52 protein-coding genes, 1 tRNA gene and 1 pseudogene (1 of these 54 cut by a window edge) are annotated in these 57,671 nt (G+C 44.5%); 19 read left to right on the top strand and 35 right to left on the bottom strand.

Going from position 1 to position 57,671, the window contains the following annotated elements; translation table 11 throughout:
• From topA to BM528_RS06380, 4 genes are all read left to right on the top strand, one after another.
• On the top strand, nt 1-2,032 hold the 3' portion of the coding sequence (gene topA / locus BM528_RS06395) for a type I DNA topoisomerase (RefSeq protein ID WP_071979172.1). 656 nt of this gene lie to the left of the window's left edge; the window shows 2,032 of its 2,688 coding nt (coding positions 657-2,688); the start codon falls outside the window, past its left edge; the stop codon is at nt 2,030-2,032.
• 11 nt (nt 2,033-2,043) lie between these two features.
• Nucleotides 2,044-2,583 (top strand): DUF2058 domain-containing protein, encoded by a 540-nt coding sequence (locus tag BM528_RS06390; RefSeq protein WP_071979171.1) that lies wholly within the window; start codon nt 2,044-2,046, stop codon nt 2,581-2,583.
• A gap of 84 nt (nt 2,584-2,667) precedes the next feature.
• Nucleotides 2,668-3,117 (top strand): GNAT family N-acetyltransferase, encoded by a 450-nt coding sequence (locus BM528_RS06385; RefSeq protein WP_071979170.1) that lies wholly within the window; start codon nt 2,668-2,670, stop codon nt 3,115-3,117.
• Nucleotides 3,118-3,402: 285 nt separating this feature from the next.
• Nucleotides 3,403-5,388, top strand: a complete 1,986-nt coding sequence (locus BM528_RS06380; RefSeq protein ID WP_071979169.1) for a tetratricopeptide repeat-containing sulfotransferase family protein — start codon at nt 3,403-3,405, stop codon at nt 5,386-5,388.
• A gap of 80 nt (nt 5,389-5,468) precedes the next feature.
• On the opposite strand, the gene ppsR is transcribed toward BM528_RS06380, so the two are convergent.
• Entirely contained in the window at nt 5,469-6,281 is an 813-nt protein-coding gene (ppsR, locus tag BM528_RS06375) for a posphoenolpyruvate synthetase regulatory kinase/phosphorylase PpsR (protein WP_071979168.1), read from the bottom strand.
• Between the two features lie 262 nt (nt 6,282-6,543).
• Between ppsR and ppsA the strand changes: the two genes are divergently transcribed.
• Nucleotides 6,544-8,916 (top strand): phosphoenolpyruvate synthase, encoded by a 2,373-nt coding sequence (ppsA, locus tag BM528_RS06370; RefSeq protein ID WP_071979167.1) that lies wholly within the window; start codon nt 6,544-6,546, stop codon nt 8,914-8,916.
• Between the two features lie 312 nt (nt 8,917-9,228).
• Here ppsA and BM528_RS06365 read toward each other — a convergent pair whose 3' ends face one another.
• The 7 genes from BM528_RS06365 to BM528_RS06335 form a co-directional block, all read right to left on the bottom strand.
• Nucleotides 9,229-9,450 (bottom strand): PGPGW domain-containing protein, encoded by a 222-nt coding sequence (locus BM528_RS06365; RefSeq protein WP_071979166.1) that lies wholly within the window; start codon nt 9,448-9,450, stop codon nt 9,229-9,231.
• Nucleotides 9,451-9,606: 156 nt separating this feature from the next.
• On the bottom strand, nt 9,607-10,065 hold the full coding sequence (locus BM528_RS06360; RefSeq protein ID WP_071979165.1) for a GNAT family N-acetyltransferase: 459 nt from the start codon (nt 10,063-10,065) through the stop codon (nt 9,607-9,609).
• Between the two features lie 21 nt (nt 10,066-10,086).
• On the bottom strand, nt 10,087-11,199 hold the full coding sequence (locus BM528_RS06355; RefSeq protein ID WP_071979164.1) for a cupin domain-containing protein: 1,113 nt from the start codon (nt 11,197-11,199) through the stop codon (nt 10,087-10,089).
• 107 nt (nt 11,200-11,306) lie between these two features.
• A complete protein-coding gene (gene purB / locus BM528_RS06350; protein WP_071979163.1) occupies nt 11,307-12,674 on the bottom strand; it encodes an adenylosuccinate lyase in 1,368 nt (455 codons plus the stop codon).
• 43 nt (nt 12,675-12,717) lie between these two features.
• The gene (hflD, locus tag BM528_RS06345) at nt 12,718-13,344 is read right to left on the bottom strand and encodes a high frequency lysogenization protein HflD (protein WP_071979162.1); all 627 of its coding nucleotides are present in this window, start codon (nt 13,342-13,344) and stop codon (nt 12,718-12,720) included.
• On the bottom strand, nt 13,344-14,465 hold the full coding sequence (gene mnmA / locus BM528_RS06340) for a tRNA 2-thiouridine(34) synthase MnmA (RefSeq protein ID WP_269529751.1): 1,122 nt from the start codon (nt 14,463-14,465) through the stop codon (nt 13,344-13,346). The genes hflD and mnmA overlap by 1 nt, the downstream gene beginning before the upstream one ends.
• 264 nt (nt 14,466-14,729) lie before the next feature.
• Nucleotides 14,730-15,278 carry an rRNA large subunit pseudouridine synthase E gene (locus BM528_RS06335; protein ID WP_071979161.1) on the bottom strand — a complete coding sequence of 183 codons (549 nt, stop codon included), beginning with the start codon at nt 15,276-15,278 and terminating at the stop codon, nt 14,730-14,732.
• A 656-nt stretch (nt 15,279-15,934) separates the two neighbouring features.
• Between BM528_RS06335 and BM528_RS06330 the strand changes: the two genes are divergently transcribed.
• Together BM528_RS06330 and BM528_RS06325 are read left to right on the top strand one after the other, a co-directional pair.
• Entirely contained in the window at nt 15,935-18,154 is a 2,220-nt protein-coding gene (locus tag BM528_RS06330) for an NADP-dependent isocitrate dehydrogenase (protein ID WP_071979160.1), read from the top strand.
• Between the two features lie 233 nt (nt 18,155-18,387).
• A complete protein-coding gene (locus BM528_RS06325; protein WP_071979159.1) occupies nt 18,388-19,248 on the top strand; it encodes a polyphosphate kinase 2 family protein in 861 nt (286 codons plus the stop codon).
• A gap of 180 nt (nt 19,249-19,428) precedes the next feature.
• Here the strand turns inward: BM528_RS06325 and cspD are convergent, their stop codons facing one another.
• Complete coding sequence (cspD, locus tag BM528_RS06320; protein WP_032096523.1) at nt 19,429-19,647, bottom strand: cold shock domain-containing protein CspD; 219 nt, start codon at nt 19,645-19,647, stop codon at nt 19,429-19,431.
• A 208-nt stretch (nt 19,648-19,855) separates the two neighbouring features.
• On the opposite strand from cspD, the gene clpS reads away from it, so the two are divergent.
• Entirely contained in the window at nt 19,856-20,176 is a 321-nt protein-coding gene (clpS, locus tag BM528_RS06315; protein WP_071979158.1) for an ATP-dependent Clp protease adapter ClpS, read from the top strand.
• A 24-nt stretch (nt 20,177-20,200) separates the two neighbouring features.
• A complete protein-coding gene (gene clpA / locus BM528_RS06310) occupies nt 20,201-22,477 on the top strand; it encodes an ATP-dependent Clp protease ATP-binding subunit ClpA (RefSeq protein WP_071979157.1) in 2,277 nt (758 codons plus the stop codon).
• A 254-nt stretch (nt 22,478-22,731) separates the two neighbouring features.
• Here the strand turns inward: clpA and infA are convergent, their stop codons facing one another.
• The 4 genes from infA to trxB form a co-directional block, all read right to left on the bottom strand.
• Nucleotides 22,732-22,950: a translation initiation factor IF-1 gene (infA, locus tag BM528_RS06305; RefSeq protein WP_008844395.1), complete on the bottom strand. Its 219-nt coding sequence runs from the start codon at nt 22,948-22,950 to the stop codon at nt 22,732-22,734.
• Nucleotides 22,951-23,025: 75 nt separating this feature from the next.
• Nucleotides 23,026-23,763: an arginyltransferase gene (locus BM528_RS06300; RefSeq protein ID WP_071979156.1), complete on the bottom strand. Its 738-nt coding sequence runs from the start codon at nt 23,761-23,763 to the stop codon at nt 23,026-23,028.
• A 65-nt stretch (nt 23,764-23,828) separates the two neighbouring features.
• Nucleotides 23,829-24,575 (bottom strand): leucyl/phenylalanyl-tRNA--protein transferase, encoded by a 747-nt coding sequence (gene aat / locus BM528_RS06295; protein ID WP_071979155.1) that lies wholly within the window; start codon nt 24,573-24,575, stop codon nt 23,829-23,831.
• A gap of 39 nt (nt 24,576-24,614) precedes the next feature.
• On the bottom strand, nt 24,615-25,580 hold the full coding sequence (trxB, locus tag BM528_RS06290; RefSeq protein ID WP_071979154.1) for a thioredoxin-disulfide reductase: 966 nt from the start codon (nt 25,578-25,580) through the stop codon (nt 24,615-24,617).
• 376 nt (nt 25,581-25,956) lie between these two features.
• Between trxB and yfbV the strand changes: the two genes are divergently transcribed.
• On the top strand, nt 25,957-26,406 hold the full coding sequence (gene yfbV, locus BM528_RS06285) for a terminus macrodomain insulation protein YfbV (RefSeq protein ID WP_071979153.1): 450 nt from the start codon (nt 25,957-25,959) through the stop codon (nt 26,404-26,406).
• Nucleotides 26,407-26,429: 23 nt separating this feature from the next.
• Here the strand turns inward: yfbV and BM528_RS06280 are convergent, their stop codons facing one another.
• The 5 genes and pseudogenes from BM528_RS06280 to BM528_RS06260 all read right to left on the bottom strand — a co-directional run bounded on the left by BM528_RS06280 (nt 26,430) and on the right by BM528_RS06260 (nt 30,489).
• Nucleotides 26,430-26,924: a SprT family zinc-dependent metalloprotease gene (locus BM528_RS06280; RefSeq protein ID WP_071979152.1), complete on the bottom strand. Its 495-nt coding sequence runs from the start codon at nt 26,922-26,924 to the stop codon at nt 26,430-26,432.
• Between the two features lie 77 nt (nt 26,925-27,001).
• Nucleotides 27,002-28,867, bottom strand: a complete 1,866-nt coding sequence (gene sppA / locus BM528_RS06275) for a signal peptide peptidase SppA (protein ID WP_071979151.1) — start codon at nt 28,865-28,867, stop codon at nt 27,002-27,004.
• Between the two features lie 193 nt (nt 28,868-29,060).
• Nucleotides 29,061-29,612, bottom strand: a pseudogene (locus tag BM528_RS06270) (MBL fold metallo-hydrolase); the annotation flags it as partial.
• 171 nt (nt 29,613-29,783) lie between these two features.
• Nucleotides 29,784-30,224, bottom strand: a complete 441-nt coding sequence (locus BM528_RS06265; RefSeq protein ID WP_071979149.1) for an MBL fold metallo-hydrolase — start codon at nt 30,222-30,224, stop codon at nt 29,784-29,786.
• A gap of 82 nt (nt 30,225-30,306) precedes the next feature.
• Nucleotides 30,307-30,489: a hypothetical protein gene (locus tag BM528_RS06260; protein WP_071981191.1), complete on the bottom strand. Its 183-nt coding sequence runs from the start codon at nt 30,487-30,489 to the stop codon at nt 30,307-30,309.
• A gap of 222 nt (nt 30,490-30,711) precedes the next feature.
• Here BM528_RS06260 and BM528_RS06255 point away from each other — a divergent pair, with 222 nt between their 5' ends.
• Nucleotides 30,712-31,266: an NAD(P)H nitroreductase gene (locus BM528_RS06255; RefSeq protein ID WP_071981190.1), complete on the top strand. Its 555-nt coding sequence runs from the start codon at nt 30,712-30,714 to the stop codon at nt 31,264-31,266.
• Nucleotides 31,267-31,445: 179 nt separating this feature from the next.
• On the opposite strand, the gene BM528_RS06250 is transcribed toward BM528_RS06255, so the two are convergent.
• The 15 genes from BM528_RS06250 to leuS all read right to left on the bottom strand — a co-directional run bounded on the left by BM528_RS06250 (nt 31,446) and on the right by leuS (nt 46,564).
• Nucleotides 31,446-32,288, bottom strand: coding sequence for a DUF2797 domain-containing protein (locus BM528_RS06250; RefSeq protein ID WP_083595223.1), 843 nt, complete (start codon nt 32,286-32,288; stop codon nt 31,446-31,448).
• Between the two features lie 11 nt (nt 32,289-32,299).
• Nucleotides 32,300-33,307 (bottom strand): asparaginase, encoded by a 1,008-nt coding sequence (gene ansA, locus BM528_RS06245; RefSeq protein ID WP_071979147.1) that lies wholly within the window; start codon nt 33,305-33,307, stop codon nt 32,300-32,302.
• A 125-nt stretch (nt 33,308-33,432) separates the two neighbouring features.
• Complete coding sequence (gene lipA / locus BM528_RS06240) at nt 33,433-34,395, bottom strand: lipoyl synthase (RefSeq protein ID WP_071979146.1); 963 nt, start codon at nt 34,393-34,395, stop codon at nt 33,433-33,435.
• The gene (gene lipB / locus BM528_RS06235; RefSeq protein WP_232230634.1) at nt 34,388-34,972 is read right to left on the bottom strand and encodes a lipoyl(octanoyl) transferase LipB; all 585 of its coding nucleotides are present in this window, start codon (nt 34,970-34,972) and stop codon (nt 34,388-34,390) included. The genes lipA and lipB overlap by 8 nt, the downstream gene beginning before the upstream one ends.
• Nucleotides 34,973-35,056: 84 nt before the next feature.
• Complete coding sequence (ybeD, locus tag BM528_RS06230; RefSeq protein WP_071979144.1) at nt 35,057-35,320, bottom strand: DUF493 family protein YbeD; 264 nt, start codon at nt 35,318-35,320, stop codon at nt 35,057-35,059.
• Nucleotides 35,321-35,409: 89 nt separating this feature from the next.
• A complete protein-coding gene (locus BM528_RS06225) occupies nt 35,410-36,594 on the bottom strand; it encodes a serine hydrolase (protein WP_071981189.1) in 1,185 nt (394 codons plus the stop codon).
• A 232-nt stretch (nt 36,595-36,826) separates the two neighbouring features.
• On the bottom strand, nt 36,827-37,735 hold the full coding sequence (locus BM528_RS06220) for a septal ring lytic transglycosylase RlpA family protein (RefSeq protein WP_232230589.1): 909 nt from the start codon (nt 37,733-37,735) through the stop codon (nt 36,827-36,829).
• Nucleotides 37,736-37,776: 41 nt separating this feature from the next.
• A complete protein-coding gene (rodA, locus tag BM528_RS06215; RefSeq protein ID WP_071979142.1) occupies nt 37,777-38,892 on the bottom strand; it encodes a rod shape-determining protein RodA in 1,116 nt (371 codons plus the stop codon).
• Nucleotides 38,892-40,787, bottom strand: coding sequence for a penicillin-binding protein 2 (gene mrdA / locus BM528_RS06210; RefSeq protein WP_071979141.1), 1,896 nt, complete (start codon nt 40,785-40,787; stop codon nt 38,892-38,894). The genes rodA and mrdA overlap by 1 nt, the downstream gene beginning before the upstream one ends.
• A 27-nt stretch (nt 40,788-40,814) precedes the next feature.
• Nucleotides 40,815-41,285 (bottom strand): 23S rRNA (pseudouridine(1915)-N(3))-methyltransferase RlmH, encoded by a 471-nt coding sequence (rlmH, locus tag BM528_RS06205; protein WP_071979140.1) that lies wholly within the window; start codon nt 41,283-41,285, stop codon nt 40,815-40,817.
• Nucleotides 41,286-41,379: 94 nt separating this feature from the next.
• Nucleotides 41,380-41,697 carry a ribosome silencing factor gene (rsfS, locus tag BM528_RS06200; protein ID WP_071979139.1) on the bottom strand — a complete coding sequence of 106 codons (318 nt, stop codon included), beginning with the start codon at nt 41,695-41,697 and terminating at the stop codon, nt 41,380-41,382.
• Between the two features lie 17 nt (nt 41,698-41,714).
• A complete protein-coding gene (gene nadD, locus BM528_RS06195) occupies nt 41,715-42,374 on the bottom strand; it encodes a nicotinate (nicotinamide) nucleotide adenylyltransferase (RefSeq protein ID WP_232230588.1) in 660 nt (219 codons plus the stop codon).
• Between the two features lie 2 nt (nt 42,375-42,376).
• Nucleotides 42,377-43,405, bottom strand: coding sequence for a DNA polymerase III subunit delta (gene holA / locus BM528_RS06190; RefSeq protein WP_071979138.1), 1,029 nt, complete (start codon nt 43,403-43,405; stop codon nt 42,377-42,379).
• A gap of 16 nt (nt 43,406-43,421) precedes the next feature.
• Nucleotides 43,422-43,946, bottom strand: a complete 525-nt coding sequence (locus BM528_RS06185; RefSeq protein WP_071979137.1) for an LPS-assembly lipoprotein LptE — start codon at nt 43,944-43,946, stop codon at nt 43,422-43,424.
• A 14-nt stretch (nt 43,947-43,960) separates the two neighbouring features.
• Nucleotides 43,961-46,564 carry a leucine--tRNA ligase gene (gene leuS / locus BM528_RS06180; RefSeq protein WP_071979136.1) on the bottom strand — a complete coding sequence of 868 codons (2,604 nt, stop codon included), beginning with the start codon at nt 46,562-46,564 and terminating at the stop codon, nt 43,961-43,963.
• Nucleotides 46,565-47,048: 484 nt separating this feature from the next.
• Here leuS and BM528_RS06175 point away from each other — a divergent pair, with 484 nt between their 5' ends.
• On the top strand, nt 47,049-49,445 hold the full coding sequence (locus BM528_RS06175; RefSeq protein ID WP_071979135.1) for a Lon protease family protein: 2,397 nt from the start codon (nt 47,049-47,051) through the stop codon (nt 49,443-49,445).
• Nucleotides 49,446-49,501: 56 nt separating this feature from the next.
• On the opposite strand, the gene BM528_RS06170 is transcribed toward BM528_RS06175, so the two are convergent.
• Together BM528_RS06170 and yhbY are read right to left on the bottom strand one after the other, a co-directional pair.
• Nucleotides 49,502-50,278: a 3-hydroxyacyl-CoA dehydrogenase gene (locus BM528_RS06170; protein ID WP_071979134.1), complete on the bottom strand. Its 777-nt coding sequence runs from the start codon at nt 50,276-50,278 to the stop codon at nt 49,502-49,504.
• A 103-nt stretch (nt 50,279-50,381) separates the two neighbouring features.
• Nucleotides 50,382-50,675, bottom strand: a complete 294-nt coding sequence (yhbY, locus tag BM528_RS06165; RefSeq protein WP_071979133.1) for a ribosome assembly RNA-binding protein YhbY — start codon at nt 50,673-50,675, stop codon at nt 50,382-50,384.
• Between the two features lie 95 nt (nt 50,676-50,770).
• On the opposite strand from yhbY, the gene rlmE reads away from it, so the two are divergent.
• The 7 genes from rlmE to BM528_RS06130 all read left to right on the top strand — a co-directional run bounded on the left by rlmE (nt 50,771) and on the right by BM528_RS06130 (nt 57,139).
• Nucleotides 50,771-51,400 (top strand): 23S rRNA (uridine(2552)-2'-O)-methyltransferase RlmE, encoded by a 630-nt coding sequence (gene rlmE, locus BM528_RS06160; protein WP_071979132.1) that lies wholly within the window; start codon nt 50,771-50,773, stop codon nt 51,398-51,400.
• Between the two features lie 101 nt (nt 51,401-51,501).
• A complete protein-coding gene (ftsH, locus tag BM528_RS06155) occupies nt 51,502-53,448 on the top strand; it encodes an ATP-dependent zinc metalloprotease FtsH (RefSeq protein WP_071979131.1) in 1,947 nt (648 codons plus the stop codon).
• Nucleotides 53,449-53,555: 107 nt separating this feature from the next.
• Nucleotides 53,556-54,377: a dihydropteroate synthase gene (folP, locus tag BM528_RS06150; protein ID WP_071979130.1), complete on the top strand. Its 822-nt coding sequence runs from the start codon at nt 53,556-53,558 to the stop codon at nt 54,375-54,377.
• Nucleotides 54,378-54,389: 12 nt separating this feature from the next.
• Nucleotides 54,390-55,733 (top strand): phosphoglucosamine mutase, encoded by a 1,344-nt coding sequence (gene glmM, locus BM528_RS06145; protein ID WP_071979129.1) that lies wholly within the window; start codon nt 54,390-54,392, stop codon nt 55,731-55,733.
• Between the two features lie 95 nt (nt 55,734-55,828).
• Nucleotides 55,829-56,572, top strand: coding sequence for a triose-phosphate isomerase (gene tpiA / locus BM528_RS06140; protein ID WP_071979128.1), 744 nt, complete (start codon nt 55,829-55,831; stop codon nt 56,570-56,572).
• 10 nt (nt 56,573-56,582) lie between these two features.
• Nucleotides 56,583-57,044 (top strand): preprotein translocase subunit SecG, encoded by a 462-nt coding sequence (gene secG, locus BM528_RS06135; RefSeq protein ID WP_071979127.1) that lies wholly within the window; start codon nt 56,583-56,585, stop codon nt 57,042-57,044.
• A 9-nt stretch (nt 57,045-57,053) separates the two neighbouring features.
• Nucleotides 57,054-57,139: transfer RNA gene (locus BM528_RS06130), tRNA-Leu, on the top strand.
• The last annotated feature ends 532 nt before the right edge of the window (nt 57,140-57,671 follow it).

Raw genomic sequence — 57,671 nt, 5'->3', positions numbered from 1 at the left:
AGCTTTTGTACCGGAAGAGTTTTGGGATATTCACGCCAACCTTACCAGTCAAGAAAAAGCGGCTTTAAAAATGCTGGTTGCCAAATATCAAGGCAACGCATTTAAACCCAAAAATAAAGACGAAGCCGATAAGGCATTAGCCGATTTAGAAAAGGCCGATTTTACGGTAGAAAGTCGTGAGTCTAAGCCTACTCAGAGCCGGCCGTCAGCCCCGTTTATTACGTCAACGCTTCAGCAAGCAGCAAGCACGCGCTTAGGGTTTGGCGTGAAGAAAACAATGATGATGGCGCAGCGGTTATACGAGGCGGGATACATCACCTACATGCGTACAGATTCAACAAATTTGAGCCAAGAGGCCGTTGAGAGTGCACGCAGCTATATTACGGATAACTTTGGCGACAAGTATCTGCCGGAATCGCCTATTCGCTACGGGAGTAAGGAAGGCGCACAAGAAGCTCACGAAGCTATACGTCCTTCAAATGTTACCATTAGTGCTGCAAGCCTAGGTGATATGGAACGAGATGCTCAGCGTCTTTACGAGCTAATTTGGCGTCAATTCTTAGCCTGTCAGATGACACCGGCCAAATACGATGCAACAACAATAAAGGTAGTTGCGGCTGATTATGAACTCACCGCAAAAGGGCGAGTGCTAAAATTTGACGGTTGGACAAGTGTTCAGCCCCAGTTACGCAAAAAGGGTGACGATGAGCTATTGCTACCCGATGTGCAAAAAGGCGATTCTCTAACGCTCAATGAATTAGATCCAAAGCAGCACTTCACCAAGCCAGTTGCGCGCTTTAACGAAGCATCTTTGGTAAAAGAGCTCGAAAAACGTGGTATTGGCCGTCCGTCTACCTACGCGAGTATTATCTCCACTATCCAAGACAGAGGCTATGTTCGCTTGGAAAACAAGCGTTTCTATGCTGAGAAAATGGGTGAGATTGTAAACGATCGTCTTATGGAAAACTTTGACGATTTAATGAGTTACGATTTCACGGCCAACATGGAGCAGCATCTCGACGATATAGCCGAAGGTAATAAAAACTGGAAAGATGTTCTCAACGATTTCTACAGCGATTTTTATGGCAAATTACTCAATGCTGAAAAAGATCCTGAAGAGGGCGGTATGCGCCTCAATCAAGCAATTCCAGCTGGCATTGAGTGCGATAAGTGCGGACGAGAAATGAATGTAAGAACAGCATCCACAGGTGTGTTCTTAGGATGTTCGGGCTATAACCTTCCCCCAAAAGAGCGCTGTACAAACACCATGAACTTAACGCCTGGCGATGAGGTAGTGAAAGTTGATGATGAGGAGGAGTTAGAGACCGAAGCTCTGCGTTCAAAGAAACGCTGTCCTAAATGCGGTACAGCCATGGACAGTTACCTTGTTGATGAAACAAGAAAACTACACGTTTGCGGTAACACGCCTACCTGCGAAGGTACCGAGATTGAAACGGGCACGTTTAAAATTAAAGGCTACGACGGACCTATCATTGAATGTGACAAGTGTAGCAGTGATATGGAGCTTAAAAACGGTCGATTCGGTAAGTATTTCGGCTGTACTAACGAAGAATGTAAAAATACCCGTAAGTTACTTCGAAATGGCGAAGCTGCTCCACCGAAAGAAGATCCCGTGGATCTTCCGGAACTGCCCTGTGAAAAATCGGACGCCCACTTTATGCTACGCGACGGGGCGTCGGGTATTTTCTTAGCGGCTCACAATTTCCCAAAGTCGAGGGAAACACGTGCTCCCAAAGTTCACGAACTTGCTCGCTTTAGAGACCGAATTTCGCCTAAGTTCCATTATCTTGCTGATGCACCACAAAAAGATTCAGACGGTAATGAAACAATAGTGCGCTATAGCCGTAAAACAAAACAACAGTACGTTATGTCTGAGAATGACGCGGGCAAGGCGACTGGTTGGTCGGCATGGTACGAAAACGGTAAATGGCAAGAGCAGGCACCTAAAAAAACTGCGGCTAAGAAGCCCGCAGCTAAATCTAAAGCCAAAAAGAAGCAACTTAATAGGTAATTGAACGATATATGGCATCTCTACAAGACCAACTTTTGAAAGCGGGTTTAGCAGATAAAGGAACTGCAAAGAAAGCCCGTGCTGAGAAGCGTAAAAAGCAGAAGCAGAAAAAGCCTGTTGTTGATGAAGCTACTATAGCAGCGCAGCAGGCGGCTGAAGAGAAAAAAGCGCGCTCTCGCGAGCTAAACCAACTGCAGCAAAACGAGCGAGAAAAGCGCTCTATAGCAGCTCAGGTTAAACAGCTTATAGTCACCAATAAACAAGAACGCAAAGGCGATACCGTACTTAACTTCACTCATGATAACGTGGTGAAGCGGATGTACGTAAGTGCGGATATGCACCGTCAGGTGACAAAAGGTCGATTGACCGTAGTGTTGTTAGATGATGCCTACGAGCTGGTGCCAACGCCGGTGGCCGATAAAATTGCGCAGCGAGATGAAAGCTTTATTGTTTACCGAGCTGATTTAGATAAAAGCGGTAATGATGGTAAGGATGAAGCGGAGGATGATTGGTATGCAGACTATGAAATCCCCGATGATTTGACGTGGTAAGTTACTTTCCTCTTCATAATATGTCGCGTTGGAATTTACCTTTTTGCGTTAGCTTACACAGTCAAACAACAAAATTGAGGCTTCATGATCACCTGGATCTGCAGTAAGTTCGACGAGCTTAGTACTCACCAGCTTTTTGATTTGCTAAAACTTAGGGTAGATGTGTTTGTGGTTGAGCAAACATGTCCCTACCCAGAGCTTGATGAAAAAGACAGGCATCAAGAAACTCGTCACTTAATGGGTTTTGTCGATGGCAATTTGATTGCGTGCGCTAGGTTATTAGCGCCTGGCGTTAGCTATCCGTCAGCAAGTATTGGGCGTATAGCTACCCATAGTGCTCACCGCAACAAGGGCGCAGGCAAGTTGTTGGTAGATAAAGCCATAAATGAATGCGATGTATTGTGGCCTGACGCGTCTATCGAGATAGGTGCACAGGAATATTTACTCGAATTCTACAAGAGCTTTGGCTTTGTCCCCACTTCGGTAATGTATCTTGAAGATGACATTCCGCACGTAGATATGAAACGAGACTGAGTAAATTTAACCAACTTTAAGCCGACTTAAGCCTTATAAACATCCTAAAAGCCCAATCGTCAAATTGGGCTTTTTTGTTTGCCCAGCGAAGCTGGCAAACCCGTCAGGTTGAAAGAAACCTGAATCACCCTGACTGAGGGGAAGATAATCCGAATGGCAAGGGCGCACTTAGCAAGTGATATGAAGTATGCAGGAGCCGTATACGAGGCCCGTACGTACGGTTCTGTGAGAGGGATGAGGCGCAAGCCTCACCCTACTCGATGCGTTTTTAGGCATGCTGTATAAATGAAAATAGAAGAACAACAATTATTCTCCAACATTAAAAAAAGTCTGATGCAGTCACAGCATCAGTCTGTAATCACTCAGTGCAGCAGTTTACTCAGCCCCAGCGCAGACGAAAGCGGTGCAAATTCTGACACTGGCTTGAGTGCTGAGGCAAAACGTGAGGCATTGTATTTACTTGCTGTGGCTTATCGATTGTCTGGAAATATTCAAAATGCTATTTCGACACTTGATAACTTAGTGTCTTTATATCCAGATTATGGACGGGCATTCCAGGAGTTGGGTTACTGTTATTTAAAGTTTGATGGTAAAAAAGCTGCTCATAGCTTCTATCAAGCAACGTGTTTTAACCCAGCGTTACTTGCGTCGTGGCAGCAGCTAGAAAAGGTTTACAAAAAAGACAAGCAAGAACAAGCGCTTTTACTCTGTCAGCAGCAAATTCAATTTTTATCCTCATTACCCAAGCCGTTGCTTGGTGCTACTGATTTAATGCATGAAGGCCAGCTTCACAAAGCTGAGCAAGTATGCCGTCAATTTCTTTCTGCCAACAAACATCATCCAGAAGCAATGATGCTGCTAGCAGAGTTAGGTATTCAGTTAAAAGTGTATAGCGATGCAGAATTCTTATTAGAAAGCTGTGTAGAGATGTACCCAGAAAATGATAGAGCAGCCGCTTCGTTTCAAAGTCTTTTGTCTAAAGTTGGTAAGTTTCCAGAAGCCGTTGAACTTGCAAAGAAACGCCTGGCCCAAAGCCCTGATAACTTTACTGTACAGGTATCGCTAGCCCATGCGTTAGTAGGTGTAGGTAAGTTAGATGATGCGATAGCAATATATCGTGAACTATTGGCTAAAAATGGCGACCGCCCCGGATTATGGGTGGCGCTAGGCCACGCATTAAAAGCAAAGGGCGAGCTGCAAGAGGCTGTTTCAGCTTACGAAAAATCTACTCGCTATGCGGCAGATTTTGGCGATGCCTATTGGAGTTTAGCAAATACCAAAACCTATCGTTTCGATGATGAAACTATAGAGAAAATGGTGGACCAAGAATCTTTAGAGTCGACTAAACTGGATGATAAAATTCATTTATGTTTTGCCCTTGGCAAAGGCTATGAAGACAGAAAAGACGCAAAAACTGCTTTTCATTATTACCAAAAAGGTAACTCACTCAAAAAGCGCACCATTCAGTTTGATATAGGCAGAACCGAGGCCGCATTAGACGCTCAGAAGCGCGCGTTTTCTCAAAGTAGCTTCAACAATACTCAAGGGTGCCAAGCCCCTGATCCTATTTTTATCGTCGGCCTTCCTAGAGCAGGTTCAACCTTACTTGAACAAATACTTGCGTCGCATTCTATGGTAGATGGCACTATGGAGCTTCACGATATCTTAGGAATAGCGTCGTCGTTGAGTCACAAGAAAACGCCTTATCCGTTTAATGTCACAGAATTAGACGATGATGCCTGCAGAGCCTTAGGGCAGAAGTACATAGAACAGACACGTGCTTACCGACAAGGAGCGCCGTTCTTTATTGATAAAATGCCGAATAACTTTATTCATATCGGGCTAATCAAAAAGATTCTGCCTAATGCGAAGATTATTGATGCGCGCAGAGCGCCAATGGACTGCTGTTTTAGCGGCTTTAAACAGCTATTTGGCGAAGGACAGGAGTTTAGTTACGGTCAAGAAGATATCGGCCGTTATTACGTGGCTTACGAATCGTTATTGGACCATTGGAAAGCAGTATTGCCTAACCAGGTTTTAACGGTTCAACATGAGGATGTACTTGAAGATTTGGAAGGGCAAGTAAAAAGGCTGCTATCATTTTGTGGGCTGCCCTTTGAAGAAGCGTGTCTGTCGTTTTACGAGACAAAACGTGTGATAAAAACTCCAAGTTCTGAGCAAGTTCGTCAGCCAATCTACAAAACTGGAATGCAGCAGTGGAAGCCTTTCGAACCTTATCTTGATGAGCTTAAGCAGGCGCTTTCGAGTTAACCTTTTAGGCTTGCGTTTGTCGGTTAACGCATTAGATAACAGAATAAGTAACCGCGTTAACCGACGATAAAAACCTTATATTAATATTTACGGCGTTTTAATCCTGTCTCGGCCAAGATTTTGGCCGAGATTTCTTCTATTGAATACTTTGTACTATTGAGAAACGGGATCTTTTCTTTCCGGTACAAGTTTTCAACTTCTCTTAGTTCCATACGGCATTGCTGCATTGATGCGTATTTACTATTTGCTCTTCGCTCAGAACGTATTTGGTGTAAGCGCTCTGGCTGTATAGTTAAACCAAATAGCTTGTTTTTATATCGCCTTAAAGCAGGCGGTAACTTAAGCATATCCCCCATATCCTCTTCGGTAAAAGGGTAGTTGGCAGCTTTTATCCCAAACTGAAGGGCTAAATACAAACTTGTGGGCGTTTTACCCGAGCGAGATACGCCGGTAAGAATAATATCGGCCTCATCATAATCTTTTAAATTAGAGCCATCGTCGTTAGCAAGTGCATAATTTACCGCTTCGATACGAATATCGTAGGTGGTTTCATGAATACTGTGGGTGCGATGTTTTTCCGGTTTAGACGGTACTCCGAGCACTTTTTCGAGCGGCGCGACAAATTGGTCTAGAAAATTGTAATTGATACCCACTGATTTCGAGATGATTTTGCGAATATCTACATTCACAATTGTATAAAAAACGAGCGGCCTTTCTCCGGTATCTTGAAAACTTTCAGAAATTTTCTCTAAAACTTTGTAAGCGTGTTCCTCAGTTTCAACGAATGGAATGGTGTTGTGGTTAAACTCGACCGGAAATAATGAGAGCAGGGCGTGTCCAAACACCTCTGACGTTATGGCTGTACCATCTGAAATATAAAAAGCTGTTCGCACAACATATCCTTAACATTGTCGTAATTTAATTACAGAATTAATAAAGAGTTTACATTCTTAATAACCCCATTCTATGATGATTTCATCGAAAAGCCAGATGCTTATCGCGAATGACGTTTATAAGTTGAATATATCTGTCGGCGCGTTTATTACTCTGCCAATTAACTTTCGATTAACGAATTGATTCATTCCAGATAATAAAAGCAATAAAATCTGGAATTAACCTCATACCCTACACATAAAAAAGCGGGAGGCTTGGGCTGTGCAAGATTACGTACTTTGGTATCAAGAACTGGGCATGCACGATGTGGGTCGCGTAGGCGGCAAAAATGCATCATTGGGCGAGATGATTTCAAACCTTTCAAACGCCGGTGTGCAGGTGCCAGGTGGCTTTGCAACAACCGCTGAAGCATTTAATGCATTTTTAGAACAAAGTGGATTGGAAGCGAGAATACACGAAACGCTTGATGCGTTAGATGTAGATGACATTGGTGCGCTTACTGAAGCTGGCAAGAATATTCGCCAGTGGATTATCGATACGCCGTTCCAACCTGAACTGGAAGAAGCAATTCGCGAAGCCTTCGTTACGCTCCAAGGCGATGCGGGTGACGAAGCCTCTTTTGCAGTGCGTTCATCTGCAACAGCAGAAGATATGCCAGATGCTTCGTTTGCGGGTCAGCAAGAAACCTTCCTAAACGTGAAAGGCTACGACTCGGTAATGATAGCGATAAAGCATGTATTTGCCTCGCTATTCAACGACCGTGCTATTTCTTATCGCGTACACCAAGGTTACGACCACAAGGGCGTTGCGCTATCTGCAGGTATACAACGCATGGTGCGCAGTGACATAGCCGCTTCAGGCGTTATGTTCACCATCGATACCGAGTCTGGTTTTGAAGACGTTGTATTTATCACAAGCTCTTACGGCTTAGGTGAAATGGTAGTGCAAGGTGCGGTTAACCCAGACGAGTTCTATGTTCACAAGCCAACCCTTGATAAGGGATTGCCTGCCATTGTGCGTCGTAACATTGGTAGCAAACTGACTAAAATGATTTATTCCGATGACGAAGCTCACGGTAAACAAGTCTCAATTGTCGATATCGAGCCAAGCCAAAGCAAAACATTTTCTTTGTCAGACGACGAAGTGATGGAGCTTGCAAAACAAGCGCAAATTATTGAAAAGCATTATAAACGTCCTATGGATATTGAGTGGGCCAAAGACGGCGTTGACGGAAAGCTGTATATCGTTCAAGCACGTCCGGAGACTGTTCGTAGCCGTGAAGACTCTCAGAGTATTGAGCGCTTCCAACTCAAGGGGCAAAGCAACATCGTTTGTGAAGGCCGAGCCATTGGTCACAAAATAGGCGCAGGCGTTGCCAAGGTACTTGGCTCTATTGAAGAAATGGATAAGATCCAGGCCGGAGACGTTTTAGTTACCGACATGACTGACCCAGACTGGGAGCCAATCATGAAAAAAGCCTCGGCCATTGTAACCAATCGCGGTGGACGTACATGTCACGCAGCTATTATTGCCCGAGAGCTTGGTATTCCTGCTGTTGTAGGCTGTACCAATGCAACAGATAGCATTGCTAACGGAGACAAAATTACAGTGTCTTGCGCCGAAGGCGATACAGGATACATTTACGGTGATGAGCTTGAGTTCGATGTAGTGACTTCACGCATTGATTCAATGCCAGATTTACCACTTAAGGTGATGATGAATGTGGGTAATCCAGATCGTGCCTTCGATTTTGCACGTCTTCCTCACGCAGGTGTTGGTCTCGCTCGTTTAGAGTTTATTATTAATCGCATGATTGGTGTACACCCTAAGGCACTGCTTAATTTTGACAGCCAGCCTGAAGAGTTGAAAGAAGAAATAACCGACATGATTGCGGGTTATGAATCACCTACTGAATATTACATTGAAAAACTAGTTGAAGGGATTTCTTCGATTGGTGCCGCTTTTGCACCTGAAAAAGTAATTGTACGCATGTCAGACTTTAAGTCGAATGAGTATTTCAACCTTGTGGGCGGTTATCAATATGAGCCAGATGAAGAAAACCCGATGCTTGGTTTCCGTGGCGCTAGCCGTTATATTTCTGAAGATTTCAGGGATTGCTTCGCGCTAGAGTGTGAAGCGATAAAACGCGTTCGAAACAAAATGGACCTAACAAATGTGGAAATTATGATCCCATTTGTGAGAACGGTGGAAGAAGGACGCAAAGTCATTGAGTTGCTTGAAGAGCAGGGGCTTAAGAAGGGCGATAAAGGCCTGCGCATTATCATGATGTGCGAATTACCCTCTAATGCACTTCTTGCCGACCAGTTCTTGGATATTTTTGATGGCTTCTCTATCGGTTCCAATGACCTTACACAGTTAACGTTAGGTCTCGACCGTGACAGTGGACTTATTGCTCATTTATTTGATGAGCGTGATGAAGCAGTAAAAGCGTTGCTGTCAATGGCCATAGGAGCTGCCAAGAAACGTGGTAAATACGTCGGAATTTGTGGTCAAGGGCCATCAGATCACGAAGATTTTGCAGCATGGCTAGTGGCCGAGGGCATTGACTCTGTATCACTAAACCCAGATTCAGTTGTTGAAACCTGGCTATACCTTGCTGAGAAGCATGGTTAAATGCACATCTACAAAAGTATTTGCTTAATACGTTATGAAAGCCGCTCTTAAAGAGCGGCTTTTTTGTTTGCCCAGCGAAGCTGGCAAACCCGTCAGGTTGAAAGAAACCTGAATCACCCTGACTGAGGGGAAGATAATCCGAATGGCAAGGGCTCACTTAGCAAGTGATATGAAGTATGCAGGAGCCGTATACGAGGCCCGTACGTACGGTTCTGTGAGAGGGATGAGGCGCAAGCCTCACCCTACTCGATGATTGCTCTATTTTTGACCCCAGTGAGCAAAGTTCAGTATCCACTGGCTGACTTTAGTGTTTTAAAACTTTTTGAGTTTTCTCATAAGCATAAAGCGGTCTAGTTTTTTGGCACCATAGGCCATGGACTTCTGGCTTATTTTCAGCCAACCTCGTGCTCGGGGCCAATCGTAACTTAGAAGAACCAGCCCTGAAATCACTAGGAGTATAGAGCCTGGCAATAGTGTAAGGATAATGCCACTGATGAGTAGCAAGGCACCAAATGTGAGACGTAAAGCTTTCATTTTTGCGATGTCCTCAAGAAAACGCGCACTTAAATGCGCCAAGCTTTATATACTGTGTCTATTCGCGCCAGTTGCCAAGGCTTAATATGTAACCATTTGTATGCGATGCATACGATGCGCAAGAAATACATGAGTGTAAACGTGCGGCTAATGCAGTCAGTGAATTTGTTCTACGTCGGGAAATGGGAATTGCTTTGCTTCGCATTGCAGACGCTGGCGGGGAACGCCGGCGTCCATAAAAACTCTACCGTATGGCTTGAACCCTAGGGAGCGGTGGTAGGAAACACTGTCGAGGTTACACACTACGTTTATCTTCGGAAAAGACTGCTTTTTAGCACAGTCAATTAATGTTGCAAACAAGGTTTTATATACCAGCAGTGTACGATGGTTGCGATTTACCGCTATTCGTCCAAGCTCTCCAGTTTGAGTAAGCCTGCCGGTAGCTATTGCCTTGTCGGCATCATCAAACATAACGACATGCGTAGCCGTTTCGTCCTGCGAATCAAATTCATTGGTTTGCGGAATTCGCCACTCTACAACAAAAACGCTTTCTCGCAGTGATTGAACAAGTACCTTTCCTTGTTCCCAATCGACGGCTCGTACCGTAAATGTCATAGCTTAGAGTGCCTCGTGTCGCTATTCCCAATATCCATTATTAATAAGTGTAGCCAATGTCTGTAAAAACGCAAAAGAGGTAGCATCTTGGCACGAACTGGCGTTAAAATTGGCACCCGACGCTAATAGCCGATACCACTCTGCATCACTCTCACCAATATCAAAACGACTGCCGTTCACGTAAAGGGCATAGGGCAAACCGTCTTTTCCGTCACATAGAATTGCTCTTACCCCGGGTGCTGGTTGAAAGCCAATTCCCGATGCGAGGTCGTTTGATACTTGTTCTATGGTTACTTCTTGTTCTAAAGGAAACTCAGGTATACCTTGCTCACTCATAGCCTCCAATAACGCTTGGGTAAAATGATCAGATTGAATTGCATCGATAAGCTGTTGCTTCAATGCTTTTACGTCTGAAGATGCTACGATTGCTGGAGATGAAGCCGCCAACCTACCTGGATCGCTGAAGCGATGGTTTGCAAAGCCTTTATCTAACATCATGGCGAGACTTTCCGCCAACTGCAGGTTGTCAGGGGCACGATAGCCAACGGAGTAGGTGAGGCTATCTTCTATTGTCATACCGTCGTGAGGCCAGCCTGGTGGAACATAAAGCACATCGCCCGGCATAAGGACTTCATCGATGATGGGCGAAAAGCCCTCTATTTGCCTAAGTTTCGGGTGGGGCAGTACTTCTACGTAGTCGCCCGGCTCGCCCACTCGCCACCGTCTAGCGCCTTTGCCTTGTATTAAAAATACATCGTATTGGTCTATGTGGGCACCAACCCCTGCACCTTGAGTGGCAAAGCTCACCATAAGATCATCTAAACGCCAGTGGGGAATAAATGAGAAAGGAGAGAGTAGTGGTTGAACATCGGCGATGTATTTATCAACGCCCTGTACCAGAAGAGTCCACTGGCCTTGGCACGCTTTTTCAAAATCGGCAATTGGGCCGGTCTCTACCTGCCATTTGTTGTTCTTGCGACTTATTACTCTGCTGTCTATTTCACTTTCTTGAGCAAGCCCAGCCAGGTCGTTCTCATCGATAGGATCGACAAACTCAGTAAAAAAGCCTTTTAAAACGACAGGCTTTTTCTGCCAGTATTCGCTAAGAAACGTGTCGATATTGAATGATTGCATTGCGGCCTAACCTTAAAAAAGAAAGAATATGAAAAATAAAGCACAAGAAAAGCAAAGAAAAAAGCGCGGTAAATGACCGCGCTTGTTTTCAAACTATTAAAGAGAAACTACAGTTGATCAACAAGTCTTATGGCATCACCAATGTAGTTGGCTGGCGTTAAGGCTTTCAACTCATCTTTTGCAGACTCTGGCATATCAAGGTTGTCGATGAAGGCAGCGATACCTTGTGCATCTACCTTTTTGCCACGAGTAAGCTCTTTTAACTTTTCATAAGGCTTTTCGATGCCGTAACGACGCATAACAGTTTGAATTGGCTCTGCAAGCAATTCCCAGTTATTGTCTAGCTCATTAGCAAGGCTCTTTTCATTCACTTCTAGCTTGCTAATACCTTTTAGTGTGGCCTGATATGCGATAACTGCATAACCTACGCCTACGCCAAGGTTGCGAAGTACTGTAGAGTCTGTCAGGTCACGCTGCCAACGTGAAATAGGAAGCTTTGCTGCTAAGTGATCGAAAATAGCATTAGCCAGGCCTAAATTGCCCTCTGAATTTTCGAAGTCAATAGGGTTAACTTTGTGAGGCATTGTGGACGAGCCAATTTCGCCGGCTACTGTTTTCTGTTTAAAGTGACCAAGAGCAATATAACCCCATACGTCGCGATCGAAATCGATAAGAATAGTGTTGAAGCGAGCAACGGCGTCAAACATTTCGGCAATGTAGTCGTGAGGTTCAATTTGTGTGGTAAACGAGTTCCACGACAAGCCTAGCGAGGTTACAAACTGCTCTGACACATTGTGCCAGTCAACGTCTTTGTAAGCCGACAAGTGTGCGTTGTAGTTACCTACGGCACCATTTATTTTACCAAGTAACTCAACATTGGCTATTTGCGTACGCTGGCGTTTAAGTCGAATAGCCACGTTCGCCATTTCTTTACCCATAGTCGTGGGTGAAGCAGGTTGCCCATGTGTTCTTGCCATCATAGGCACCGATTGGTACTTTTTCGCCAGAGAAATTAAGGCGTCAATGAGCTTATCGCAATACGGAAGAATAACGCTATCGCGAGCTTCCTTTAGCATTAAGCCGTGAGAAAGGTTGTTAATATCTTCTGACGTACAGGCAAAGTGTATGAATTCACTTACCGCATTTAGCTCTTCGTTAGCTGCTACTTTTTCTTTAAGGAAATACTCAACTGCTTTAACATCGTGATTTGTAGTGCGTTCGATGTCTTTTATTTGTGTAGCATCTTCTACACTGAAGTTTGCAACAATGCTGTCTAACAATGCATTGGCAGATTCTGAAAAAGCGGGAACTTCTTCAATATGCGCATTGCTCGCTAGCATTTGCAGCCAGCGAACTTCAACTTCTACGCGGTATTTTAATAATCCATACTCGCTAAAAATACTGCGCAATTCAGCGCTTTTGCCAGCATATCGACCATCGACAGGGGAAATTGCAGTTAACTGACTCAGTTCCACCTTGAGCTCCTCACTAGTTATTAGTTTGAGCGCCTTTACGGCACTAGTTAATTAATCTAAGTGCCTTTACGGCACTGTTTAAGATTTGCTTTCGCTTAAACAAAATATTACGTCGCTTCCCACCCATTTGTCGCCACATCACGGCGGCTCTAACACCGGCAAGTAGTAATGCGCGCACCTTATGCTGTGTGGCAGGTTGACCTAAGTAATCTGGGTTTCCCGCCACTTGAATGCGCGGTGCTAGCGGACTAACAACATCACTATAAATACTGGCCAGAGAAGATACTATTTGAGGGTTTTGAAAATCGACGTGGGCTAATTGCCGTTGAACATGAGAAATGCGTTCGCCAAGTTCTTGCATGGCTTTCGGCTTCTTCGCTAGCTTGCGTTCAAGGCCTAGAATACTGGCAATATATCGCGTTAACTCAGTATCTTTTGTTGCCTGTTTGTCTGATATCTGTGACACCAAAGTGGCATAGCCAACGTGTAAGTTACCTAATTTGCCGAATACATGCTGCGGTGTCTCTGGGTCGGTCACAAGAATACTGGAGAGGCTTGCCTCTACTGCTTCGTTGTCAGCTGTACCTTTTCGAGCAAGTTGCTGCACTAATGCTGCGGCTTGGCAAACACCAGCCAGTGCTAAGTTATTCTCTATATCTGCATCTAACATTATCGAATGTAACTCTCAATAATACCGCCGCCCAGACAAACTTCGTCAAGGTAAAATACGGCTGATTGCCCAGGAGTAACGGCCTTTTGAGGCTCTTTAAATATGACTTCAATGGTGTCGTCATCTTTTGGGGTAATAGTGCAAGGGATATCGGTTTGGCGATATCGGGTTTTCACGACAGCTTCAAACGGCGCCGTGATGGTTTTGCGATCTACCCAGTGAAGCTGTTTGGCGATTAATCCTTTCGAGTAGAGGCGAGGATGATCAGCACCTTGACCCACAATTAACACATTGCGAGCGACGTCTTTGTCAACAACGTACCACGGCTCTTCACCAAACTTTGCAAGTCCGCCTATATGCAGACCCTTGCGCTGACCAAGAGTGTGATACATTAAACCTTCGTGCTTGCCTATTTCTTCGCCCTCTGCAGTTTCAATCATACCGGGCTGCGCAGGCAAATACTGGGCAAGAAAATCTTTAAACTTGCGTTCGCCAATAAAGCAAATGCCGGTTGAATCTTTTTTATCGTGGGTAACTAAACCTTGTTCTTCTGCAATTTTTCTTACCAGCGGCTTTTCGATATCGCCTACAGGAAATAGTGTCTTCGCAACGTGTTCTTCACCCAGTGTGTAAAGGAAATAGCTCTGGTCTTTGTTGTTATCTAAACCACGAAGCATTTCCCATTTACCATTAACTTCACGACGACGCACATAATGACCCGTCGCGATATAGTCGGCACCGAGATCTTCTGCTGCAAACTCTAAAAATGCCTTAAATTTGATTTCCTTATTACACATAATGTCTGGATTTGGCGTTCTTCCAGCTTTATATTCTTCAAGAAAATATTCAAAAACATTGTCCCAATATTCGGCGGCGAAATTAATAGTGTGAAGTTCCATTCCCAGCTTATCGGCTACAGCTTGTGCATCTTTCAGATCTTCTGCCGCTGCGCAATATTCGTCATTATCATCTTCTTCCCAGTTTTTCATGAAAAGACCTTCAACCTGATATCCCTGCTGTTGAAGCAGGTAAGCTGAAACGGATGAATCTACTCCGCCGGACATGCCGACGATAACTTTTTTGCTGGCGTTCGAATTTTTGTCAATCACTACGTCTTGCACACTCTTTTTCAGAAATTTGCATTCGCTGCCCAATATTTGATTACGGGGCGCATAATGGGTTTGTTGCGGTCGTCGCTAAAGGTCGCGGATTTTACCAGAATACTCAGCTTAATTCACACTAATATCTTGTGATATTCGAACTCAAAGTAATTGCTCCTCGTGAAGGTCACTTGCTCAGCATTTTCGGCTTACTGCCTGTGACGTCTAACTTCCCGAGCCGTCTAATTACCTGCGCCACCCTCAAAGGGCGGATGAGCAGTAGCCCTATGCATTTATGCTGACAAACTTACCGTTTGGTATGCCGTCTATTGTCCAATTTCCTACTCGGTAACGAATAAGTCGCAGGGTAGGGAAACCTACGTGTGCGGTCATACGCCTTACCTGTCTATTTCGTCCTTCGCTTATAGTGATTTCAAGCCATGACGTGGGGATTGATTGTCGAAATCGTACAGGAGGATGCCTTTCCCAAACGTTTGGTTCTGACATCAATCGCACTTTTGCAGGTTTAGTCATTCCATCTTTGAGCTCTACACCCCGTTGAAGTGATTGGATTGCTACTTGGTCTGGAACACCCTCAACTTGCACCCAATAGGTTTTACTGGTTTTCGCTTTAGGGTGAGCCAGTTTATGTTGCAACTTGCCATTGTTCGTGAGTACTAAAAGCCCCTCAGAATCTCTATCAAGTCTGCCTGCGGCATAGACGCCTGGAACGTCAATGTAGTCTTTTAATGTCTCGCGACCTTCGGCATCAGTAAACTGAGAAAGTACCTGAAACGGTTTGTTAAAAAGAATGACTTTAGTCTCTGTCTGCATGAAAAACCTGTTTAATAAACGGTAAGTAAAAAAGTCGACAACAAGCGTCAGTTTATAGATTAAAGTGGCATTGCTTATTCTTGAACTAATAATCAGCTATTGATCGTAGCACGGTTTAAACCTTCAGTTCCAAAAATGCTGGCTATCCACATTTTTCAAAGCTTTGCGCCACGCAGGAGGCTGTTTGTATGCTTTTGAACGATTTCGGGTTAGCACGATACCTTCAGAGAATGTTAATACCTAAATGGCACGTTTTTGCTGAAAAACTGCTCAATTAGGTCAACATATAGCCGCTATTTTCAACGATTTATTTATTGATCTTTGTCACTAAGACAATGGTATGACTTGTAACTCAAACTTTCGACCCTATACTAATGTACGCGGTTAGTTGTATAGGCCGTGCATTCGTTTGTTTGTTGCAAAATAATTCCACTCCAATGAATAAGAAGCTGTCGCAATATGCGACGCTCGTCGGTGGATGAATAGAGGGACGTGCGGCAAAAAGCGAAGACGAAAGTTAACTTGCTCACATGTGATGGGCGAGGAGAAACGTATTTACGTATCGCAATGGCCGTGGGCGCTGCATTTTGCAGCGGGTCGTTACGACAAAATGGACTAAAAAAGGCAGTGCTCTGCCAACTAAATAGAGGTATATAATGACCAAGTCTAAGATCATCTATACGAAGACGGACGAAGCGCCAATGTTGGCAACGTATTCGTTACTTCCAATTATCAAGAAGTTTGCCGCAGCTGCAGACATCGATGTCGAACTCAGTGACATCTCATTAGCTGCTCGGGTTCTTGCTAATTTTCCAGATTACCTAGAAGAAGAGCAGAAAGTACCAGATGCATTATCTGAACTTGGTGACCTGACACAAGATCCTAATGTAAACATCATCAAACTTCCTAATATCAGTGCCTCTATCCCTCAGCTTCGAGCTACAATCAAAGAACTTAATGACAAAGGCTTTAATGTTCCTGCATTCCCTGACTCTCCTAAAACTGATGAAGAAAAAGAAATTCGCGAGCGCTATAGTAAAGTGCTTGGAAGCGCGGTAAACCCTGTATTGCGCGAGGGTAACTCTGACCGTCGTGCTCCTACAGCTGTGAAGAATTTTGCACGTAAATACCCTCATTCAATGGGAGAGTGGTCTCAGGCTTCTCGTTCACACGTTGCACACATGCGCGGTGGCGATTTCTACTCTGCTGAAAAGTCGGTAACGGTAGAAAAAGATGGCTACGTGAGTATTGAATTTACAGGTAAAGACGGCAGTAAGAAAACACTTAAGCCACGTGTAGATTTGCTAGCTGGCGAAGTTATCGACGGTATGTTTATGAGCAAGAAGGCGCTTTGCGAATTCTTCGAAGAGCAAATTGAAGATGCGAAGAACACTGGCGTATTGTTCTCATTACACGTTAAAGCAACAATGATGAAAGTGTCGCATCCTATTGTGTTCGGACACTGCGTTAAGGTTTTCTACAAAGACCTATTTAACAAATACGGCGATCTCTTCGAAGAGTTAGGTGTTAATCCTAATAACGGTTTAGGTAGTGTTTATGACAAGATAGCGACCCTACCAGAAAGCCAACGCTCTGAAATTCAGAAAGATATCAATGCGTGTTATGCAGACAGACCGCCCATGGCAATGGTTAACTCTGATAAAGGTATTTCAAACCTTCACGTACCAAGCGACGTTATCGTTGATGCTTCAATGCCTGCAATGATCCGTAACTCTGGTCAAATGTGGGGACCGGATGGAAAGGCACATGATACAAAAGCGGTTATTCCTGAAAGTACTTACGCGACTATTTATCAAGAAGTCATTAACTTCTGTAAAACGCACGGTGCCTTCGACCCAACTACAATGGGTACAGTGCCGAATGTTGGCCTAATGGCACAGAAAGCAGAAGAGTACGGCTCTCATGATAAAACATTCGAGCTGGAAGCTGATGGTACAGTGTCTATCGTAGATCAAGACGGCAACGTGCTTATCTCTCACGACGTAGAGGAAGGCGATATCTGGCGTATGTGTCAGGTGAAAGATGCGCCTATTCAAGATTGGGTTAAGCTAGCTGTTACTCGTTCACGTCAATCAGGTATGCCTGCGGTATTTTGGCTAGACGATGAGCGTGCGCACGATGCTCAGCTTATTGAAAAAGTAAACACCTACTTAAAAGACCACGACACGTCTGGTTTAGACATTCAAATTATGTCTCCAGTACGTGCAATCCGTTACAGCATGGAGCGCGCAATTCGCGGGTTAGATACAATTTCTGTAACTGGCAACGTACTTCGTGACTACCTAACAGATTTGTTCCCAATCCTTGAGCTTGGTACTAGTGCCAAAATGCTATCTATTGTTCCACTGATGGCTGGTGGTGGTCTTTATGAGACTGGTGCAGGTGGTTCAGCGCCGAAGCATGTTCAGCAGTTCGTTGAAGAAGGTCATTTACGTTGGGATTCACTAGGTGAATTCCTAGCATTGGCGGTTTCGCTAGAAGATGTTGCTATTAAGCATAAGAATCCAAAAGCAAAAATCCTTGCGGATGCGTTGGATAAAGCGACAGAAGCGCTGCTTAATAACGGCAAGTCTCCACAGCGTAAAGCAGGTCAGCTTGATAACCGTGGCAGCCATATTTATCTTGGCCTTTACTGGGCGCAAGAAGTTGCAAATCAAACTGAAGACGCAGAGTTGGCTGCACAGTTTAAAGCTGTGTACGATGAGCTGTCGGCAAAAATGGATGACATTATTGCAGAGATTGATGCGACGCAAGGCAAAGCGCAGGAGATTGGTGGTTACTACTACCCGGATGAAGACAAGGTCTTCGCTGCAATGTCACCAAGCGAAACGCTTAAAGCTATTATGGGCGCTTAAACAAGCGGCATAGGCATCGGTTTATAAACGCGTTTGTTTTTATTCTCGATGTATTGAGCCCCTAAAACGGCACAACCATTATTATTTAAAAAGCAAAAAAACCAGAAGCTCGGCTTCTGGTTTTTTTTTGCCTCTTTCATAATGATGGTTAATGACGCCTTAGCCAGGTTTTATAATTTCTCTCGCTTACGCTAGGCTATAGGATAAGTGAAGATAAATAGGGAATGTTGTTTATGATTGACGAGAGCAAAACATTGGCAAACGAAACATCGCAAGGAAGTTCTCGAGTGCAAAATTCGGTGAATTTGCAGCTAAACACCACATTTAAACCCTCCCGTTACACTGATAAAGATACCTATAAAGCAGAAGAAAAAGCATGGCAAGAAAATTTATTCCATGTTCAACAAGCCTACTTTCACCAAAATCGTCGCGCAATAATTATATTTGAAGGCTGGGATGCCTCTGGTAAAGGTGGAGCAATTCGCCGGGTAACGGAAAAGTTAGATCCTCGAGGTATTCATGTTATTCCCATCTCAAAACCTGAAAAAGTAGAGCAGGCCAAACATTTTTTATATCGATTTTGGCGTCATGTGCCTGCTCCTGGTCATATTACATTGTTCGACCGCTCTCACTACGGGCGAGTTTTGGTTGAAAGAGTCGATAGTTTCGCCACTCGGGAAGAATGGCAGCGGGGATATGAAGAAATAAACGAATTTGAGCGCACGCTTCACAACAGTGGCGTTCGCATAATTAAATTATTTATGCATATTTCATCGCAAGAGCAACGGAAACGGTTTGAGGAGCGCCTTCACAACCCTTATAAGCGCTGGAAGCTTACAGCCGAAGACTTACATAACCGGAATCAACGCCATCATTATATCGACGCTATCAATGATATGTTTGCTAGAACAAATACTGACTATGCACCGTGGAAAATTATTCAGGGTGAACACAAATGGCAGGCAAGGGTAGATGTACTTCGCTGTATTGTTGAAGGCTTAAGCGACGGAGTCGATATTGAGCCTCCAAAACTTGATGAAGACCTCATTAAAATGGCATCAAAGCAATTAGACGTCTCACCGGATATAGAATAACCAGAACCAGAAAAATTAGTGCAACGAGTTACCAAACCCCACTAATGAGTTGAAGTAGCATTCGTAAGCTCTAGCAATTGAAAGATAGAACCAACATTATACCTATGTGCTAGCGAAAAGGCTGGATTGCAGAGCAAGAAGAGAAGCGCCCGACCTTGATGCCGGGCAGCTTAGAAATTTTTAACGCTCTGGTTCTTCGACGAACCCAATGTTCTCGGCATGCAAACCCTTAGGCCCTTGCTGCACTTCGAACTGTACTTCTTGACCCGCCTTCAATGAGCGATAGCCTTCCATTTGGATAGTTGAGTAGTGTGCAAAAATGTCGTCACCACCTTCCTCTGGAACTATAAACCCAAAACCTTTCGCGTTGTTAAACCATTTAACTTTGCCAACCGCCATACTTCGACTTCCTCTTAATCCTTGAACTCACACGTTTATGCCCCCATTATAGATCCGGAAGCATAGTGAATTGAGTATCGATATACACAGATACTCAAAGTCACAATTAAAATGTAGATTTTTTAACCATATTATGTCAAGAGCAAATGTGAATTAATTTTATCCAAAAGTTTAAAGACATCTGCCGGTAACACACTATTATTAAGTTATGAGTAAAGACAACGCTATTAGTATCGACAAGGAAAAACAAAAAGACGCGCAGCGACAAAAGCCGCAGCCGCCTCCCATGTATAAAGTGTTGTTGAATAATGACGATTATACACCGATGGATTTTGTTATAGAGGTTCTCACGCAGTTCTTCAATATGGATGCTGAGAAAGCCAACCAACTTATGCTTACCGTTCATTATCAGGGGAAAGCGGTTTGTGGTGTTTTTACCGCTGAAATTGCAGAGACCAAAGTCATGCAGGTAAATCAATATGCACGCAAACATCAACATCCATTGATGTGCACCATGGAGCAGGCATAAGGCAATTTGTAGAGGGCGAGCAATATGTTAAATAAAGAATTAGAACAAACGTTGAACAGCGCGTTTGTATTTGCCAGAGAGCACCGCCATGAGTTCATGACGGTAGAGCACTTGCTGTTGGCATTGCTTGACAACACAGCAGCTCGCGATGCTCTAAAGGCATGTGGTGCTGATATTGAAGCCGTTAAAAGTGAATTGCTCTCTTTTGTGAAAGACACAACGCCACTTATATTAGATGAGCAGCTCAACGAAAGAGAAACTCAGCCAACGCTTGGTTTTCAGCGAGTTTTACAGCGTGCAGTATTCCACGTTCAATCTTCAGGCAAAGATGAAGTAACCGGTGCCAATGTGCTGGTTGCTATATTTAGCGAGCAAGAATCGCAAGCTGTCTTTATCCTCAAAAAGGCAGATGTAACGCGTCTAGACGTTGTGAATTACATTAGCCACGGCGTTAGCAAAGCGGAAGACGATGAATCTATTAATTCCGAAACGCCAGAAGAATCTGAAGGTGGCGATGAAAATGGTACTGCGCTTAGTAAATACGCAAGCGATTTAAACCGCCAGGCGAAAGACGGCAAGATAGACCCGCTTATCGGGCGCGATTCCGAAGTGGAACGGACTATCCAAATACTGTGTCGTAGACGTAAAAATAACCCATTATTGGTCGGGGAGGCTGGCGTTGGTAAAACAGCGATTGCGGAAGGTTTAGCCTACCGCATTGTGAATGACGATGTGCCAGAGGTTATTGCTGAAAGCACAGTTTACTCTCTCGATCTTGGTGGTTTGTTGGCGGGCACTAAGTATCGCGGCGACTTTGAAAAACGTCTGAAAGCGATATTGAAAGAGCTGAGTAAAGACGAGCACGCAATCTTGTTCATCGATGAGATCCACACCATTATCGGTGCAGGGGCGGCCTCAGGCGGCGTTATGGATGCATCGAATTTACTTAAGCCTAAGCTTTCGAGTGGTGAGCTTCGCTGTATAGGTTCGACAACGTATCAAGAATACCAAGGTATTTTCGAGAAAGACCGTGCCCTAGCCCGTCGTTTCCAAAAAGTTGATGTGACCGAGCCAAGCGTCAGCGACACCACAAAGATTCTACTCGGACTGAAAAGCCGTTACGAGGATCACCACAACGTACGCTTTACGCAAAAAGCAATTCAGGCTGCGGCTGAATTGTCTGCCAAGTACATCAATGAAAGACATCTTCCAGACAAAGCCATTGATGTGATGGACGAGGCGGGCGCAAGTCAACGACTTCTAGCGCCATCTAAGCGTAAGAAAACGATCAACGTGGGTGATATCGAGCAAATTATTGCCAAAATGGCTCGCATTCCAGAGAAGTCTGTATCCGCTTCTGACAAAGAAGTACTTAAGAACCTTGGCCGCAACCTTAAAATGGTGGTATTTGGACAAGACAAGGCGATTGAGACCCTTAACGACGCCATCCTACTGTCGCGTTCTGGTCTTGGTGCTGAAACCAAACCCATTGGAAGTTTCTTGTTCGCAGGCCCAACGGGCGTAGGTAAAACAGAAGTTACACAGCAGCTTTCTAATATTATGGGCGTAGAGCTAGTGCGTTTCGATATGTCTGAATATATGGAACGTCATGCGGTAAGCCGCTTGATAGGTGCTCCTCCAGGCTATGTTGGCTTCGATCAAGGTGGTTTGTTAACTGATGCGGTTATTAAAAACCCTTATTCGGTAGTATTACTTGACGAAATTGAGAAAGCACACAGCGATATATACAACATTCTGCTGCAAGTGATGGATCACGGTACGCTAACCGACAACAATGGGCGTAAAGTTGATTTCAGAAATGTAGTATTGGTAATGACCACAAATGCTGGCGTACAGGAGACTGTTCGTAAGTCTATTGGCTTTAAACAGCAAGATCATAGCCATGATGCTCTAAGTGAAATCAACAAGGTGTTTACACCAGAATTCAGAAACCGTTTGGACGGTATCATCTGGTTCAATCATTTAGATTCTGAAGTGATTTTACAGGTAGTCGATAAGTTTATTATTGAACTGCAAGCGCAACTAGACGTTAAGGGAGTGTCGTTGGAAGTCACTGCCGAAGCACGTGCTTATATGGCTGAAAAGGGTTACGACAGGTCAATGGGTGCAAGACCTATGTCACGCTTGATCAAAGACGAACTGAAGAAAGAACTCGCCAACGAGTTATTGTTCGGTGAATTGTCTAAAGGCGGCAATGTGAAAGTCGATTATGTAGGCGACAAGCTTACATTCGAATATAGCGGTGTGGACACAAAGTCTGAGCAGGCTGAACCTAGCTAGTGTAATAGCACAAATGAAAAAGCCCGATAAAGTTATCGGGCTTTTTTTGTTTGCCCAGCGAAGCTGGCAAACCCGTCAGGTTGAAAGAAACCTGAATCACCCTGACTGAGGGGAAGATAATCCGAATGGCAAGGGCTTAGCAAGTGATATGAAGTATGCAGGAGCCGTATACGAGGCCCGTACGTACGGTTCTGTGAGAGGGATGAGGCGCAAGCCTCACCCTACTCGATATGCGTTACCGCTTCAATGGCTCATTATCTCGCGCGATAAATGATACGACCTTTAGTCAAATCATAAGGAGTCATCTCAACAGTGACCTTATCGCCAGTAAGAATTCGGATGTAGTTCTTGCGCATTTTACCAGAAATATGAGCAGTCACTACGTGACCGTTCTCTAGTTCTACGCGGAACATAGTATTAGGTAGCGTGTCTAACACAGTACCTTCCATTTCAATACAATCTTCTTTTGCCATGTAAAGCAGTTACCTCAGTAATTCAAAATTTTTGCCGCGCAGACATTAACCAATCTTGCGCGCAGTGTAAAGCGATTAAGCGGGTTTTTTAGTAAATAGGCACCATTGGTTGTCTATAAACTGTTCAAAGGGATAAAATTTGTGCTTGTAGGACATTTTTTGACACCCTTCAACGTAATACCCCAAATAGACATATTGATGCTCGGCTAACTTAGCTTGCTCAATTTGCATGAGTATCATCCATGTTCCCAAGGACGAAGCGGAGTAGTCTGGATCAAAAAAGGTGTATAGGGCAGATAATGCAGAATGCCGCACAGTACCTAATGTGTCCGGGGACGTATTGTCCTCTAGTACGTCAGTGACTGCAACCGCTACGAGCTTATCTCCGTCATATGCTTCCAAATAAAAGGGAGACATCCACGTACATTTAATAAAGTTGTCAAATTGCACCTGAGAAGGTGGGTACATCGAACCGTCAGAATGCCTTTCGGTGATATATCTTTCATAGAGCGGGTAATATTCTGCGCTAATTGTGTTAGTAAAGCGGACGGAAAGCGAAGAGTTCTGTTTAAGCACGCGTTTTTGACTGCGGGATGGTACGAAGACATCTACCGGTATGCGAACAGATTGACACTTGCTGCAGTTCACGCAGTGCGGGCGGTAAATTTGTTCTCCGCTACGTCTAAAACCGGCCTGTATAAGTTGAGAATATCGAGAGCTTAAAAATGGATCCTCCTCGGCATAAACGAGAAGTCTTTCCTCTTCATCTGGAAGATAGCTGCATGAAAATGATTGAGTAATTCCAAACTTCACGGTGTTACCTCTTTCATGACGTCAGTATTCTCATTGGATTCACACTCTTTATCAGTTCTTTACTCTTATAAATTTAGCACTTGGGGCTGCCATTGCGTTACATAATTGGTACAAAGTTCGCCTTCACTATTCAACGTATGGTTGTTGGCCTGAAGCTTTTCGATAAATTGCTTTCTACTTAATGTAATAGCCCCTAAAGAAGATAAATGGTCAGTAGGTAGTTGGCAATCAATAAAAGCCATATTCTGTTTTTGCATATGCTTTACCAATGCATACATGGCTAACTTTGACGTATTACTTTTGGTGTGGAACATAGACTCTCCACAGTAAACCTTGCCTATGCCAACGCCATACAAGCCGCCTACTAATTGATCTTCCTCCCATACCTCAACAGAATGGGCAAGGCCAAGTCCATGGAGCTGTGAATAAGCGTTCTTCATGTCTTCTGTGATCCAAGTTTCGTTAGAAACATCGTCACCTGAAGGTGTGGCCCTCGGTATGGAAGAGCAGGCATTGATTACTCTCTCGAAAGCATGGTTTAACGTAACTACATACCTTTGCTGCCTTGCGAGTTTTCTCAGGCTTTTAGACGCACAAAAACCGTCTAATTCAATAATGGCCCGGGGATCTGGTGACCACCACAAGAGTGGTTCATCATCACTAAACCAAGGAAAAATTCCCTGAGAATAAGCAGAAAATAATCTTCGGGGACTGAGGTCTGCGCCAAATGCGAGCAAACCATTTGGTTCGCTTAAGGCTTCATCTACCGGAGGGAAGGGGGCATCGTTCTCGATGTAGTGCAGTGCTAACATGAGACGCGCCCCTTCGAATAAAAGGGGCGATGGACCCACTTAGCCTTGTTCAGAAGCCATTCCATCAAGGAATTTTTCCGCATCAAGAGCAGCCATACATCCGGTTCCAGCTGAGGTAATTGCTTGACGATATACATGGTCACTCACATCACCTGCAGCAAATATGCCTTCCACACTTGTTTGTGTAGCGTTACCGTGTAGTCCGCTATTTACAACAATATAGCCATCTTTCATTTCAAGCTGGCCGCTAAAAATATCGGTATTTGGCTTGTGCCCAATAGCAATGAAAAGGCCCATTACATCCAACTCTTCCGTTCCATCGCCATCGGTATCTTTGATGCGAATTTTGGTTACACCCATCTCGTCGCCGAGTACTTCATCAAGCGTTTTATTGAGGTGCAGCACAACGTTACCGTTTTCGGCTTTATCGCGCAGACGCTGCTCTAGAATTTTTTCGCTCCTAAAGGTATCTCTTCGGTGGATTACGTGCACTTCAGAAGCGATATTTGATAAGTACAGAGCTTCCTCTACCGCTGTATTACCGCCGCCCACTACGGCTACTTTCTGGTTGCGATAGAAGAAACCATCGCAGGTAGCACAGGCAGATACACCTTTACCCATAAACGCTTGCTCTGATTCAAGACCTAAGTACTTTGCAGATGCACCCGTTGATATGATCAATGCGTCACAGGTGTAAGTCCCGCTATCACCATATAACGTGAAAGGACGCTTGGTAAGGTCTGTCTTGTTAATGTGGTCGAAAATGATCTCGGTATCGAATTTTTCTGCGTGCTTTTGCATACGAACCATTAAATCAGGCCCGGTTAAACCTTCAGGATCGCCCGGCCAGTTTTCTACTTCTGTGGTGGTAGTAAGCTGTCCGCCTTGTTGGATCCCTGTAAGTAATACAGGATTTAGGTTTGCGCGTGCTGCGTAAACTGCAGCTGAGTAACCCGCAGGACCCGAACCTAGAATAAGAAGACGGACGTGTCTGCTTTCTGCCATTTTAATCTCCAATAAAACCGTTTGCGGTTTGTGTTATTTAATTCGTCTAATATCGATAAAGTGAGGCCATTTGCGGGTAAATCAACCGCTAGCCTCACTCTCTTTAACTAAATTTGCACCGAACGCTAAATGTTGACACAACGTTTAGCATCCAAACCATAATTTTGCTCGTAAGGATATCAATATTATACGAGTGGCGTTGATAAAATTTGTCGATATCTTGCCATAAAAAATTAAGATTCGGCAATCTGATGGAAAAACATCCATTACGGGTGATAAGACCTCACGCGAGTCTTGTATTAACGTAAAAGAGGATTACAATCTAGAGAGTTGAGGATTTAGTCCGTTGTGCTGTAGGTACTTCGAGAGGTGTAGCATGTCACAAACTGTTTTGACCATGTTAAAAGATGGCCAGCATTACATGAAAACTTGGCCTATGAGAAAAGAGTTGTACAGCTTTTTTCCAGAGTGTCGAGTTGTGGCTGCTACAAAGTTCGCGGTGAAGACTATGCCTCCAGCAGCTATGGTAACGTGTCTTTTGCTTATCCAGAATTTAGGAACGGATTACATTCCTCAAACCATCGCAATGGCGTTGTTTTTCCTCAGCCTTCCCATTCAGGGCTTACTGTGGCTCGGTCATCGTTCAGAGCAGTATTTACCGCCTCAGCTAAACAGTTGGTATCAGGATGTACATTCTAAGATGCGCTCTCATGGTTGTCATTTAGCGGCTGTAAAAGCGAAGCCTAAATACAAAGAGCTTGCACAGCTTTTGAAAACTGCTTTCAACGACCTTGATAACGCACTTACAAAAAACTGGTTTAGCTAATTCGTTCGCAATAGCACATATATTTAAACAGCCACCAGTTCACCGCTGCATTTACGGCATCGATACTGAGCCTTTCCTGATAATACGTTTTTGTGTCTGCGCAGTGAAATGGCGTGTTCACTGCAGTTACAGCGGTAAGCGACGGTATTAACTACGCCTTTCGTGTCAAAGCTGTGTGTTGTGCTTGGTGAACGGTTAAACACTTCTAGCATAATAGACTGCCATTCTCTTCCATGGGGCTTAGTGCGGCCGAACAAATTCCATACCAGCAAATGGCTCACTTCATGAGGGATAACGTCGTGAATAAATTCCTCCTGATTTTCTGAAAATAATAATGGATGAATGTTTATCCTATTTTGCTGAAGAAAAGCGGTGCCGGCATTCTTTCCGGAGCGCCGATAAGAAAGGAGAGGGCGCTCGAATACTTTTTTAAAGTAGCGCTCTGCTTTTAAGTAGCAGCTTTCAACTTCAGCTTGTATCTGCTGACGCTGTTGCTCAGTTAAGTCACGTGAAGCGATGGTGCAATTTCCTAAGTTGTATAACGCTCAATAAAAAAACGCCGTATAAAACGGCGTTTTTTCCTAGCCCGCGTGTGCTATCTCACGTCACAAGGCAGGCATAAGATGTAAGTGCCTTTTGGATCGTTAAGCTCGTTAATGGCATTGAACTCACCAAGGACACGTTTGAATTCACCTATTAGTGCAGAGTTGCTGTTCGCAAACTGCCATTTGCCTACAAAGGTCATGGCTTGGCCAAAGAACTCTTTCCAGAACAACTCTTGTGCAGAAAGGCTTCGTTCAACATAAACTTTATCGTAACTTTCTAACTCAGCAAATTCAGCCGCCGCAATTACCGCATCGTCAAGTTCACCGAGTTCATCGACAAGGCCCAGTTCAAGGGCATCTTCACCAATCCAAACTCTGCCTTGTGCAATTTTATCGACCGCTTCCACAGACATGTCTCTAGCGTTAGCAACTAACGATAAGAAATTGCCATAGGTGTTTTCAACATTGCGCTGCAGAATTTGACCAAATTCTGGCGCGAGAGGGCGCGCTGGAGACAGGCCTGCAATATCAGTAGAGCCTACACCATCGCTGTGCACACCAATATAATCGAGTGAGTTTTCATAGGTCATGAACATACCGAATACGCCGATAGAGCCTGTGATTGTGCTTGGGCTTGCTATAATTTTATCGGTACTTGCTGCTATCCAGTAACCGCCAGATGCTGCGTAGGTGCTCATAGATGCCACTACCGGTTTGCCTGCTTGGCGCAACTGTAGGATTTCTTGGCGAATAACTTCTGAAGCAAATGCACTGCCACCAGGGGAGTCTATTTGCAACACAACCGCTTTGATATTGTCATCTAGTCGAGCCTTGCGTAGTAATCTTGCTGTACTATCACCGCCAATGGCACCGGCTTTTTGGTTTCCGTCCAAAATAGTACCTTTTGCGACAACAATGGCTACCTTGTCCATATCATTGTTTACTTTAGGCATCGGTGGATTAATCACTTTCAAATACGTGTTGAATGCAGTGATATTCACGCCCAGCTTATTGTCGTCTTCACCCACCAACTCTATAAGCTCTTGTCTTACCTCCTCGCGAGTTTTTAAGGCGTCAACCCAATTGTTATCTAACGCATACTTAGCAAAGTCGCCGCCTGCCGCTTCAAACTTGGAAAGCAATTCACTAGCAGTCTCGTCGAAATTTGTAACATCTATACCGCGTGCTGCAGCCACGTCTTCTTTGTACTGCTTCCAGTAGCCGTCTAACCACTGTTTTTCCGCTTCCTTAGCTTCGTCAGACATATCGTTACGCATAACGGGCTCTACAGCAGATTTATAGGTGCCTACTCTAAAGATATGAGTAGTTACTTTTAGCTTATCTAACAGGTCTTTGAAATAAATGCCGTACCGGCTATAGCCTTCAAGCAGTAGTCCACCCATTGGGTTTAAGTAAACGTGGTCGGCGTGGGCAGCCAAGTAGTATTGATCTTGCGAATAGTAATCGCCTATAGCATAAACCGGTTTCTCTGATGCTTTAAACGATTGAATAGCGTTAGCAACAACGCGCAGTTTATCCAGCCCGCCACCGGTCAAACCTTTTAAGTCCAATACAAGTGCTTTAATTCGTCTGTCTTTTGCGGCGTTTTCAAGAACATCCACAACATCGCGTACAAGCACTTCAGGATTTTCTGGCTCGCTGCCTAAAGATTCTTGTAAGAACTGCTCAAAGGGATCGACGCTTTCCTTCTCAATCACCAGCTGCCCATTCAGCGAAAGATACAGCGCACTGTTTGATTTCACTGTCAGCTTATCACCATCCTGGTTGAATATGGCAATTGCCAGGCCAACAAAAATGACAATAAATATTACGTTGAAGAAAAGTTTGCGGGTGAAGTTAAGTACCGTCCACAAGCCAATAAATAAGGATTTAGTCCAATTTCCTTTGGCCGCCATATTTCACTACCTTTTTAGAATTTTAGTTAACGCGAGTAATGGAACGCCCATTAACGCTTTATGTATTATGTTACCTTGTTAGTATAAGATCGCTAACTTAATTGTAATTTTTTGTTACCACTGCTTAATGATGATACCCGTCTGGGTTTCTTACATACACAAGGGCTGTGTTACAACAACCTACACACCTCACCTATTCGAACGAAGATAACTTCTCTTCAACGCTCTCTCTGAGTTCTCTGTCTATATAGTCATTAAGTCTTTTGTTGCCGATTACCAAAGGGTTTGGTTTGCGATTTGGTTGTTTACGTAATAATTCCATATTTTTTATTAAGTCCTTTGAAAAAGGATGGGTCGAAAGTGTTACGTCGGCTTGTCTTTCATTAGCGACTTTCTGAAAGTAGTTTAGCGAACTTAAGTAACTTTGATTCGCTTTTTTTGTATCAGGCAGGCCAGTGCCACCCCATAAAGCCACCATATGAGGCTCACCATTGTTTGTGACCTTCATCATTAACGACATTCCTCCCGGAGTATGACCCGGTGTAGCGAGTATTGTTAAAGTAGTGTCTCCGAATGCGATTGTTTGTTCATCGGAAACGGGAGTGTATGATGTTGGAAGAGGAATTTCTGTCGATAAATTACCAAAGGGGTCTGTTAACACTGGGGCTTCTGGGTCGTGAATGTAGTTCCATTCTTCATCGCGCATCAAAATTTCAGCGCCATACTTGTTTTCAAAGTAATGGGCTCCCCCATAGTGGGGTTCTAGGGATTTTCCCCTCTAAAAAGACATAATTCTCTGTAGACCACACCAATAAATGGCTGCGGAGGTGGGTTACTACTTATAAGTGTGGCAATTAGGCTCCAAGCTGAAAGTAAACCACCTCCGCAGCCATTTATTGGTGTGGTCTACAGAGGATTATGTCTTTTTAGAGGGGAAAATCCCTAGAACCCCATAGTGATCGCTATGACCATGAGTAATAATCACGTATTTAATTTCTTCAGGGGTCAGGCCGAGCTTTTTTATACCTGGCACGATTACGTTTTCTGCATCATGGGGAGTCCACATGGTGTCAATGAGAACAATACCCTGTGAGGTGTCTATGACGAAAGTGCCAACGCTGACATATCCGACGAAATATAGATTATTGAATAACTGAGTAGGCTCAATAACCGACGTATTGAATAAGTCGCTATTGATAAGTGATGACGGTAATTTGTTTAAGCGGGCCTTGACGGTTTCTCTACTTAAATTTGCCACAGTCTCATTGGTTGCAGATGAACAACCCACTATAAGACTTACAGACAATGCCAGTACCAACAATGGTAGGGAGCATGACCCTGTCACTATTTTTTTCATGTTTTCATCCTTGCTGTTTTGGATATGTGTGTAGCGTTTTGATTGAATTTTATGATGATATTACAAGCCTAAGCGGTGAGTGTTATTTTCTATCATCACTTTTCAGCCATTTTGAGATAAGCAGCGCTATTCGTTTGTGATCGTTTTCACTAAGTTGCATAAGCAGCTTACCTGATGAAGGCTTGTATCGCGTTTTGGCCTGACCCTTTGCCATCATGCGAGAAAGAGTAGAAGACTGTGGTTTTGTGTTTTTTGGCTTGTTCACCGGCATATCCTCTCTTTTCACACTATTTTATATTTCAACATTCTATTACGATACAGCGAGATTTACAGGTCAATACGCCCTAGGTAAAACGAATAACAATCTGGTCTTTTATAAACGTCATCCGTAGTATGACCATAAGATTTTAAGAAATGAAAATGCCGATGAGCCAATAGGCTACTAAGCTAATTCTCATTAATGGTATTTGAAGAAGGAGGCCCAAAAGTGGATGCATTAACGTTACTACTCAATCGAAGTTCTCAACCGCGCCTAAAGGAGCCTGCACCTAGCGGTGAAGCTCTGGAAAATATCATGCAAGCAGCACTGCGTGCACCAGACCATGCTTGTCTCACTCCATGGCGGTTTGTTGTGTGTCAGGGTAAAGGATTAGATAAGCTTGGTTCGCTTTTTGAACAATCTGCAATAGAAAACGATAAAAGCCAAAAAGAGATAGATAGGGCACCGCAACTTCCACTGCGTGCGCCTATGGTGATTGTTGCTATTGCACAATACAAAGAGCATGAAAAAGTGCCACGGGTTGAGCAAATTGCTTCAGCGAGTTGTGGCGTTATGGCTATGCAAATGGCTGCGGTAGCGCAAGGTTTTAACGGAATGTGGCGCACAGGTAGCTATGCACAATGTCCAATAGTGAAAGACGGGTTAGGCATGGCTGAAGAAGATGAACTGGTTGGTTTTTTATATCTTGGTACGCCTGCTTTTGAACCCGCTTCTAAGCCAGAAAGGGACACGAGTGCGTATTTCGAGCACTGGAACTCATAAGCCGACCGCTACTAAGAACGCGTTTATCTTTGCCTCAAAAAGGTACCGCTAGTGGCAACACGCTTTAGTCCTCAAGCGTTTTTGTGAAGTAGGGTTCAGCAGATTGTAATCTGAAATAGGGCGCACAAGAGTGCGCCTATTGTTTTGAAAATAACTGCTTTCTAAGGCTCAGCTGTAGGTTAAAGCACCTGAAGAGTGACATTGTAGCCAGCAAACTTGCGAATATTAATCACTCGGTCGCCGTCTAACATCCAATACTGCCCTTTAATTCCCTGCAAAACGCCAGAAAAGTCTGGTGTTTTATCAAGGTTAATAGACTTTATTTTGTCAGGGTATGTCTCTACGGGAAAATTGATGTGATGAACTTTTGATTCCACTTCTGATACTGCTTGAAGGCCTTTTTCCTGCTGAATCTCAGCAAGCTCCGCAGATATTTTCTCCATAAGTTCGTGTTTTACATCAATCAGATTAACGTCTTCAGGTTTGCCTTTCAGCATAGTTCGCCAATTCGTTTTGTCACCGATATGCTTCTTGCACAGGGTCTCTACTAATCCGCTGGTAAGCCTGTCTGGCACACGAAGCATGACAGTAGCTTGGGTTGCGCCCTGATCCATCCACCGAGGAGAAATGGTATCGCTAACCTGTCGCGTTATACCTACCTTAACGTTGCCTGTATTGGCCAGATAAACAAAGTGTTCATTAAAGCAGTGAGCTTCTCCCCATTCTGGCTCTCTGCATGTCCCCTCGTGATAATGACATTTTTCAGGCTTGATTATACAACTGTCGCACTGTGCAAGTGAAATAAGGCATGGGTAACAATAACCCTGATTAAAGCTTTTCTTGGTTTTTCGATTGCAGTGAACGCAGTGAATGTCATTACTGAACGACAGAGTAATCTCACGACCAATGAGAGCATTAACGTCCACAGCGCTCTCTCCGATGGGAAGCTCGTAGCAAACTTCATTATTTTCGTTAGCGTGTGTACGCATTTTTCGCAATGCACCTGAATAACTTTGTGTCAAAACTTCAACCCTTATTCGCTGAGTTCACCGCGTAAATTAGCGGTGAGCAATAAATTTATTTGTTCAAATGAAAGATCTTTACTAAGCAGGTAATGCAATTTTGCTAGCGCGGCCTCTGGTGTCATATCGCTGCCCGATAACACGCCGACCTCTTGTAAGCCATGGCCCGTTGCATATCCGCCCATATTTACACGTCCTCGTAAGCACTGAGTACAGTTAACCACGGGGATCTCTCTCGACTTAGCATATTGTAACTGTTCTATAAGCTTTGGATTTTGCGGGGCGTTACCCACGCCATAACTGAGAAGTATTAGCGCGTTGACCGGTTGTTGCAACGTATTTTTGATCACTTCAGACGCAATACCGGGATATAGGCTTACCATACCAATGGGTTGGGCAGTCACGTTAGACACTGTGAGCTTGCCTTCAGAATGTTTGGTTAACTCGCCCGCCTTTAATCTAATATTGATCCCTGCCTCTAGCAAAGGTGGAAAGTTAGGTGAGTCAAACGCGTTAAATCCGTCAGCATCAACTTTGCGGCTGCGATTTCCCCGCAATAGGCGATTGTTGAAAAACAAACCGACTTCTGCAATGGGATAGTTTGCTGCAATGAACAGTGAGTTCAACAAATTTACCTGTCCATCAGAACGCAACTCCGCCAGAGGTATTTGAGACCCAGTTACAATAACTGGTTTTGAAAGGTCCTCCAGCATAAAACTTAGGGCTGAGGCGGTATACGCCATGGTGTCTGTGCCATGAAGGATGATAAAGCCATCGTAATCATCGTAGTTATTAGCGATATCGTCGGCAATCCGCTGCCAATCGGAGGGATCCATATCCGACGAGTCGATTAGATTATCGTACTCATGAATGGTAAAAAGTGGCATTTCGCTGCGATTAAACTCGGGCATTTTAGCCAGCGTTTCGGTTAAAAAACCTGCTGCTGGCACATAGCCTTGATTAGACGGCTTCATACCGATAGTGCCGCCCGTGTAGGCGATATAAATATGTTTACGCATTGCTGACCTTATATCTGATAAGGTTAAGATTTGAGAGGCATTCTAGCAGTCGCATCAATTTTGTCACTGCTTAAACAAAAAAGGCGGCTCGCGTTACGCGGCCGCCTTGTAAAGAATAGCGTGTACTATTTTACTTCTACGCCTGCCGCTTGCTGATCGGCATGATAGCTTGAACGAACCATGGGACCACATGCAGCATGGGTGAAACCAATTTGTTTTGCGTATTCACCTAGGGCATCAAACTCCGTAGGATGAACATAACGCTTAACAGGGAAATGGTGACGACTAGGTTGTAAGTATTGACCCAGTGTAAGCATATCTACGTCATGTGCTCGCAAATCTCTAAGTACGCCTTCAATTTCCTCGTTTTCTTCGCCCATGCCCATCATCAAACCAGACTTGGTTTTTATGTCAGGATGTTGAGCTTTAAACTTTTTAAGTAAATCTAAAGACCACTGATAGTTCGCACCCGGACGGCATTCGCGATAAAGGCGAGGAATGGTTTCAAGGTTGTGATTAAACACGTCAGGAACACCATTTTTAAATATTTCTAGTGCACGGTCCATTCGACCTCGGAAGTCTGGTACTAGCACTTCTATCGTTGTGGTAGGGCTGTGCTCTCGAATAGCATTAATACAGTCTACAAAGTGCTGTGCGCCGCCGTCACGTAAATCGTCGCGGTCAACAGACGTTATCACGACGTAACGAAGATTCATCTCAGCGATAGTTTTCGCTAACTTTTCGGGCTCTTCCGCACTAGGGGGCAATGGCTTTCCGTGAGCAACGTCACAGAATGGACAGCGACGGGTACAGATATCACCCAAAATCATAAAAGTAGCTGTGCCGTGGTTAAAGCACTCTGCTAGGTTAGGGCAGCTCGCTTCTTCACATACCGAGTGCAGGTTGTTTTTTCTCAGCGTTTTCTTTATGTGATCAATCTTATCTGTTGTGCGAGGCAGCTTAATTTTAATCCACTCAGGCTTCCTCAGCATTTCTTCCTTTTCAGTAGGAACAATAGTGACGGGAATATGTTTTACTTTTTCATCATCGCGGAGTTTAACCCCCGCCTTAGGTCGTGCGTTACTCATCAAAACCTTCTTTATATGTTGTTTCCGTAAAGGAAAGCGCATCTAACAATAAGCGTGTTAGCTCATTGCCTGCCAGTTCAAGTGAATCCGGACCGTTAAGTCGCGCGGTATCCGTCATTTCCATGCCCGCGTACCCGCATGGGTTTATGCGCTGAAATGGTGATAAATCCATATTAACATTTAACGCCAGCCCATGAAATGAGCAACCATTACGTATTCTTAAGCCAAGAGAACAAACTTTTTGCTCGTTTACATACACACCCGGTGCATCTGGCTTTGGGTAAGCCACAACATCATATTGGGCTAGTAGGCCAACTACCGCTTCTTCCATAGCGGTTACAAGATGTCTTACCCCTAATTTTCTGCGCTTGATATTAAGCAACAAGTATATCACTTGTTGCCCGGGGCCGTGGTAGGTAACCTGTCCACCTCTGTCAACTTGTACAACAGGGATGTCACCCGGTACGAGTATGTGTTCCGCTTTACCCGCTTGGCCTTGGGTGAAAACTGGGTCGTGCTCAACCAGCCATATTTCATCAATGGTGTCGCTATCGCGATCATCGGTAAAGCGCTGCATTGCCTGCCATATAGGCTGATAGGGCTGACGGCCTAGCTGTCGAATAATGACCTCGCCAGCGGCAGACTTTTCTTGGTTATTCACTTACAGTACAACTCTGACCAACTCAAGCTTTGCAAGCTCAGTGTAAATGGTTTCCATATGCTCTTTGCTGGTGACTCTCACACTTATCGACACCGAGTGATAATTACCCTTACTACTCGGTTTAATAGCGGGAACATAATCACCAGGAGCATGCTCTTGCAAGCATGTAATAACTTGCTGAGGAAGTTCCTCATGAGCGACGCCCATCACCTTGAAGGTTTGGTGAGTTGGAAAATCTAATAGTTCGTCGAAACGGGTATCCATGCGATATTCTCGGTATGTTGAATCTTTAAAAAAAACGGCCAGATTGTAACAAATCTGGCCGCTTCATAACTAGGGATTAACGCAAATATTTATTCGTCGTTAAATCCAATTTGAAGCATTATGTAATCTTTTAGGCGGTTAAACATACTGCCTTCATTCACTTCTTGAAGGGTTACCAACGGGTAGCTTGCCACGTCTTCACCGTCGAGCTGTAAGTACAGCTTGCCAACAACTTGTCCTTTCGCCAGCGGAGCCTCAAGCTTCTTATCCAGCTCAAAGTTGGCTTCAAGGTTTTCAGTTTGCCCTCGTGGGATGGTAATGGGGGTGGATTGATTAATTCCAAGGTCTACGGTTTCTCTGTCACCCATGTAAATTCTGTGAGCAACAAAGCTTTGTCCCGCTTGGTAGGGCGTCACCGTTTCAAAGAAGCGGAAGCCGTACTTAAGTAGCTTTTTATTTTCTACTTTACGCGCGCGTTCGCTGTCTGTACCCATTACTACTGAAATAAGACGCATATCACCTTGTTCAGCTGAGGTAATTAAGCTGTAGCCAGCGTCTGAAGTATGGCCAGTTTTAATACCATCTACGTTTAGGCTCTTGTCCCACAGTAAGCTATTACGGTTGTATTGCTTAATACCGTTAAATGTAAATTCCTTTTCACTATATATCGCATACATTTCAGGAGTTTCTGCAATAAGCGCTCTTGAAAGCACAGCCATGTCGCGAGGTGTTGTGTAATGGTTTGGGTCGTGCAGCCCGTGAGCGTTTACCCAGTTAGAACCAGACATACCTAACGCTTGAGAGTGTGCGTTCATCATGCTGGCGAAGGCAGATTCAGAGCCCGCAACGTGTTCAGCCATTGCAACACAAGCGTCGTTACCCGATTGGACAACAATACCGCGAAGCAGATCGCTTACAGAAACTTGTGTTCCTACTTCAATAAACATCTTCGAAGAGTCGGGGAATTTTTTCGCCCAGGCGTTTTCAGAAATAGTGACTTCATCATCAAGGCTGATATTGCCCGCTTGTAATTCCTTACCAATAACATAGATAGTCATGATTTTGGTTAAGCTTGCCGGTGCAAGCTGCATGTCTGCATTTTTTTCTGCAATAACATGACCTGTTTCAAAGTCTGTGAGTAGAAAACCTTCGGCAGCTACCGTGGGAGCGGGAGGTATGACAACCGCGGCATGCGCAACATGAAAAAATACGCCAAGCAGTAAAAAGGCAAATGAAAGTGGAAGCGCTTTTGCGCGTGTAATTATTTTGAGCATGGTTTTATTTTCTTTTACCAAGTTATATCCGAGTGAGTTTACAGCTACTCTTAGACCGACGTTACCGACGCTAAGACTACCCATTCTATAGCGAATAGTCATTGTACTTTAAGATTACAATAGTGACGAAGTCTATCGTAAGGCTGCATTTAGGACTAGGGTTTACCAAAAAAGTTTCGATTAAAGTAGAACTTACAGGACGAATCACAGGCTCATAAGTGTAAACACTTCATTAATGTGGTTGTTTTACTGCATAAGCATTAGGGTAACCATTTTGCTTAAGCTGCCGAAGCACGTCTTCGAGAGTTTTTTCATCTTCTACAGGGCCTAGCTGCAGTTTATATACATTGTTACTGCTAGGAAGGTGAGCAGGTAATTGATAAAGCGCCGAAAGAACATGGGATATTGATTTTGCTTTTTCAGCATTGGAAAGTGCCGCTACTTGAATAAAAGTGCCGTGATTTCTTTCATTGGTGTTTTGAGAAGTGGTGGTGTTGACAGCAGGCGAGTTGTTCGTAGTTGTGCTAGCTATTGTTTCGTTAAAATCTTCGCTACTGTCCATGTCTTCAATAGCGTTAGATGCTACCGCAATGCCTAAATACTCGTCATAGCTTACCGTAGGGCTACTGCCAACGGTAACGTTATTGTCTTCATCGAAATGAATGACTTCCAACTTCACTTTCGCCGTACCCTTGCTGTGATAGCCCAGTTTTACTGCAGCAGCGTAAGACAAATCTATTATTCTATTATCGTGAAATGGGCCGCGATCGTTTACGCGAACAACCGCCTGTTTGTTATTTTCTAAGTTTGTCACCCTCACAAACGAAGGCAAGGGCAGAGTTTTATGTGCCGCGCTCATGGCGAACATGTTGTAGGTTTCACCATTGGACGTAAGGTGGCCGTGAAACTTTTGCCCATACCAACTGGCATACCCTGTGGCTTCATAGCCTTTTCCTGTGCGCATGGGCGTATAACGCTTGCCTAATACTTCGTATGGTCTGTGATTGAAAGATCTGTATGCCTCATATTTAGGCACAGCATCTAGCGTCTCGGGAACTTTTGCCACATGTTTGGGGGCTGAGTCTTGAGATTGTGAATAGCGACCAGAGGGCGTTTGCTGGCAGCCCGACACTACAAGCATTGCGAGACACATGCAGAAAAAAGTGTTGCCAGAAAAGCCAGTCATCGAGAAATCAACCGTTTTTGAGTTGCAATTGACATTAGAATGCCGAAACCCGCCATCAATGTCACCATAGAAGTCCCCCCATAGCTTACAAGCGGTAGAGGCACTCCTACCACGGGTAACAAGCCTGACACCATTCCCATATTCACAAAAACATAAACAAAGAAGGTTAGGGTAATACTACCGCCAAGCAATTTAGAAAAAGCGTCTTGGGCTCGGCTAGAGATAATTAGACCACGCATAATTATATACAGATAAATCGCTAATAAAACGATGACTCCCGTGAGTCCAAACTCCTCACTGAACACTGAAAATATAAAATCGGTGTGACGTTCGGGTAGAAACTCGAGCTGCGACTGGGTGCCTTGTAGCCAGCCTTTTCCATCAACTCCGCCAGAACCTATCGCTATTTGAGATTGAATAATGTGATAGCCAGAACCAAGGGGATCGCTCTCTGGGTTTAAAAACGTAAGTACGCGCTGTTTTTGATAATCCTTCATTAGGAAGAACCACATAATAGGGGCGAATGCGCCAACGAGCGCACCTACCAGTGAGATAAGTTTCCAACTCATACCGGCAAGAAAAATGGCAAAAACCCCTGAGCTTGCAATTAACAGCGACGTTCCCAAATCGGGCTGTTTCGCAATCAAAACCGTTGGCACAACCACCATAATAAATCCCAAAGCGATGTGGTGTGTACGGGGTGGCAACGTAAATTTGCTGATGTACCAGGCTACCATCATAGGCACAGCCAGCTTCATCAGTTCCGAGGGTTGAAATCGGATGAAACCTAAATCAAGCCAGCGCTGAGCTCCCTTGCCCATATCGCCAAAAAGCAATACTGCAACCAGCATAAGTAGCCCGCCGACAAAAGCGATAGGGGAAAGGCGCCGATAAAACCCGGGAGGCAGCTGTGCAAGTACCGCCATAACAACAAAGCTAACGGCTAAGCGGGTAAATTGGCGCTGCATCTGGCCTATATCTTGTCCAGAGGCCGAGTAAAGGGTTACCAAGCCCACGCCGCTTAGTACCAGTAGACCCAGCAGAAGCCAGCCATCAATATGAACTCGCTGAAGAAAGCTTATTTTATCCGGTGTGATGGCGGTTCTTTTCATTATTCTTCGCTCTCACTGTCTACATTAGCGGTTTCAAAAGTGCGACCCCGAAAATAAAAGTCCATAAGCTTACGAGCAACAGGAGCAGCATTTGAACTACCACCACCTGCGTTTTCCAGTACTACTGTTATTGAAATTTCTGGATTATCAAACGGGGCAAAACCGACATAGAGTGCATTGTCGCGCAGCCTTTCATCAACTTCATCTTCGTCGTATTTTTCGTCTTGAGCTACCGTAAAGAGTTGGGCAGTACCTGTTTTACCCGCAGACTCATAGGGCGTATCGGCAAAAGCAAAGCGAGCTGTTCCTTCTTCGCCGTGCACAACGTCGTGCATGGCATTTAAGACGATGTCGAGATTTTTAGGATCGTTTATTTGAATAGGCCGAGACGTTTTCAGTGGAATAAGATCATCAACTCCGTTGGACTCTTTGTAGCCGCGAATAATTTGAGGAATATAGCGCTCTCCTCTATTCACCAGGGTATTAATTGAGTGCGTTAATTGAATAGGTGTTGCTGTCCAAAAGCTTTGCCCAATACCTACTGGAATGGTATCACCAATGTACCAAGGTTGATTAAATCGAGCCCGTTTCCAGCCTCTACTTGGCATATTCGCGTTTGATTCTTCGTACAAGTCTATACCTGTGTAGTCGCCAAAACCAAACTCCTGCATTGCCTCACTGATTTTGTCGATACCCAAGTTGTAGGCAAGGTCGTAATAGTAAATATCGCAAGACACTTCGATAGCTTTTGCAATATCTACTTCACCGTGTCCCCAACGCTTCCAGTCTCTCCAAACATGGGAAACATTAGGCAAGCGGTAACGCCCATTGTCTTTAATAGAGTAATCTTCTGTTACCACACCGTCTTCAAGACCTAGTAGGGCAAGGTGAGGCTTTACGGTGGATGCGGGAGAGTATTGACCTTGAGTGGCACGGTTTATCAATGGTCGGTCGGGCGAATTTAATAGCACTGAATAATTTTTACTGCTAATGCCGTGAACAAATAGGTTGGGGTCGTAGCTAGGATTTGAATAAAGGGCTAGCACGCCGCCGGTTTTAACTTCTGTAATAACCACTGCGCCTCGAGTGTCTTCAAGAATGCGCTGGGCCTCCTGCTGTAACGAAAGGTCTATATTAAGAACAATATCTTTTCCAGGTGTGGGAGGGTCTACGTTAAGCACACGAATAATACGGCCCTGATTATTCACTTCTACTTGTTGATAACCCACGGTACCGTGCAGCGTTTCTTCGTGATATTTCTCAATGCCTAACTTACCGATATCGTATGTGGCGGCGTAATTATCTTCTTGCCCAGCTTCTACCAGTTTCTGTAAGTCCCGCTTATTAATTCGCGCTACGTATCCAAGCACATGAGTTAAGGTTTCTTTATAAGGGTAGTGGCGGGCTAGGCGAGCTTCAATCTGCACCCCTTTGAACTTGTGCTTACTGGCTGAAAAGGTGGCTACTTCTTTTTCAGACAGTTCCGTTCTCAAAACAACGGGTTTAAAGCGCCGGGTTCCCTTCAAATTAGACTCAAAGCGAGTGAGTTCTTCTTCGGTAATCGCCATCAGGGAGGTAAGTCTGGCAAGTGTGTCCTCTATGTCATCGACCTTTTCAGGGGTGACTTCTAGGCTGAATACGGGACGATTCTCCGCCAACAACACGCCGTTTCTGTCGTAAATAAGACCGCGGTTCGGTGCAACCGGCAATACTTTAATACGGTTGCCGTTAGAGCGGGTTTGGTAGTCGTCGTGTTGGGTAACCTGAAGAGAATACAAATTGTTTAATACAATGCCTAGCATGGCAGTAACAATAATGAAGGAAATGGTGGCGCGACGAGCAAATAAATTCGCTTCCGCGGTGTGGTCGCGAATAGCCTGGCGCTTGCGGTGCATTGACTTCCTTTGCATTAGATGTGACTTCTACTCTCTGTGATAAGGATGATTTTGCGTAACCGACCACGCTCGATAAACGCTTTCAACCAGTATAATTCGCACTAATGGGTGAGGGAGTGTGAGCGCAGAGAGTGACCATTTTTGTTCAGAGGCTTCAATGCAAGAAGGCGCAAGTCCCTCAGGGCCGCCAATGAGTAAGCTGACGTCTCTGCCATCCATTTTCCAGTTGTCTAATTTTTTGGCTAGCGTGGGGGTATCCCAAGGCTTGCCGGTTACCTCAAGAGTGACAATGCGGTTTCCTTTGGGAATAGCTGCCAACATTTGTTCACCCTCTTTATCTAGAATGCGTTTAATGTCAGCATTTTTCCCGCGCTTTCCCGCAGGTATTTCGGTTATGTTTACCGGCATGTCGCTTGGGAATCGACGAATAAATTCATCGACCCCAGCAGATACCCACGAGGGCATCTTTGTTCCCACAGCAACAATTTGAATTCTCAACGTACTGTCCTTGATTGATGCTGTGCATTACTCAAAAGCATACTCACGGAGTTAACCATTTATAAAGTGGCTCTTCGTTTGGTGAAGTGGTGATTTAAGCCCAAAGCTTTTCAAGTTGGTAAAAGTCGCGAGTTTCATCCTGCATTACATGCAAAATAACATCGCCGAAATCTACCAAAACCCACTCTCCAGAGTCTTTACCATCAACATTGCCTGGCGCATGGCCTGCGTTTTTTGCTTCAACCATCACGTTTTCTGCAATCGAAGAAACGTGTCGCTTTGAATTACCAGAGCAAATGATCATGGTATCTGTAATGGTCGACTTACCTCGAACATCGAGTTCAATGATATCACGGCCTTTCATATCGTCTATTTTGTCTTTAACAAACTGCTTAAGTTGTAGACTCTCCAAGTGTTTTCCTCTTGTGTTTATTCGCTGTATAACTGGTTGTCATTGATGTATTCAATAACGTTACGGGGTACCCAGCTTTCAATAGTATCAGGAGCGGCATGGTCTAGCGTATCTGCATTTTCACTTGCTATTTCATTACGCAATTGCGTGGAAGAAATTGTTTTAAGTGGCGTATTTAACAGTAAAACGTGACCACTTTTACGCTGATGTAACCGTTCGATGTCTTGTATGGCGTTTCGCTTGAGCCACTTGGCTATTGCCGGTGGCGGGGAAAATGTTTCACTGTCTCGCCTCATTACAATAAGGTGGCAATAGGTAAGCAAGCTTTCCCACTCATACCATTTATCGAGATTATACAGTGAATCTGCTCCAATGAGAAAACAGATTGTATCATCGTGCTTTGAATTTAATGCACGCAGCGTTTTCACTGTATAAGAGGGAGAAGGCAGTGAGAGTTCTATGAGTTCGGCACGCAAGCGAGAGTGGGTATCGCAACACCGATGTATCATATTTACCCTGTGGGTTTCAGAAACACTTACCGACTTATGAGGAGCTAGTTTACAGGGCATCAAATCTACATGTTCTACACCCAATAAATCTGCGGCATACAGCGCTGGAGTAATGTGCCCGTAGTGAGGAGGATTAAATGTGCCCCCTAGAATAACTCTCAATGCCACGGCTAACTGTCCAGTAGCGGAATGTTTGTTAAGTTAACGCCCATAAACATCATGCATAAATGACAAAGCTTAACGTAAGGGCGAGATATAACCTGCTGCTTAAAAGCAAGGTCTGCCTGAGATAAAGCGTGTTGAATGTCTTCAAGTTGCTTTAACGAAAGACGCTGCAGTGCGGCTTGATACATACCTTGCCTATTGCGCCAGATGCCAAATTTTTGCCACTGAATTGGCTGGCCCTGCTGTTCTGCGTTCTTTAAATTCCAAAGCTGTTCCCATTCTCGAATGAGTGCCCAAATGATAATGTTAGGCTCTAGGCCTTCGCTTTCTAGACGGTAAAGCATTTTTATACAGCGAGTGCTTTCTCCGTTAAGCATGACATCAACGAGTTGAAACGCATTGTAACGAGACTGATCAACCATTGCCCGCTCTAGCTGCTCGTCGCTAATGGTTTGTTGAGGATGAAGTAACGCCAGCTTATCAATTTCTTGTTTTGCTGCCAAAAGGTTTCCCTCGCAAAAGTCAGCAATGATTTTTGCCCCAGTAGCCGATACCGATAGCTGATGAGAAGAAAGCTGTTGGTTAATCCATGCGTTTAGCTGGCGGCCCTCAAGGGGGTAACACAAGGTTGATGCCCCCAGCTCATCGAGCACTTTAAACCACTTTCCACGCTGAACATCTTTTCCAATTTTGGGACCATGAATTAATAGCAGCATGTCTGGGTTGAGTTTGGCAGCTACCTCTTGAAGCATTTTACTTCCTTCGGTACCGGGCTTACCAGTGGGGAGCTCGAGCTCTATAAATTGCTGGCTAGAAAATAAAGACATACTTTGGGTGGCTTCTAGCAGCTGGTTCCAAGAGAACCCAGTTTCAGCCACTAATGTGGTTCTTTCATCAAATCCCTTCGCTTTTGCGTGACGTCTGATTTGTTCTATGACATCAAACTTTTGCTGAGGTTCGTCGCCAAAAACGAGGTAACAAGGACGCAATCCTTTCTGGATATCTTGGTGAAATTGATTGGGATAAATTTGCATGAAGGTTATGCGACGCCTATTCGCTTTCGTCTAGCGCGGCAACAGCCTGGCTAGATAAACGTCTAATAATAATATCTGCCGCTTCCGCTCGCATCTCATCAAGCATTAGATCGAGTTCTCGTGACTTCGCAAGAACCTGGTCGGGGTCATCTTGATAATCTCGCACCACCTCAAACTGAGCCATCAACGGCTGTTTATTGGGAAACGAGACTCTGTAACGCACCACATAAATTAAGTCGTATTCTGCAACCTGACCTGAAGGGTAGACCGACAACAATTGACGGTCTAGTTTTTCGGGCAGTAAGTAAATATTAATATTTTCGCTTGTTTGTTTAGCATCTTCGCCAGACGCCGATGCCAAGCCATAAATATTCAATCTACTGTCAAGCGCTCGCGCCAAAGGCGCGTGCGCTCTGGCACTTTCTATCACTACAGTATTTACATTTTCAGGTAGGCTTGGTGCCCCTCGCAAATGAAAACCGCAGTTGCTAAGGACGCCTACAAGCGTTGCTATACCAATAACTTTTAAAAGTGCATTCATTATTTCATTGTCGCCTAGTTCGCTACAATATTGACAAGTTTACCTGGCACCACAATGACTTTGCGGATGGTTTTGCCTTCGATAAACTGTTGCACATTCGCTTGCGCCAATGCCTGTGCCTCAACCTCGTCTTTACTCGCATCGGCAGCAACCGTCATTTTAGCGCGTACTTTTCCGTTTACCTGAACAATAATGAGCTTTTCGTCTTCGACTAGCGCATCTTTATCTACTGCAGGCCAAGGCGCCACATCAATATCTTCGCTGTGGCCCAGAACTTTCCACAACTCGTGAGCGATATGCGGCGTAATAGGGTTAAGCAATAGCAATACAGATTCCACGGCTTCGCGCATATTAGCGATGTCTTGCGCACTTTCTTGCGGGGCCTTTTGTAAGTGATTTAGCAGCTCCATAATTGCCGCTACTGCTGTATTGAACGTTTGGCGGCGGCCTAAATCATCGGTAACCTTTTGGATCGTTTTGTGCACTTCACGGCGAAGCGCTTGCTGTTCTTTCGAAAGAGATTTTACATCAAGCTTTACTGCATCGCCTTTTTCTACGTGCTCAGTAACCAGTTTCCAAATTCGACGAAGGAAGCGGTTTGCACCTTCAACACCAGAATCAACCCACTCTAGTGTTTGCTCGGGTGGCGCAGCAAACATAGTAAATAGTCGTACTGTATCGGCGCCATACTGGTCGATAACTTCTTGCGGGTCGATACCGTTGTTTTTCGACTTCGACATTTTCGTCATGCCGCCGTGGGTTACCGGGGTATTGTCGCTAGTAAGCCAAGCGTTAACAATACGGCCTTTTTCATCTTTTTCGGTGGTGACTTCTGTTGGCGAATACCAGGTTTTCTTACCTTTCTCGTCTTCACGATAATAAGAATCTGCCAAAACCATTCCTTGACATAATAAACGCTTGAACGGTTCATCAGAGTCTACCAAACCTTCATCACGTAACAATTTGTGGAAGAAACGAGAGTAAAGTAGGTGCAAGATAGCGTGTTCAATACCACCAATATATTGGTCGACAGGCAGCCAGTAGTTAGCGGCTTTCGGATCTAGCATAGCGTCGGGATTTGTTGCGCTTGTGTATCGAGCGTAGTACCACGACGACTCCATAAAGGTATCGAAGGTGTCTGTTTCTCTTAATGCAGGTTCTCCTTTGTAAGTGGTTTTCGCCCACTCAGGGTCTGCTTTAATCGGAGAAATCACGCCATCCATTTCTACGTCTTCAGGTAACTCAACCGGAAGTTGGTCTGAGGGTACAGGCGCAGATTCACCGTTTTCCAATTTGAGCATAGGAATAGGTGTGCCCCAGTAACGCTGGCGACTAACGCCCCAGTCACGAAGTCGATAGTTGACCTTTCGCTGGCCACAACCTTTAACCTCAAGTGCTTCGGCAATACCATTGAATGCTGCGTCAAAATCAAGGCCGTTAAATTTATCGGAATTAATTAAGCTACCTTTTTCTGTGTATGCAGCTTTTGATAGGTCGCATTTATCTTCGTCACCGGCTTTTGCGGCAATAACTTGTTGAATAGGCAGATTGTATTTTGTAGCAAATTCCCAGTCGCGCTGATCGTGCCCAGGTACCGCCATAACCGCGCCAGAGCCGTATTCCATAAGAACAAAGTTGGCAATCCAAATAGGCAGTTTCTCGCCCGTAAGTGGATGAATAACTTCTAAGCCGGTGGCACAGCCTTTTTTGTCCATGGTGGCCATTTCAGCTTCGGCAACCTTAGTATTTTTGCACTCGTCAATAAACTGAGCGATATCAGGGTTAGATTGCGCAGCAAATTCTGCAAGCGGGTGCTGTGCTGCTACTGCCACGTACGTCACGCCGTAGAAAGTGTCGGGGCGTGTTGTATAAACCGTCAGGTCGGCAATATCGTTTACCGGTGATGCTAAATCAAAGGTAATGTCGACACCTTCAGAACGCCCGATCCAATTAGCTTGCATGGCGCGAACTTGGTCTGGCCACTCTTCCAGTTGTTCAAGGTCGTTAAGCAATTCTTCGGCATAATCGGTAATTTTGATAAACCATTGTGGAATTTCTTTTTGCTCTACCAATGCACCAGAACGCCAGCCTCGACCATCTATCACCTGTTCGTTAGCGAGTACCGTTTGGTCTACTGGATCCCAATTTACCGTTGAGTCTTTCTTATACACTAAGCCTTTTTCATACAAGCGTGTAAAGAACCATTGCTCCCAGCGATAGTAATCGGATTTACAGGTAGTAACTTCACGATCCCAGTCATAACCAAAGCCTAAAGAGCGGAGCTGGGTTTTCATGTAATCGATGTTTTCGTAAGTCCACTTCGCTGGTGCAGTGTTATTGTTTATCGCTGCATTTTCAGCAGGCAGACCAAAGGCGTCCCAACCCATAGGCTGCATAACATTTTTGCCCTGCATGCGCTGATAGCGGCTGATTACATCACCGATAGTGTAGTTACGCACGTGTCCCATGTGGAGTCGACCACTAGGATAAGGAAACATAGACAGGCAATAAAACTTTTCTTTATCTTCGTTATCGCTTGCCTTGAAAGATTGATTGTCTTCCCAGTATTGCTGAACACGTTGTTCTATATCTTTTGGGTTGTACTGATTATCGGCCATGAAACTTAGGCTTCCGCATTTAGAGTTAAAACGTTTATATTTGGGTCATCTGCTCGTGTCGATAGAATCAAAACCATCACGCACGAATAAAAAAATAACCGATTGAACATATATATAGCCTTATAGAATACCCCAGCGTTAAGCCATGCCTCAATAGCTTAACACTTAACTTGGCGATATTTATTGCTGCTTGCACGAAAAGTGAGCATTTATGCATAGGTTAATGCTTTACAAAGAGGGGAGACCTTCCTTGTCGCTTGAATGATTTCACATCACGGCTGAGCGCTTTGTTGGGATGATAGTTATTACGCTATTCGATATGCATGATAAGTGGTGCAATATTAAAAACAAAATATACCGTACCCTTACAAACGTGGTTGTTTGTTGTGCAATTGTTAGTATAAAACCGCTTTATTGAAGATAAGGGTTTGACACTAATGTTAATAAGGGTTTCACTTAGGAAAAGTAACGAATATAGAACAACATGTCTGTAGACAGTAAATCATTTGCGTTAGATGTAGACGCCTTATCACCTACCATAAACCGCCGCGCAATCAACAGTGCCTTAAAAGATGAGGAAGCGCTCAATGCAACTTTTATAGGGCAAGAGCGTGCGCGTGAAGCGCTTACCTTTGGGTTAGGTATAACTACCAAAGGGTACAACCTTTATGTGATGGGCGAGCCTGCTACCGGTCGCTTCTCTTTGGTAAAAGATTATATCGAAAGGCAAGTCGCCCAATCTGTTGCGCCAGACGACTGGTGTTACATCAACAACTTTGATGTGGAACGAGAGCCCGTTGCCCTTAGATTTCCTCCCGGGGGAGGCAAAGCCTTTCAAAAGGATATGGCGAACCTAATCGACGACGTGCTCGACTCATTACCTGTAGCATTTGACAATCCTGGCTATCAGCGCCGTCGCGCCTCTATTCTACGTGACTTCGAGCAGAAGTATGATGCTGCTATTGATGCCGTTGAGCGTTATGCTCTGGCTAATGATGTTGCTCTGTTTGAAGAAGGTGGCTCAATCACGTTTTCACCCATAATCAATGGTAAACCTATTAGTGATAGTGAGTTTTCCACCTTTGATGAAAGTCAGCGAGAACGTTTTTATGTACTTATCGATGAGTTGGAAAACCGTCTTAGTGAGAGTTTACTCGGTCTACCCGCGTGGAAGCGAGAGAACTCGGAGCGTTTACGTGCATTAGATAAAAACACGGCTGAACAGGGCATAAAGCCACTGATTAAAGTGCTCGAGCACAAATATTCATCTCAACTCGGTGTAGTAAAATATTTAAAGCAACTGAGAACCGCACTGGTGGACGCTATTTTAGTGATTCACAGTGAAGAGCAAAAAGAAGAAAAGACAGAGGACTTTGATAAAAAAGTATTCCTCGAAGAACAGTTTTTACCTAACGTGCTTGTTTCCAACAGGCTTGACGATTCTGCTCCCGTAATTTATGAGCCAAATCCTACCTATCAAAATTTGTTCGGTAAAATTGAATATACCAACATTCACGGCAGTGTATTCACTAACTACAGAATGATTCAGCCGGGCGCGCTGCACCGTGCAAACGGTGGGTATTTACTACTAGATGTGGACCAGCTTATAGAACAGCCCTATGTGTGGGATACCTTAAAATTAGCCATCAAGTCTATGCGTTTACGAATGGACCTACCGCAACAAGACGTGGGTATGGTTAACAATATTACGTTAAATCCGCAGCCTATTGATTTAAGCGTAAAGATTGTATTACTGGGCTCGAGAGACCTTTATTACACCCTGCAAGACTACGATGATGAGTTTGATGAATTATTCCGAGTGCTGGTCGATTTTGATTTAGAAATTCCCGTGACTCGTCAGGCGCTGTTCGATTTTGTTGGTAAAGTACGTGCGCACACACGCGGGCTTGGTCTAGAGGATATTACGGCTAACGCCATGTGCCGGCTAGTCGAATATTCGCTTCGCATGGCTGAGCACAAAGAAAAGCTATCAGCGCATTTTGCCGAAGTGATTGAACTGGTTAACGAGGCTTTTTACTTCTGTCAAAAGAGTAATAGCACTAGCCTAGAGCTTAATCATTTAAAAATTGCATTAAGCGCCAAAAAACGAAGAACGGGCAGGGTAAGCCAGGCGCTTCTTAACGATATAAAGGAAGGCCACGTACTTATCGCAACCGAAGGTAAGGCCGTTGGCAAGGTGAATGGCCTTACCGTACTAGATATTGGTGACACAGCGTTTGGCACACCAGCACGCATTACGGCAACAGTATTCGCCGGCGCTAGCGGTGTAATTGATATTGAGCGGGAAGTGGAATTGGGCCAACCCATTCATTCAAAAGGTGTCATGCTGTTAAATGGTTACTTAGGCAACAAGTATGCCCAGCATTTTCCGTTAACGCTGTCTGCCAATATTGCGCTTGAGCAGTCATATGGCCATATTGATGGCGACAGTGCATCGTTAGGCGAATTGGTCGCGCTTATATCTGCACTTACAGAAATTCCATGCGTTCAAACGCTAGCGATTACCGGCTCAATCAACCAATATGGCGAGGTTCAGGCTGTGGGCGGCGTGAATGAAAAAATTGAGGGTTTTTTCGACCTCTGCCAATACCGCGGCTTTACGGGAACTCAAGGTGTCATCATTCCAAAGTCCAATGCTATTAATTTAGTGTTAGATAGCACTGTAATAGAGGCAGTCAAAAAAGGTCTATTTCACATCTATACCGTTGAAACTGTTGATGACGCACTCACTATATTGATGGAACAAGAAGCGGGTAAGATAAGTTCTAAGGGGCGTTACCCTAAAAACTCTATTAACTATCACGCAGTAAATCGATTGTATAACCTTGCGTTAATTGTAAGCGGTGGTGATGGAGAATAAAAAAAGGGAGTCAATGCTCCCTTTTCATTACGGTGTTTAATTTACCTACCAATTTATTACTTTGGCGGCATACGCAGGCCGCCATCTAAGCGGATGGTTTCGCCGTTAAGGTAAGTGTTGTTTGCCATATGAACAACAAGCTTGCCGAATTCCTCAGGTAGGCCTAGGCGTTTAGGAAATTGAACGTTAGCAGACAGAGCTTCTTGTACTTTTTCAGGCATGGCTAGCAGCATAGGCGTTCCCATCACTCCTGGTGCTATCGTATTCACCCGAATTCCAAGTGGGGCTAAGTCACGTGCCATTGGAAGGGTAAGCCCGATAATGCCGCCTTTACTGGCCGCGTAAGCAGTTTGGCCAATTTGACCCTCATAGCCCGCTACCGAAGCGGTATTGATAATAAGGCCGCGTTCGCCCTCATCGTTTATAGGCGATTGTTTTGCCATGGTGGCAGCAACCAATCGGGCTACGTTAAAGCTGCCTACCAGGTTTATGTCAATGGTGGTTTGAAAGTCGCCTAATGGCGCTGGGTTTGCTTCTCTATCAAGCAAACGTTTCGCAGGTGCGATGCCGGCACAGTTAACCACAAGAGAGATAGCGCCGAAAGTATCTGTTGTGGCGTCGATCGCCGCTTGAACTTGTGCTTCATCGCGCACATCCACTTTCGTAAAAAGGGTTTTGTCTTTACCTAGCTCTTCTACGCGCTTGGCACCTTGTTCTTCGTTTAAGTCGAAAAGGCTGACCTTTGCACCTGCTTCGCGAAGCGCAATAGCGGTAGCGTGACCAAGACCCGAGCATCCGCCCGTAACAATTGCAGTAAGGTTAGTTAGCAACATGGAGTTCCCGTTAATCTGGTTATTTTCATAATATTAACGAGATGTTAACGGTATTTGATGGTAAAAACTATGGTGTCAGAGTGGACTGACACCAAAAGCGTCTTTATTTTGGCAACTGAATTTTACAGTCTTCACTAGGACGGTAAATAATAAGTGTATGACCAATTACCTGAAGTTTTTCCGCATTTGTTTCGCGTACAATGGCATCCATAATCAGCGATTTTTCTTCGCGATCTTCAGAAGGAACCTTAACTTTGATCAATTCGTGGTGATTTAGTGCATTGTCAATCTCTGCGACAACGCCCTCGGTGAGACCATTCGCGCCTAGCTGCACTATTGGCTTAAGTGGGTGGGCTAGACCTTTAAGGAATTGTTTCTGTTTATTTGAAAGTTTCATTTAATAAATATTCTTACAATTAATCTGTTAGTTTATGCTTGAAATAACGTATTCTAACGCCATCTACTCTACAATCCTAATAACATTGTAATTGAATGACAAAAAAGAAACACTCCGCCAGCAGTAAACGTTGGCTAAAAGAACATTTCGACGACCATTATGTGCAGAAAGCACAAAAAGATGGTTGGCGCTCTCGTGCCATTTATAAACTCGAAGAGATTCAAAAGAAAGACAAACTGATTAAGCCTGGTATGACCCTTGTTGATCTTGGCGCTGCGCCCGGTGGTTGGTCTCAGCTTTCAGCAAAGCTATTAGGGGATAGCGGTCAGGTTATCGCCTGCGATATTTTGCCCATGGATTCTATCGTGGGCGTAGACTTTCTGCAGGGTGATTTCCGTGAAGAAGAAGTTTTACACGCACTTTTGAACAGAATCGGTGGGAACACCGTAGATATAGTATTGTCGGATATGGCACCTAATCTTGCTGGTAATTCGGCAGTTGACCAGTCTCGTTCCATGTATCTTTGCGAACTTGCGCTGGACATGTGTCATCAAGTGCTGAAACCCGGTGGCTCGTTTGTCATTAAGGTGTTTCAGGGTGAAGGTTTTGTTGAGTTTATGAATGCACTTAAGCAATCTTTTACCACGATAAAAACGCGTAAGCCTGACTCGTCGAGATCACGTTCTCGTGAGGTGTATTTGGTGGCTTGTGGGTATAAAGTGTAGTACGCTTTATTGTAAGCGATTTTAGTTGCGAATTGTGTTGTGTGCAGAACAATCAAGTTGTTCACTTTCACACCGGTTCGGATTTATAGAGGTTAGTAGCATTGAGCGACATGGCAAAAAATTTAATCTTATGGTTGGTTATCGCCGTTGTATTGATGTCGGTTTTCCAGAGCTTTTCACCGAGTGAAACTGCTCGTTCACAAACTGACTACACAACATTCCTAAGAGAAGCGGAGCAGGGCAATATCCGTGAAGTTCGTATCAATAATGATGGCGAAATTCGCGGGACTAAACGCTCTGGCGAATCTTTTCAAACCTTCGTACCTTACTTCGATGACAAACTAGTTTCGGACCTAGTTAAAAACGATGTAAGGGTTTATGGTGAACCGCCTGAGGAGCAATCACTTCTCGCATCGATTTTCATATCGTGGTTCCCAATGTTACTGCTTATTGGGGTGTGGATTTTCTTCATGCGTCAAATGCAAGGCGGCGGCGGTAAAGGCGCCATGTCGTTTGGCAAGAGCAAGGCGCGCTTATTGGGCGAAGACCAAATAAAGACTACGTTTGCTGACGTTGCTGGCTGCGACGAAGCAAAAGAAGACGTGTCTGAATTGGTTGATTTCCTCCGCGACCCATCTAAGTTCCAAAAGCTTGGCGGTAAAATTCCTAAAGGCGTGTTAATGGTAGGTCCACCGGGAACGGGTAAAACGCTGTTAGCAAAAGCCATCGCTGGTGAAGCAAAAGTGCCATTCTTCAGTATCTCGGGCTCTGATTTCGTGGAAATGTTTGTGGGTGTAGGTGCGTCTCGAGTTCGAGATATGTTCGAGCAAGCAAAGAAAACCGCACCGTGCATCATCTTCATTGACGAGATTGACGCGGTTGGCCGCAAGCGTGGCGCAGGCCTAGGCGGTGGTCATGATGAGCGTGAGCAAACTCTTAACCAGATGCTAGTTGAAATGGATGGCTTTGAAGGTCATGAAGGGATCATCGTTATTGCGGCAACTAACCGCCCAGACGTACTTGACCCTGCATTACTTCGCCCAGGTCGTTTTGACCGTCAGGTTATCGTTGGTCTTCCAGACATCCGTGGTAGAGAGCAAATTCTTAAAGTGCATATGCGCAAGGTACCAATTGCAGACAACGTTGAAGCATCACTAATTGCTCGAGGCACTCCTGGTTTCTCAGGTGCCGACCTAGCAAACTTAGTTAACGAAGCGGCACTATTTGCAGCTCGTGGTAACAAGCGTCTTGTTGCAATGGAAGAGTTTGAGAAAGCGAAAGACAAAATCATGATGGGCTCTGAGCGCAAGTCAATGGTGATGTCTGAGTCTGAAAAAGAAATGACGGCATATCATGAAGCAGGTCACGCTATCGTTGGTCGCCTGGTGCCAGAACACGATCCGGTATATAAGGTATCTATCATACCTCGTGGACGTGCCCTCGGTGTGACCATGTATTTGCCTGAAAAGGATAGAGTGAGTCACTCTAAACAGCACCTAGAAAGTATGATTTCGAGCCTGTTTGGTGGTCGAATTGCAGAGCAGATAATTTATGGCGATGACAAAGTGACTACTGGTGCATCAAACGATATTGAGCGTGCTACTGATATTGCTCGTAAAATGGTAACGCAATGGGGACTATCTACGAAGATGGGACCAATGTTGTACGCAGAAGAAGAAGGCGAAGTATTCCTTGGTAATTCAATGTCGAGAGCGTCAAGTATGTCTGATGATACGGCTCGTGCTATCGATGCAGAAATCAAGTCACTTATCGACCGCAATTACGAAAGAGCGCAGCAAATTCTAGAAGACAACAAAGATATTCTTCACACGATGAAAGACGCGCTGATGAAGTATGAAACTATCGATGCTAAGCAGATTGATGATTTGATGAACCGTACGGAAGTGCGTCCTCCCGCAGACTGGGACGACAGCAAGCCATCGGGTGGTGATAAGCCAAGTGGCGGTTCGCCTGTGAAGGAAGGCGAAATTAAAAACGATGGCGTTGACAAGCCATCGGTTGGAAAACCCGGTGACATTCCAAGTTAAGGCTTGAGGCTAAATTAATTCCTCCTTTAATTTAGCCGCAATGTTAGGATTAAAAAACGCCAGTTAATCTGGCGTTTTTTATTTACATAATAAAAAAGAGTTGATGTATGCAGTTTGCCAATCATTTTATTGATCTTAATCAGCCTCGCGTTATGGGGATCTTAAATGTTACCCCTGATTCCTTTTCCGATGGCGGTCGACACGCATCTACCCAGCAGGCAGTAGAACACGCACTTTGTATGGTAGAGCAGGGCGCTACTTTTATCGACATTGGTGGCGAATCGACCCGTCCCGGTGCTAAAGATGTTGCGCTTCAAGAAGAGCTTGATAGAACTATTCCAGTAATTGAGGCGCTGTCGGCAAGAAGCGATTGTGTTATATCAATTGATACCAGCAAGCCACAGGTAATGACTGAGGCAGTGAACGCAGGTGCTAAGCTAATTAATGATGTTCGCGCGTTGAGAGAACCTGGCGCGCTGAAAGCCGCTGCTGAAGCCAAGGTACCGGTTTGCCTTATGCATATGAAGGGCGAGCCAAGAACAATGCAAGCGAACCCGCAATATGATGATCTTATCAGTGATGTAAAGGGTTTCTTAGTTGAGCGGACAGCAGCATGTGAACAAGCTGGTATCGATAAGTCATCCATTTTACTGGACCCAGGCTACGGCTTTGGAAAGTCTCTCGAGCATAACTATGCGTTAGTTAAATATTTACCTGATATTATGGCATTAGGGTTGCCCGTGCTTGTTGGTATGTCGAGAAAGTCAATGATAGGTAAGCTTTTAAACAGAAATGTTGAAGAACGCTTGGCTGGAAGTATTGCGCTCGCTACAATTACGGCCCAAATGGGAGCACATATAATACGTGTTCACGATGTACAAGAAACCGCTGATGCGGTTAACATCGTTAAAATGCTGAAAAAAGTGTAATAAGGAATAATAATGAGTCAGCGTAAATATTTTGGTACCGACGGTATTCGGGGTAAAGTGGGCGAAAGTCATATTAACCCTGAGTTTTGTATTAAGTTAGGGTGGGCAGCAGGAAAAGTCCTCGCAGGTAGAGGAACAAATAAAGTACTTATTGGAAAAGACACGCGTATCTCGGGTTACATGCTCGAGTCTTCTCTTGAAGCGGGTCTTTCTGCCGCAGGTATAAATATAGGCTTGTTAGGACCTATGCCTACCCCAGCAATAGCCTACCTCACCAAAACATTTCGTTCTGAAGCCGGTATTGTTATTAGCGCTTCTCACAACCCTTATTACGATAACGGAATAAAGTTTTTTTCTTCTCAGGGATTTAAGTTAGACGATGACATTGAACTAGCCATTGAAGAAATGCTTGAGCGCCCTATGACTTGCGTAGCCTCAGACAAGCTTGGTAAAGCAACGCGTATAGATGACGCTGCCGGTCGTTACATTGAATTCTGTAAAGGTACTTTCCCCTCTGAGCTATCCCTCACAGGCTTAACCATTGTTGTAGATTGTGCTCATGGTGCCACGTATCACATTGCTCCTAACGTATTACGAGAGCTTGGCGCGAACGTTATAGAATTAGGCACTGCACCAAACGGACTTAACATCAACGATAAGGTTGGTGCGACGTCTATGGATGCAGTTGTTGAGAAAGTAAAAGAAACAGGCGCCGATCTAGGTTTTGCCCTAGATGGTGATGGCGACAGACTGATGATGGTAGACCATCTAGGCAATGTGCTCGATGGTGACCAAATTGTCTATATCATTGCGCGCGATGCACTGAAGAACGGACAAATGCAGGGCGGCGTAGTGGGTACTTTGATGAGCAACCTTGGGTTGGAAAATGCGCTTAGTAAACTAGGGGTACCCTTTGCGAGAAGTAAAGTAGGCGATCGTTACGTGATGGAGTTACTACAGCAGAAAGGCTGGTCTATTGGTGGTGAGAATTCTGGTCATGTTTTAAATCTGTCTATGTGTTCAACGGGTGACGGAATTGTGGCGGGCCTTCAGGTGTTGGCTGCCATGTTGCGTTCTCAACTAGACTTACACGATTTATCTAGTGGTTTTGAGATGTATCCTCAAACGCTGGTGAACGTGCGCTATACAGCGCAGAATGTTGATTACCTATCGCATAAAGATGTTCAACGTGCAAAGCAAGAAGCCGAAGCAGCACTCGGTAAAACAGGACGTGTTTTACTGCGTAAAAGTGGAACTGAACCACTGATACGGGTTATGGTGGAATCGAATGAAGAACAGAAGTCGATGAAATGGGCAGAGCATATTGCTGAAACTGTTCGTAATCTCGCCAATTAGTTGGCGTAGCAGGAAATTTCGCTTTTTATACTTGTATCTTACGTTGTAAATAGTTAATATCACGCCCGCTAAAAGACAGGGCTAAGGTCGAGCTAGTGAGTAACAAAATACGCCAGCCATTAGTTGCTGGAAATTGGAAAATGAATGGTAATTCGGCATTAGTTGCTGAATTTAATGAGAAGCTAGAAGCATTAAATTGCGACTCCGAAACGGTTGTTTGTCCGCCGGCTACGCTGATGCACCTTTTCAGAGCGAATTCATTTTCCCTAGGTGCTCAAAATGTGAGTCACCTCAACAACGGTGCTCATACAGGTGAGTTATCTGTTGAAATGCTTAAAGACGCAGGATGTACCTACTCAATAGTAGGTCACTCTGAGAGAAGAGAAGATCAGCAAGAGTCTAGTGATCTTGTCGCTTTAAAAGCAAAGCAATGTATTGAAGCCGGCTTAACACCCATTATTTGTGTTGGTGAGTCTTTAACAGTAAGAGAAGCGGGTAACGTTGAGAAATTTGTTGGCGAGCAGTTAGACGCATTAACAGCGACGTTGTCGGTTGACGATTTATCAAAAACAGTTATTGCATATGAGCCAATATGGGCCATAGGTACAGGGAAGACGGCAACGCCTGAGCAAGCTCAGGAAGTGCACGAATTCATTCGCGGTTACTTTACTAAAGTAGACGCAGACTTAGCTGGTAAGCTTCGCATTTTATACGGCGGCAGCGTTAAACCAGATAATGCTAAAACGTTATTTTCACAAAAAGACGTTGATGGCGGCTTAATTGGCGGCGCCAGTTTAAAAGCTGAAGATTTTATTTCAATTTGCCAAGCGGCAAACTGACGAGGTAATTATGATATACGAAGTGCTTTTAATAGCATATCTAGTTGTAGCACTCTTATTAATTGGGTTTGTTTTGATCCAGCAAGGTAAAGGGGCTGATATGGGCGCTTCTTTTGGCTCAGGTGGTTCAAATACCGTGTTTGGTTCGTCAGGTTCTGGTAACTTTATGACTCGCACAACGTCAATTTTAGCGGGTTTGTTCTTCTTCATTAGCTTGTCGCTAGGCGCGATGACAGCGAATAGAGAAAGTGCCGAAGACGAGTGGAATAACTTGGAAGTACCTGCTGCGGTTGAGACACCAGCAGAAGTGCCTGCAGATGCAGACGTGCCAGTTATTGAAGATGCACCTGCACAGAGCGATGTTCCCGTTAGTGGTTCAGACGTTCCGGCAATGCAGGACGTTCAGGACACTCAGGGTAACGTGCCAGCTGGCGATGATGTTCCAGCTGATGACGGCAATACCCCAGATTAAGCTTTATTTGCGGAAGTGGTGGAATTGGTAGACACGCCATCTTGAGGGGGTGGTGAGCATAGCTCGTGCGGGTTCAAGTCCCGCTTTCCGCACCATATTGAAAGGCCAGCAGTCGCTGGCCTTTTTTGTTTGCCCAGCGAAGCTGGCAAACCCGTCAGGTTGAAAGAAACCTGAATCACCCTGACTGAGGGGAAGATAATCCGAATGGCAAGGGCGTTATCCGGGCAATACTTGCTGCGACGCTGAATAAAACCACCTATCCTCTGCTCAAAGACTTTAAAGTTGCCTGTCAATAGGGCCTTGGTGAACGGTTACCTTGTGTTTATATAAATTCTGTTTTTATAGCGGTGGCGAAGATAAAACCATTTTGGTTTGCAGTAATAACCCTCTTCGGTCTTGATTTTGCGGAGTCTAAGTATAATTTCACCCGAAGGTGTTCATAGAGCAAAACTGGCGAAAAAAGCGGTTATTTTAGTTTATTCGAACCTTTACTTTAAAAAGCGGTGAAAAAGATTTTGAAAGTAACAGTGTGCTCTAGATGCAGAGATTAAAGCTTCTTTTGAATGTTATTTGTTCTGGTGCTTGCTTGTATTTAATTTATGTCATAATTGTTTCTATAACTATTTA

This window comes from Alteromonas sp. RW2A1 (genome assembly GCF_001886475.1).
In the GTDB taxonomy this organism is placed as follows: domain Bacteria; phylum Pseudomonadota; class Gammaproteobacteria; order Enterobacterales; family Alteromonadaceae; genus Alteromonas; species Alteromonas hispanica.
This window is presented reverse-complemented; position numbering and strand designations above follow the sequence as displayed.

What these genes read in the sequence shown, in the direction of transcription:
- BM528_RS06390 (WP_071979171.1), top strand. Translation starts at nt 2,044, where the DNA reads ATGGCATCTCTACAAGACCAACTTTTGAAAGCGGGTTTAGCAGATAAA.
- BM528_RS06385 (WP_071979170.1), top strand. Translation starts at nt 2,668, where the DNA reads ATGATCACCTGGATCTGCAGTAAGTTCGACGAGCTTAGTACTCACCAG.
- BM528_RS06380 (WP_071979169.1), top strand. Translation starts at nt 3,403, where the DNA reads ATGAAAATAGAAGAACAACAATTATTCTCCAACATTAAAAAAAGTCTG.
- BM528_RS06365 (WP_071979166.1), bottom strand. Translation starts at nt 9,450, where the DNA reads ATGAAAGCTTTACGTCTCACATTTGGTGCCTTGCTACTCATCAGTGGC.
- BM528_RS06360 (WP_071979165.1), bottom strand. Translation starts at nt 10,065, where the DNA reads ATGACATTTACGGTACGAGCCGTCGATTGGGAACAAGGAAAGGTACTT.
- BM528_RS06355 (WP_071979164.1), bottom strand. Translation starts at nt 11,199, where the DNA reads ATGCAATCATTCAATATCGACACGTTTCTTAGCGAATACTGGCAGAAA.
- hflD (WP_071979162.1), bottom strand. Translation starts at nt 13,344, where the DNA reads ATGTTAGATGCAGATATAGAGAATAACTTAGCACTGGCTGGTGTTTGC.
- BM528_RS06335 (WP_071979161.1), bottom strand. Translation starts at nt 15,278, where the DNA reads ATGCAGACAGAGACTAAAGTCATTCTTTTTAACAAACCGTTTCAGGTA.
- BM528_RS06330 (WP_071979160.1), top strand. Translation starts at nt 15,935, where the DNA reads ATGACCAAGTCTAAGATCATCTATACGAAGACGGACGAAGCGCCAATG.
- BM528_RS06325 (WP_071979159.1), top strand. Translation starts at nt 18,388, where the DNA reads ATGATTGACGAGAGCAAAACATTGGCAAACGAAACATCGCAAGGAAGT.
- cspD (WP_032096523.1), bottom strand. Translation starts at nt 19,647, where the DNA reads ATGGCGGTTGGCAAAGTTAAATGGTTTAACAACGCGAAAGGTTTTGGG.
- clpS (WP_071979158.1), top strand. Translation starts at nt 19,856, where the DNA reads ATGAGTAAAGACAACGCTATTAGTATCGACAAGGAAAAACAAAAAGAC.
- clpA (WP_071979157.1), top strand. Translation starts at nt 20,201, where the DNA reads ATGTTAAATAAAGAATTAGAACAAACGTTGAACAGCGCGTTTGTATTT.
- infA (WP_008844395.1), bottom strand. Translation starts at nt 22,950, where the DNA reads ATGGCAAAAGAAGATTGTATTGAAATGGAAGGTACTGTGTTAGACACG.
- aat (WP_071979155.1), bottom strand. Translation starts at nt 24,575, where the DNA reads ATGTTAGCACTGCACTACATCGAGAACGATGCCCCCTTCCCTCCGGTA.
- trxB (WP_071979154.1), bottom strand. Translation starts at nt 25,580, where the DNA reads ATGGCAGAAAGCAGACACGTCCGTCTTCTTATTCTAGGTTCGGGTCCT.
- yfbV (WP_071979153.1), top strand. Translation starts at nt 25,957, where the DNA reads ATGTCACAAACTGTTTTGACCATGTTAAAAGATGGCCAGCATTACATG.
- sppA (WP_071979151.1), bottom strand. Translation starts at nt 28,867, where the DNA reads ATGGCGGCCAAAGGAAATTGGACTAAATCCTTATTTATTGGCTTGTGG.
- BM528_RS06265 (WP_071979149.1), bottom strand. Translation starts at nt 30,224, where the DNA reads ATGAAAAAAATAGTGACAGGGTCATGCTCCCTACCATTGTTGGTACTG.
- ansA (WP_071979147.1), bottom strand. Translation starts at nt 33,307, where the DNA reads ATGCGTAAACATATTTATATCGCCTACACGGGCGGCACTATCGGTATG.
- lipA (WP_071979146.1), bottom strand. Translation starts at nt 34,395, where the DNA reads ATGAGTAACGCACGACCTAAGGCGGGGGTTAAACTCCGCGATGATGAA.
- lipB (WP_232230634.1), bottom strand. Translation starts at nt 34,972, where the DNA reads ATGCAGCGCTTTACCGATGATCGCGATAGCGACACCATTGATGAAATA.
- ybeD (WP_071979144.1), bottom strand. Translation starts at nt 35,320, where the DNA reads ATGGATACCCGTTTCGACGAACTATTAGATTTTCCAACTCACCAAACC.
- BM528_RS06225 (WP_071981189.1), bottom strand. Translation starts at nt 36,594, where the DNA reads ATGCTCAAAATAATTACACGCGCAAAAGCGCTTCCACTTTCATTTGCC.
- BM528_RS06220 (WP_232230589.1), bottom strand. Translation starts at nt 37,735, where the DNA reads ATGCTTGTAGTGTCGGGCTGCCAGCAAACGCCCTCTGGTCGCTATTCA.
- rodA (WP_071979142.1), bottom strand. Translation starts at nt 38,892, where the DNA reads ATGAAAAGAACCGCCATCACACCGGATAAAATAAGCTTTCTTCAGCGA.
- mrdA (WP_071979141.1), bottom strand. Translation starts at nt 40,787, where the DNA reads ATGCACCGCAAGCGCCAGGCTATTCGCGACCACACCGCGGAAGCGAAT.
- holA (WP_071979138.1), bottom strand. Translation starts at nt 43,405, where the DNA reads ATGCAAATTTATCCCAATCAATTTCACCAAGATATCCAGAAAGGATTG.
- BM528_RS06185 (WP_071979137.1), bottom strand. Translation starts at nt 43,946, where the DNA reads ATGAATGCACTTTTAAAAGTTATTGGTATAGCAACGCTTGTAGGCGTC.
- leuS (WP_071979136.1), bottom strand. Translation starts at nt 46,564, where the DNA reads ATGGCCGATAATCAGTACAACCCAAAAGATATAGAACAACGTGTTCAG.
- BM528_RS06175 (WP_071979135.1), top strand. Translation starts at nt 47,049, where the DNA reads ATGTCTGTAGACAGTAAATCATTTGCGTTAGATGTAGACGCCTTATCA.
- BM528_RS06170 (WP_071979134.1), bottom strand. Translation starts at nt 50,278, where the DNA reads ATGTTGCTAACTAACCTTACTGCAATTGTTACGGGCGGATGCTCGGGT.
- yhbY (WP_071979133.1), bottom strand. Translation starts at nt 50,675, where the DNA reads ATGAAACTTTCAAATAAACAGAAACAATTCCTTAAAGGTCTAGCCCAC.
- rlmE (WP_071979132.1), top strand. Translation starts at nt 50,771, where the DNA reads ATGACAAAAAAGAAACACTCCGCCAGCAGTAAACGTTGGCTAAAAGAA.
- folP (WP_071979130.1), top strand. Translation starts at nt 53,556, where the DNA reads ATGCAGTTTGCCAATCATTTTATTGATCTTAATCAGCCTCGCGTTATG.
- glmM (WP_071979129.1), top strand. Translation starts at nt 54,390, where the DNA reads ATGAGTCAGCGTAAATATTTTGGTACCGACGGTATTCGGGGTAAAGTG.
- secG (WP_071979127.1), top strand. Translation starts at nt 56,583, where the DNA reads ATGATATACGAAGTGCTTTTAATAGCATATCTAGTTGTAGCACTCTTA.